Here is a 57,056-nt window from a genome sequence, read left to right as displayed (position 1 = left end):
CGGTGATCGAAGCCTCGGCGCATTTCGACCGCGCCCTGCCCATGATGATGACGGCTGCCGGTACCGTGCGGCCCGCAAAAGTGTTCGTCATGGGCGCCGGAGTTGCCGGCCTTCAGGCGATTGCCACTGCCCGCCGCCTCGGCGCCGTTGTCTCGGCAACCGATGTCCGGGCCGCCGCGGGTGAACAGGTGGAATCGCTGGGCGCAAAATTCATCCTGACAGAGGCGCTCAAGGATGCTTCAGGCGTGGGGGGCTATGCGCGCGAGCTGACGCTGGCCGAAAGCGAGGCGCAAGCTGCCCTTGTTGCCGGGCATATTGCCAAGCAGGACATTGTCATCACGACTGCGCTTATTCCCGGCCGACCTGCCCCCAAGCTGCTCAGCGCTGAGATGATCGAGACCATGACCTCCGGCGCAATAATCGTCGACCTCGCGGCGGAGCGCGGCGGCAATGTGGAGCTGACCCGCCCGGACGAGATTGTCGAGCATAACGGGATCAGGATTCTCGGCTTTACCAATCTGGCAAGCCGCATCCCCGCCACCGCCAGCCAGCTTTATGCCCGCAACCTGCTCGCCTTCACCGAGACGCTGATCGACAAAAGCACGGGTCAGCTCGCCATCGATTGGAACGACGAGCTTGTGCGCGCCACAGTGCTGACGCGCGACGGTGCCGTCGTGCACCCGCATTTTGCCGCGACTGCTGCGCCGCTCGCCCGCCCTCAAGAAGAGGAAATCGAGGCGGTCGACCGGCCATCAGAGCCCAGACAGATGCCTGCAGAAGCCGTCCCGCAGCACGAGCCGGAGGCACAAAGGCCAGCGCCTCCGCACCGCGTGCCAGGCGAACCGAGGACAACGAGCGGCGAGGCGGAGGGGAAAAAGTAAATGGGAACCACGGCAGAGAACCTGGCCGATACGGCAACCGCGCTGGCGCACGGCGCCATAGGCGGAGCCATTGATCCCTTCACCTTTCGCCTTGCGATTTTCGTGTTGGCGATCTTTGTCGGCTATTTCGTGGTCTGGAGCGTGACACCGGCGCTGCACACGCCGCTGATGAGCGTCACCAATGCGATCTCATCGGTTATCGTGGTGGGCGCCCTGCTCGCGGTAGGCGTCGAGCTCGCTCACGACGCCAGCTGGGTGTCCAAGCTTTTCGGGTTCATCGCGCTGGTCTTTGCGAGTGTCAATATCTTCGGCGGCTTCCTTGTTACCCAGCGCATGCTGGCCATGTACAAGAAAAAGGCGCCGACCAAATGATCGACGCCAATTTCGCTGCGCTTCTCTATTTGCTGTCAGGCGTGCTGTTCATTCTGGCGCTTCGCGGACTATCAAGCCCGTCGTCCTCGCGACGGGGCAACCTTCTGGGCATGGTCGGCATGGCTATCGCCATAGTCACGACCCTGCTTGTTGCAGCGCCGGGCGACTGGATCAGCTGGATTCTCATTCTCGGCGGGCTGGGTCTCGGCGGCGGCATCGGCGCCTTCATCGCGCGCCAGGTGAAGATGACCGACATGCCGCAGCTTGTTGCGGCCTTCCACTCACTCGTGGGCCTTGCCGCCGTCTTCGTTGCCGCCGCAGCGCTCTACGCACCCGAGGCCTTCGAGATCGGTGTGCCGGGCGCCATTCATGCCCAGGCGCTGATCGAAATGTCGATCGGGGTCGCCATCGGCGCTTTTACCTTCACAGGCTCGGTCATCGCCTTCGCTAAGCTTAACGGTAATATGAGCGGCAAGCCGATCATCCTGCCGGCGCGTCACCTCATCCACATCGTGCTCGCCATCGTGCTCTTGGCGCTGATCTGGGCGTTTACGGTCAGCGCCGAGCCTGTGCTTTTCTGGCTGATCACCATTGTCGCTCTGGTTCTTGGCGGGCTGATGATCATCCCCATCGGCGGGGCCGACATGCCCGTCGTCGTGTCCATGCTCAACTCCTATTCCGGCTGGGCCGCGGCCGGCATTGGCTTCACACTCGGCAATACCGCGCTGATCATCACCGGGGCCCTTGTCGGCTCATCGGGGGCAATTCTCTCCTACATCATGTGCAAGGCGATGAATCGCAGCTTCATCTCGGTCATCCTTGGCGGCTTCGGGGGCGATGCCTCCGTGTCTTCTGGCGGCGCCGAAGAGGACAGGCCGGTCAAGCAGGGCGCGGCCGAAGATGCGGCTTTCCTGATGAGAAATGCAGGCAAGGTTATCATTGTGCCCGGCTATGGCATGGCCGTGGCCCAGGCCCAGCACGCCTTGCGCGAGATGGCCGACCTCCTGAAGTCGGCAGGCGTCGAGGTGAGATATGCCATCCACCCCGTTGCCGGACGCATGCCCGGACATATGAACGTGCTGCTGGCCGAAGCCAATGTGCCCTATGACGAGGTATTCGAGCTCGAGGACATCAATTCCGAATTTGCACAGGCCGACGTCGCTTTCGTGATCGGCGCGAACGATGTGACCAATCCGGCTGCCAAGACCGACAAGACTTCCCCGATCTACGGCATGCCGGTGCTCAATGTCGAAGATGCCGGCACGGTGCTGTTTATAAAACGGGGCATGGCTGCCGGCTATGCAGGCGTGCAGAACGAGCTGTTTTTCCGCGACAACACCATGATGCTGTTCGGCGACGCAAAAAAAGTGACCGAAGAAATCGTCAAGTCCTTGGGTCACTGAGGCCGCACATCACTGTGCAGCAAGACCCCTCCTCGCAAGAAGCGCGGGAGGGCATCCCGTGTGACGTTGATTCTATTTGAGATCACAAGCCTCGTTCCTCTCCCCCCTTCAGACAGAGAGCGCTTGGGTGAGGGGTTCTTGGAAACGAAAACAAACGTGTCGAGGCCCAGTGGTCAATAGTGCGGCGGCGGCTTTTCTGTAGCGGGATCAGCGATATAGCTTCCGCTACGCACCTGCTCTTCCATGGCATCGAGCTTGCGTCTCAATTGTTCTATGACGGACCATTGCTCGGTGATTACCTGGTTAAGTTCGTCAATCGTGTGGTCCTGAAATGCAACGCGGCTCTCAAGTTTTTCGAGCCGCTCAAGCTGGTCTCGGTCGCTCATTCATGGCTCCTTTCCCTATCCGTCCGTGGCCGTCAGATAGGGCCTGCAGCACACCTTTAGCAACCCGATCAACACGCGAGTGTGTTGACGTATAGGGAACCCCTTCGGCATTCGGGTCATTGATTCCGCAGTTATCAATCACGGGAGCCGCTGAAATGGCGACCATTACTGCGCACCACACAGACTCCACCCTCGCCGCCAAGAAGAAGTGGGACCTTGCGCGAGTTACGCGGCTCGGTCTTCTGAGCGTGGCGCCTCTCGCAGCTTTCGGCGGCGCCAACTTTGTTGGCGAGGCCACAGGCTATCTGCCAGTTTTCTTTTCACCGGCGGGCATGCAGGGCTGGATGGGCGCAGCGGTGCACTTTGCCATTCTCGCGCCGCTCGGGCTTGCCTTTGGGCTCACCGCCGAAGCCCGTGGCCTCGCTAATCATGCCGAGCATTGGCTGGTAGCGTTTATTGCCGGGCTCATTCTATTTCCGTTCATGGCGCCTATGTTCGACGCTTTTGCGCTCGCACTCGTTATGACGACACTCATGCTTCTGGGTCTTGCTGCCGGGATCCGCGTGGCACGCCGGTCCGAGACTGCCGGTTGGCTGATGGCCCCTGCCCTTGTTTGGACCGGCTTCGGTTCGGCTCTGGGCCTTGCGATGACTGCGGCCTTTGCCCCGCCCTTCGCTCTCGTCAATGCGCAGCAACCTGTAATGGGCGTTGCTGCCTGAGGCGGTTACCCCAAAGTGCCCTCTTGTGGGAGAGCATGGTGACCGCCATGTGGGATGCAAACACTCTGGAGCAGTCCCATGGCCCGCACGTTCAAGATTGATGTTTTCACCGATGTGGTATGCCCCTGGTGCCTTGTGGGATCAGCCCGTCTCGACAATGCGCTCCAGAACGTGCCCGACGATGTCGATGTCGTCGTTGAAAACCACCCGTTCTACCTCGACCCCACTGTGCCACCCGAAGGCGTGGATGTGGGTGAGATGCTGCGGGAGAAATATGGTCGCGATCCCAAGGAGATGTGGGAGCGCGTCGAGACCGAGGCGAAAAAAGCCGGCATCGAACTGAACCTCAGTCAACAGCCGCGCATGTTCAACACAGCCAAGGCTCATACGATCACCCGGCTGTCGCGCCCCAATGGCAACCAGCACGAATTGGCTAATGCCATTGCTGAGGCCTATTTTCTCGATCATCGCCAAATCAACGTCGACAATGTGCTGGCTGATATTGCGGCCGAGCATGGCTGGGACCGTGGCGACGCACTTGACGCGATGAACGATGCCAATGAACTTTCCATTACCGAGCAGCTGGCAACCTCTGCGGCCCAGCAAGGCATTCGCGGCGTTCCATTCTTTGTTTTCGGCGAGAAATACGCGCTCTCGGGTGCCCAGCCAGACGAAGTTTTTGTTGAAGCGATTGCCAAGACGATTTCCGAGCTTTGACCGGCCAAGCCTGCTATAGGCTTGGCTCTAACATCAAAGCAGGATTTCCTCGGTGAAATGGGTCAAACTTGCCTTGGCGGGCATACTCGTTCTGTTCGCGGTCGCCTATGTCGGCGCGACGAGCTACATGTATGTCAATCAGCGTAGTTTTCAGTATGACGCCACGGGCGAAGTTACGGCGCTTGCGTCGGCCGCCTTGCCTGGAGCGCGGGAGATTGCAATTCCCGTCGAGGGCGCGGTGATCAATGGCTGGTATCAGCCGCCCGCCCCCGGCATGCCTTTGATCCTTTACTACAAGGGGAACTCGGGCAGCTTTTCGGCCGAGCACGAGCGCTACGCCCAATTCGTCGCCGATGGTTATGGCTTTCTTGCTTTCGACTATCGCGGCTTCCCCGCGTCTGCCGGCACGATCAGCGAGGCAGGCATTCTGGCCGACGCGGTTGCCGCTTATGACTGGGCAGCGGAGCAAGGATCGCCCATCCTGATCTGGGGCCGCTCTCTGGGTAGCGGGCCTGCCACCTATGTGGCAAGTCAGCGCGATGCCGAGGCCCTGTTGCTCGAAACCCCTTTCCTGTCCGCAGTCACAGTTGCGGCAGAGCGGTATCCGATCCTGCCGGTGAACTGGGTGATGCTTGACCAGTTCCGGTCCAACGAATGGATCACGGACGTCCAAGAGCCGGTGTTCGTGGCCCATGGCACGGCGGATACGGTGGTCGGCGTTTCCAATGGCGAGCGTCTTTACGAGCTGGCGCCCAACCCGGACGAGCTTTGGATCGTCCCCGATGCTGACCACTCCGACCTCTGGGCGGCCGGACTTTGGGACCAGGCCAAGGCATTCTTTGAGAGAGCGCGGACAGAGTGACCGAATCGACCACGGTGGGCATGTCCGCTCGCCGCACTGCCGTCATCGGCGGGCTCATGGTGGCCACCGGCCCCCTGAGCCTGACGCTCTACTCCCCTGCCCTTCCCACGATCGTGGGGGATTTCGCGACGAATGATGCAGCCGGAAAGTTGACGCTGACCGTCTATTTCGCCGCTTTCGCCCTCGCGCAACTGATCTGCGGCCCGCTGTCTGATCGCTATGGCCGCCGCAGCATCGGTATTGCCTTTTTCGCCATCTATGTAGTGGGCAGTCTTGTGGGCGCCCTTGCGCCAACGCTCGAAATTCTGTTTCTCGGCCGTTTTATCCAGGGCTTTGGCGTCTCGGCGGGCGTGGCACTCTCGCGTGCCATGGTGCGCGACCAGTTTGTGGGTAGCGAAGCAATCCGCATCCTGACGCTCGTCAACCTCATCCTCACCGTAACACCGGCCGTTGCACCAACCCTTGGCAGCGTCATACTGCTTTGGGGATCATGGCACGTCATGTTTGTGGTCATGGCCGGCTTTGGCCTTGCCATTCTTGCGCTGATGGGGCTCGGCGCGCGGGAAACGCTTCCGATAGAGCGGCGCATGCCGTTTCGCCCCAGAACCGTGCTCGACAACTACCGGACCCTGGTTTCGGCACCCGATTTCGTCTTTCCCGCGCTCCTCCTCGGTTTGACCTTTGCAGGCTTTCACGGCTTTACCGCGCTCTTGCCCTTCATTTTCATCAACGAGATGGGTCTTACTCCATTCCAGTTTGCCATGGCCATGCTGGTGCAGACCGCATCATTTATCACCGGCAATCTGATCGTCGGCGCACTGTCGCGTCGGGTCACCGCCCAATTCCTGGTTTCGATCGCGTTGGCGCTCTTGGCGGTGAGCGGAGCTGGCTTTGCCCTCTTGCCCAACCTCTTCCCGCACTCGGTGATTGCCATCATGGCGCCGGTGGGGCTCTGGATGCTTGGGCTCGCCTTTGTCAGCCCCAGCGCGACAACCGCGGCCATGGCCGGATTTGGTGCGATTGCCGGCGCAGCAGGCGCTCTAACCGGGTTTTTCCAGGTGGGCGGCGGCTTTGTCGGCTCTCTGGTTGCCGGCACGGCTTTCTCCGATGCGCGCACCGCGCTCGTTGTGCAACTGCCTGCAACAGCGGTCATCACCCTCTTCGTTGCGCTCCTGGACCGGCAGCGCAAGCGGGCCTGAGCCGCTAGCTTGTCTCTACCGATACTGGTTTCCGGTGGAGACCGAAATTGGGATCCCCAAATGACACAAGCAAAAACGCCGCCCTTGCGGACGGCGTTCTCGAAATCTCGATATGAGCGTTGACTAGCTGCGAGCGGGCGCCGCAATCAGACCTTCACGCTGAGCGCGCTTGCGAGCCAACTTGCGGGCGCGGCGCACTGCTTCAGCCTTCTGGCGAGCCTTCTTTTCAGATGGCTTCTCGTAGTAGTTGCGCAGCTTCATCTCGCGGAAGACGCCTTCGCGCTGCAGCTTCTTCTTCAGTGCGCGCAGCGCCTGGTCAACATTGTTATCGCGAACGACTACTTGCAAAGGTCAACTGCCCCTTCAAAGCTTGGCAAAATCAGGTTGGATAGAAGCGACGAGGCACAAAACCAACGCCGCCGACCAGCCGAGCCGGTCACCGTGGCGCGCTATATAGCCTGACCCCGACCGCTTGTCCACTCCTAAACCCGTTAAAATCTGCCGATTTGCCATGATCGGTGCCGCCTTGCGCCAAGTCATTGCCGGCATTAACCATCTCATGTGGCTTTCACCTCAAGAGGTCCCATGCTCAAGCCTTTCGTTTTGCTGCCCGGTCTTCTTTGCGACGCACGCTTGTGGCGCGACATTGTCTTGCCGTTGCGCGAAGAGGTCGCCCCGCTGGTGGCAGACCTGACGCTTGATGATACGATCGTTGCCATGGCCAGGAGGACCCTGGCCGCCGCACCACCCAGCTTTGCGCTGGCGGGCCTCTCCATGGGTGGTTATGTTGCGCTCGAAATCATGCGTCAGGCCCCAGACCGCGTAACGCATCTGGCCCTGCTCGACACATCGGCGCGGCCTGACACCGACGAAAGGCGCGAAGCGCGGCGCAAGGGCATCGAAAACGTCCGGATTGGCAAGTTCATCGGCGTGTCACGCAGCCTCCTCCCGAGCCTTTTGGCCAAGCGTAATCTCGACACGCCGCTTGCCGAAGAAGTACAGGCCATGGCCGAGCGCTGCGGGCAGGATGCTTATATCCGGCAACAGCAGGCGATCCTGGGACGGATCGATTCACGCCCTACCCTGCCCGGCATCAAGGTACCGACATTGATCGGGGTTGGCACCGAAGACAGTCTCACCCCGCCCGAGCTCGCCGAAGAAATGGCCTCCGCCGTTCCCCATGCGGATATCACCCGTTTTGCCAGAAGTGGCCACCTGCCCACGATGGAAAATCCCCAGGCTGTGGCAGAGGCGCTGCGAAACTGGTTGGCGCGGTGAAAACGTGTAGTTCCCCTGGAGGAAGACTACTCCGCCCGCACGATCCTGTTGACGTGCCCCATCTTCCGGCCGGGCCGCGCTTCGGCCTTGCCATAGAGGTGCGGCTGGGTATTGCCGTCGATCCCCGAGGGAACGATGTCGATCTCGTCGCCGATCAGATTCTGCATGACCACATCGGCATAGCGCCTGGGATCGCCCAGCGGCCATCCGGCAACGGCGCGCATGTGTTGCTCGAACTGATCCGTGAGGCAAACGGCCTCAGTCCAGTGCCCCGAATTATGGACGCGGGGGGCGATTTCATTGACGAGAAGGCTTGGCTTCTCGCCACCGATCGCAAAGAACTCGACCCCGAGAACCCCCACATAGTCGAGCGCCACGACGATCACCTTGGCGAGCATCGCCGCGTGCTTGTCCACTCCAGGTGGAATGGAAGCCGGAACTGTCGAGGTATGAAGAATATGATGGCGATGGACGTTCTCGGCGGCATCGAAGGCGCGCACCTGACCGTCGGCCCCGCGCGCCACAACTACCGAGATTTCCTTTTCGAAAGGGACGAAAGCTTCGAGAACCAGCGGATGCGGCTGTAATTCGGCAAACGCCGCTTCGGCATCGGCGGGCTCGCGGAGCACCCGCTGCCCCTTGCCGTCATAGCCGAGCCGCGTAGTCTTGAGGACTGCTGGCAGGCCCAACTCGCCAATAGCCCTTTCAAGATCTTCAAGCGAATGAACCGCGCGATAGGGTGCAACCGGGATGTTTTTCGAAGCGAGGAAGCTTTTTTCCGCCAGGCGATCCTGCGAGATGGCCAAGGCGTTCGCGCCTGGCCGAAGGGGTTTCAGGCTAGCCAAGAGTTCAGCTGTGGCGGCAGGAACATTCTCGAACTCATAGGTGATGACGTCGACCTGCGCAGCAAAGGCGCGCAAAGCGTCTTCGTCTTCATAGGCCGCCACGGTCTTGAATGGGGTAACATCAAAAGCCGGGCTATTTTCATCCGGACAGAAGATGTGGCTCTTGAACCCGAGCTTGGCGCCCGCCAGCGCCAGCATGCGGCCAAGCTGCCCACCGCCAAGAATGCCGATGGTGGAACCGGGACGGAGGGCGACAGTGTTTTCGGTCAAGGCACTACTCAAGGTCGGAAGGAAATTGCGGCACGGCCTGCGCCTGCCGTTCACGGTGGGCATCAAGCCTGTCGGCCAATTCCTCGTCATTGAGCGCAAGGACTGACGCAGCGAGCAGCGCGGCATTGATTGCGCCCGGCTCGCCGATCGCCAGCGTCCCAACGGGTACGCCACCAGGCATCTGAACGATGGAATAAAGGCTATCGAGGCCGTTGAGGGCCTTGGACCGCACCGGCACGCCGAAAACCGGCAGCGGCGTCATTGCGGCAATCATGCCCGGCAGGTGAGCAGCGCCGCCGGCCCCCGCAATGATGATCTTGATGCCCTCGGCTCGCGCATTCATGGCAAAATCGACCAGCCGCTCGGGCGTGCGATGCGCGGAAACAATCCGCGCTTCATATTCGATTTCGAGGGCTTCGAGCGTCTCCGCGACCAGCCGCATAGTCGGCCAGTCAGATTGGCTGCCCATGACGATGGCGACCGGTGGCTTGAGCATGGCAGTTCCCCCATCCCGCTCCGCAAAGCGCGCATCTAGCGCAGATCAGACGGCAACTCAAGGCGGCAGGGCCTGGATCGGTCAGGCGATGATGTCGGGCAGGAGAATATTCTCGAGTTCGACGATACGGTCCTTGAGCGCCAGCTTGCGCTTCTTTAGCCGCTGCACCAGCATTCGGTCCGCGAATTGAGATTGCGTTAGGGTATGGATTGCCGCATCGAGATCGGCATGCTCCTGGCGCTTGGTCGCCAGTTCCAGCCCGAATTGGGCTTCCTGTTCCTTGGTAAGCTGCAGCATGCCGAAACCGAGAACTCGTGCACCAACTGATATGTGATTAGCCCAAGCCATCACGATTTGCATCAGGATTCCATCTATGGCGTTGAGAGGTCGACAAAGCGTGAAAGTTTTGTGACTATGCTCAAGTCCACGATGTCGAAGGAGTTGTCTATGACTACTGAAGGCCACATCGCAGCGCTGGAACGGCGCCACCAGGAACTGGACCGGATGATTCAGGCAGAGATGCAGAATCGTCAGATCGACGACCTGGCGGTCTCGGCGCTCAAGCGCAAGAAGCTGGAAGTAAAAGACCAACTGACCCGCATCCACACAGTGGATCAGCACTGATCGGGTTGGACAAAAGCAGCCACTGAATTTGAAGGGTCACGGAGCATTCCGCGGCCCTTTTTGTTTCACAGTCATGCCAGGCCAATCGGTATGATTAACACCCTCTTAAGTCCCCTCGCTCACTCTCTCCCAAAACGGCACAACCGATTCGTGCCTGATGCAACGACATTTCTTTGGGATAGGGATGACGCGCGTTCTAGTGGTCGACGACGATCCGGTGCAACTGCGCCTGACAGCTGAAATAGCCAATCGGGCCGGTTTCAAACCGCTCACCGCCACCGGTGGCGAGCAGGCTCTTGCCATTCTGCGTGACGACCGCAAGATCGGAGTCATGATCCTCGACCTCGTCATGCCCGATCTCGACGGGATGGGCGTGATGTCGGCCATGCGGGCGGAAGGGCTGACGACACCTGTTATCATACAGACCGCCAGTTCCTCGCTCGAAACGGTGATCTCTGCCATGCGGCAGGGGGCAGCCGACTATTTCGTCAAGCCGGTCTCGCCCGAGCGGCTCGTCGTTTCCCTGCGCAATGCGATGAAGCTCGACACGCTCGAGGCCGCCATTCGCTCCGAACATGCCCGGCGTGCAGGCACCTTCGGACCCAGAGACATGATCGCCAGCGCCCCAGCCATGGCGCGCGTGCTCACGCTCTCGGCCAAGGCCGCCAAAAGCCCGATACCCGTTCTGATCGAGGGGGAAACCGGGGTCGGCAAAGAACTTGTGGCCCGGATCATTCAAGGCTCGTCCGACCGCGCAGGCAGGCCCTTCGTCACCGTCAATTGTGGTGCAATCCCGCCGAACCTGGTTGAATCCGTTCTGTTCGGCCACAAGCGCGGCGCCTTTACCGGCGCAGTGTCCGACCAGACCGGCAAATTCAGCGAAGCACATGGCGGAACGCTTTTTCTCGATGAGGTGGGGGAACTGCCGCTCGATACGCAGGTCAAACTCCTGCGCGCCCTGCAGGAGGGCGAAATCGAGCCTGTGGGAGCAACGCGTGCCGAAAAGGTCAATGTCCGGGTCATTTCGGCGACCAACCGGCGGCTCCTTAACCTTGCCAAGTCCGGGGAGTTCCGCGAGGACCTGTTCTACCGCCTCAATGTCTTTCCCATCTATGTGCCGCCGCTCCGCGAGCGCCTTGAAGATCTGCCGGCACTGATCGCCCATTTCATTGCCCGCTTCACGGCCGAGACCGGCAAGCGCGTTCTCGGCATCACGCCCACTGCGCTCGATCTGCTCTCAGCCTATGATTGGCCGGGCAATGTGCGCCAGCTTGAGAATGCCGTCTATCGCGCCGTAGTGTTGAGCGAGGCGGCTTTCCTCGAACCTGAGGATTTCCCCCAACTCGTCGCCCAGGCGGCGGGACGCGAGGAGGCCTTACGCGTTGTTCAGCAAGCGCCTGTGCCGCCCATGCCGATCCATATCGACAGCGCGCCGGCCCGCCTGCGCCCGGAGCCCGCACCGTCGCTCCCCATGCAGGACCGTTTCCTCAGCCCAGCCGGCGCACTGCAGCCGCTCGCCGAAATCGAACGCGAAGCCATCGCCTTTGCCATCGATTTTCACGGCGGCCGCATGTCCCGCGTCGCGCGCGCCCTCGGCATCGGTCGCTCGACGCTTTATCGCAAGCTGCATGAATATGGCATGGCGGAAGGCCTGATCAACGACGCGGCTTGAGGCCGGGTGGATCGTCGTTGCAGTCGTGCTTGCCGGCCCCTCAGCCAAGCCCTCTCCCCGCAGGGGCAAGGGCATGACATCGAGGTTGTGGGCACTGTCTGATCAAGATCAGCGGCGCAATCCCCTCTCCCCTGAGGCGAGAGGGTAAGAGGTTCGGCTTTTCAGCCTGAACCGATGCCTTGAACCCCTCACCGGCCGCTGCGCATCGACCTCTCCCTTAGGGAAGAGGTGGTTGGGGGCTCACGACCTACATCGCTCCAATGCCTGATCGCGACTTGCACTTGCTCAAAGCAGATGGTTTACGGGCCTTTTAGTCTCTCTGAAAGCCAAAATCATGATCCGCCTTGAAAGCATCGGCAAGCAGAACGGCAAGCAGTTGATCTTCATCGAGGCTTCGGCTGCCCTGCAGCGGGGCGAGAAGATCGGCCTCGTCGGACCGAATGGTGCCGGCAAGACAACGCTGTTCCGCATGATTTCCGGCCAGGAGCAACCGGACGAAGGCCAGGTGTCGGTCGATCGCGGGACCACGATCGGCTATTTCAGCCAGGACGTGGGCGAAATGTCGGGCCGATCGGCCGTCGTCGAAGTGATGGAGGGCGCTGGACCAGTTGGCGCCTTGACTGCCGAAATGGCTGAGCTTGAAGCGGCCATGGCCGATCCGGACCGGGCTGACGAGATGGATGCCATCATCGAGCGCTACGGCGATGTGCAGCACCAGTTTCAGGAACTCGACGGCTATTCGCTCGATGCCCGCGCCCGCGAAGTTCTAGATGGCCTGGGCTTCTCCCAGGAAATGATGGACGGCGATGTCGGCGCGCTCTCGGGCGGCTGGAAGATGCGTGTGGCGCTTGCCAAGATCCTCCTCATGCGCCCGGACGCCTTGCTGCTTGACGAACCGAGCAACCACCTCGATCTTGAAAGCCTCATTTGGCTGGAAAACTTCCTCAGGGCCTATGATGGGGCGCTGCTGATGACCTCGCATGACCGCGAGTTCATGAACCGGATCGTCAACAAGATCGTCGAGATCGATGCCGGCTCCCTCACCTCCTATACCGGTGACTATGCCTTCTACGAGCAGCAGCGCGCCATTTCCGACAAGAACCAGCAGGCCCAGTTCGAACGCCAACAGGCCATGCTCGCCAAGGAAATTGCCTTCATCGAGCGCTTCAAGGCGCGTGCCAGTCACGCAGCGCAGGTGCAAAGCCGGGTCAAGAAACTCGACAAGATCGAGAAGGTGGAAATGCCCAAGCGCCGCCAGACGGTGGCCTTCGAATTCCGCCCTGCTCCGCGCTCCGGTGAGGACGTGGCCCTGCTCAAGAGCATCGATAAGGCCTATGGCTCCAAGATCATCTATTCGGGTCTTGATTTCCACGTTCGCCGCCGCGAGCGCTGGTGCATCCTGGGAGTCAATGGCGCCGGTAAATCGACGCTCCTCAAGCTGATTGCAGGCTCGTCGAGCCCGGACACCGGCACAGTGTCGATCGGCCCCAGCGTCAGGATGGGTTACTTCGCCCAGCACGCCATGGACCTGCTCGATGGTGACCGTACGGTCTTGCAGTCGCTCGAGGATTCCTTTCCCCAAGCAGGGCAATCGGCGCTCAGAACTCTCGCGGGCTGTTTCGGTTTCTCCGGTGACGAGATAGAAAAGAAATGCCGTGTGCTGTCGGGCGGCGAGAAAGCCCGGCTGGTCATGGCCAAGCTGTTGTTCGATCCTCCCAATTTCCTGGTTCTGGACGAGCCCACCAACCATCTCGACATCGCAACCAAGGAAATGCTGATTGCAGCGCTGGGCCAATATGAAGGCACGATGCTGTTCGTCAGCCACGACCGGCATTTCCTGGCCGCGCTTTCCAACCGGGTGCTAGAACTGACACCGGACGGTGTTCATGTCTATGGCGGCGGCTATACCGAATACGTGCAATCGACCGGCCGCGAGGCCCCGGGCCTGCATGCCTAACGCTCGGTTAGGAATATGGTGAAAAGCCTCGGCGTTAACCCTGTTCCTTACCGCATCGTTAAGACCTTGAGCCGATTTTGAGCTTCATATTTCAAGGCTCCTATCGTCTGAGGCCATCATGACACGCACCGCTATTGCCCTTTCCGCCCTTCTGGCGCTCACCGCGTCCGCAGCAGCCGCGGACCTTGGCTGGAGTGGAGGTGCCGCCGCCACTTCGCCCATGTTTTCGCCCACTTCGGTAACCGACTGGACCGGCTTTTATGCGGGTGTGAACGGCGGCTATAGCTGGGGCACCACCACCAATACGCCCGCCATCGGTACCGCCGAGAACAATTCGAGCGGCTGGCTCGCCGGCGGCCAGGTCGGCTACAACGTCGACATGGGCGGCCTGGTGATCGGCGCGGAAGCCGATATGCAGTGGACCAACCTTGCCTATAGCGAACCGCTCGGTGCGCTCGGCAGCTTCGAGTCCCGCCTCGACTGGCTGGGAACGGCTCGCGTGCGCGCCGGCGGCACCTTCGGCCAGGTCATGCCCTATGTTACCCTGGGTGCAGCCTTTGCAGGCGGCAAGAGCCAGGTAGAAAACGATGGCGTTTCGACCTTCCGCAGCGCCGGTCACTTCGGCTGGACCGCCGGTGTCGGCATTGAAGCGAAGGCCACCGAAAACATCTCGGTCAAGGCCGAATATCTCTATGTCGATCTTGGCGAGCAGGCCTATGCCGGCCTGCCGGGCGGCGCGCGCACCATCGGCCAGAAGGCCAACATCATCCGCGCTGGCGTGAACTATAAGTTTTAGGTCGCGCTTTTATTTCGAGACTTTTGTAGGTGAGTGCATCCTTTTATCCACTAAGCCTCAAATTTCGGGGCCTGGAGCTCTCAAGATACCCAGAAACACTGGGTTTAGAGAGCGCTCCGGGCCCCTGTTAATTGGACCTATCCATGATCGAGGGTAAGCTATCTTAAACTCTTGCAGTATGTAAAAATCGAAAGATACTTGATGCGTATACCAAGGTTCTTTGCTCAGCCTACCGCGACAACTTTGAATCGAGCGGCACCGACTACTCACGGGGCGACCTGAGGTGTGATGGCCTTCTGCGGCGGGCTCCGAGGCGAATTTTTTCACTCCACCAAATCTTCAGCAGCCGCTGACGATATCATGCCGAGCACATCGAAGGCCGTACAAGGCAGTTAGCTTGTTCTGGCGCAACATTTCCTCATGTTTCAACAGATGACGATGCTGCGATCCAAGTTATGACATGCATGACGAAGTCAACTGGGCAACTGCTCCAGAGATCAGCAATAATCAACCTCGAAGACAGCAGCGAGGTCGACAGAGGACCGTCGCTTCGGGGGTGGCAAACCGACCGGCGGCTTTCGGCCACACTTCGAGCAATCCGGTCTTGATGTGGTTGTCGCACGTGGATCTCGATGGCCCTCTTCCATGACGATATCGGCCGTTCTTGGTGGCACTTAACTGGATGAAAAGCTTCTTCTTCTAGCCTGCGCGCATGTCTCCGCGCGGCATTCGAGCAAGTCTTCTGGCCTTTTTGCTTCTGGTCATGCTGGCGCATGTCGGCACCGGGTCGACCAGTGCTGTCGCCTACGACGACATTTACAGTTCCTGCTGGGCATCGGGCAGCCTGTCGGAAGATGTGGTCGCGATAGCACGCACCGCCGAGCGCTGGTCCTGCGCCGACCCTACCGTCTCTATCGATGCCGAACGGGTTCTGCTTCGCTTTGACATCGACCCCGACGAAACTCTTCCCCAATACTTCCTTTCAAGGCGCAGCGCACTCGAGGCGGTGCATCTGCTTGCAATCGACGGGGATGGTACAGCGCGGCAGGTTTCTGTTCCCGCCGCCGCGCTGCCCAGTTCTATGGTCGGAGGCTACTTGAAGGCCGCCCTGCCGGACGTTACGCTCGACACCCGGCAGGTGGTTGTCGCAATTGACCTGCCGAGCCACCGGATGACGCTGGAACAGGCATATCTTGCACCGATAGACGCGGGCGGCAGCGCCAGCATGCGATCGCTGCTCATTCTGGCGGGGCTAGCGGGCATGCTTGTCATGCCCCTGATCTTCAATGTGGCGTTCTATCGGATCCTGCGTGAACCTTTTGTTCTGTGGCACTCGGCGTTCACACTGTCGCTGCTGGTGACCATCCTGATATCGTCGGGGCTGTCGGTCGCGTTGTTCGACCCGCCCGCGATGACGCTGAACTGGATGACGGCCTTGGTATTCGGGATTACCATTGGGTCTGGCATGATGTTCACCTATACCTTCATCGAGCCGGGCCAGATGCATCCGGTTCTACGGCGACTGCTCCCCTACTGCGCCGCATGGGCACTGTTCCTGGGTGCGTTTCATGGCGCGTTCCCGTTTGTCGCGCGGCCCATACATTCGAGCGCATACGCCGCCGCCTTCACGCCCGTTCTGGCCATTTTCATCATGGCGATCGTCGATGCATTGCGCCGCGGCAGCCGCGCGGCCCGGTTTCAGGCTATTGCATACGCGCCAATGATCATTGTCGGATCGATCCGACTGGTCACAGGGGTGCTTCCATGGCTCGAAAGCACCGACGCCATGCTGATGTTCTATATCGGTTGCGTGTGGGAAGTCCTCCTGACTACACTCGGCGTGGCGGACCGCTTCGTAACGATGAAGCACGAGCGAGACAGGGCACGAACCGAGGCAAGCGTGCTCGAAAGACTGTCTGAAACAGACCCGTTGACTGGATTGCTCAACCGCAGGGCCATCGAAAGGCATTTCAAGCAGCTTCGAGCCGATGGCTTCGCCACGTTGGCCATCATCGATCTCGATCATTTCAAGGCGATCAACGATTCAAAAGGCCACGCGGTTGGCGATGCCGTACTCACTGCCGTGGCCGATGCCCTCCAGGTCAGTTCAAACGTGCGCGCATACCGCCTCGGCGGTGAGGAGTTCATGCTTTTCCTGCGTGGCGACAATGCCGATGGTCAGGCCGAGCGCCGGCGTCAGGCAATCTCTGCCATTGTCGCCAATACTGTCCCAGGTATCGAGCGACCGGTCACAGCCAGCATGGGCCTGACAGGCTGCTATGGCGATGAAAATTTCTCGAACGTCTATAAACGGGCCGACAAGCTGCTCTACGAGGCTAAGAGTGCGGGGCGAAACCAAACCCGAAGCGCTGTGCAACCGCTGGCAGTGCCTGCCGCTGGAGCGGCCTAGCGACAAGCGGGGCTCGATCGACGCTGTGCGCCCGTGAGACGAACACGCCCCTGGCAGGTGACGAATAGCGGCTTTCATGACATTGCGGCAAGTCTCGGAACGTTCAAGTGGGGGGCGACTGGAGACCGACGGCAGCGGGGTAAGAGGGAGACTGGCCGGTTGTGGCAGCAACGTTGAAGCAGCAGACATTGACGGCGGGCGAACCTTCAGTCCAACCTGATTGAATGAAATTTCGGCCATCCGGGTTTGACATAGAGTGGCGTGGGGTGTTCGAGAACTCCGAGGTCAACGCGCTTCATGCGGAGTGCTTCGAGCACGGAATTTCCGCTTCCAATTGGTGGTTGCGAGCCAACCATTTCAGCTTGGGCTGGGTGTGTGTCCGCGAAGCGCGGACATTGGTGGGGTTTGTCAATGTCGCTTGGGATGGTGAGGCCCACGCATTTATCCTCGACACAATGGTGCCCCCCGCTTTTCAACGTCGAGGCATCGCGAGGGCATTGATGGTCGAGGCGGTTGACCGGGCAGAGCGAGCTGGCTGCGAGTGGGTCCACGTCGATTTTGAACCGCACCTCCAGTCGTTCTATTTCGACGCTTGCGGATTCAAACCGACGCACGCCGGACTTATTGCGTTGAGGTAACAACCCTATCCGATAGTCGCGTTCAAGCGCCATGATTGTCAGCGGAATGGCTATATTGGGGTCGACAGAGGACCGTCGCTTCCGGGGTGGAATGCGGACTGGCGGCTTTCGGGTGCGGGGTACACAAGAGCAGACATTGCGGTTACGCAGTGTAGACAATCCCGCGCTCTCGGAAACTCACCACTCCGTTGAATGCCGACTGCCAGGACATGCTGCCGCTGAACGCGAGGATGCTCAATTGAAAGGTTGGGAGGCTGAAGGTTGATCATAGCCGATCCCATCTGCTGCACGTTAAGCCCCTAATATAGCGCTGATGCTCAGCAACGGCTTGACGGCAGTTCCTGCATCGCTGTCGTCGATAGCTTGGTAGACGCCTTCGAATTCATAAACTTCACCAGCTTCTCGATCGCGAGGTGATGGATGTGGAGCTCTATCAGCGACTGGAGGAATTCTGGCGTTTGTCAGTCACCGCCCATGACCTCGATCATGATGAAGCCTTATTTCGCCGCGGCATAAAGCAAATATGGTCAACATGTCACAGGCCGGAACACCAGCCGGAACGATCCGTTGCGCTTGAAGCAAACAGCAGGTGAACGACTTGGCGCGGCCATTCCTTTCCCTTGGAAGCATCAATGCCGACTTCCAGTTCGAAGTCTCCGCCGATCTGTCCAAAGGCGGCACCATCCCGGCCAAGAGCTATACGCAGCGCGCCGGCGGCAAGGGCGCGAACCGGGCGCTGTTCGCGCAACGAGCAGGATGCCCGTCCTCCTTGATCGGCCGTGTTGGACAGGATCACTTCGCCGAACAGGCTCTGCGACCGCTGCGAGACGCCGGCGTCGAACTCTCCAGTGTCTCGACGAGCAATGAAGCGCCCACCGGCGTATCGATGATTGCCGTGCCGGACAATGGCGAGAAAACCATCCTGCTCGCGCCCAATGCCAATCGAGCCTGGGACGCTTCGTCCTTGAACGCCCTCAGAGACCTGCTTTCGTCCGCCGAAGAGCATGCCGTTCTCACCATCGATTTCGAGATCGCTCCGGATGCTGTTGACCTGGCGCTCCAACAAGCCGCGCGACGTCGCCTGCGCGTTGTCGCCGATGGCTCCTTTGGCAAGGACGTGCGGCCAGAGCATCTGCCAAAACTCTTCGCCATCGCACCCAATGTCCAGGAAGCCGAGACCATCACGGCTACCGCGATCACCTCCGAGACCGAGGCGATGGAAGCGGCGCAAAAGCTTGTCGGGGGCGGCGTCACAATGGCCTGCATCAAGCTCTCGGACGGCGGCTGTGTGCTGGCGACAACAGACGTCACCGAGCTAATCAAGGCGCCGCCAGCGGAGGTGGTGGACAAGACCGGCGCCGGCGACGCCTTCACCGCAGCCCTAGCGATCGCCATGCTTGAGGGCAAGCCGCTTTGGGACGCCGCCATCTACGGCATTGCCGCCTCCACCCTCGCCGTCGGCCGCAAAGGCTCTCAGGAGGCCTATCCCACCCGCGCGGAACTCGATGCCATGGCTGAACGGGTCAGGCAGTACGGAGGACCGCACTCATGACCCATGATTCTCCGACAGTCCGGCTGATCGGTTACGATCCGGAGGACGAGCGGCGCCGGGAGTCCCTGTTCTCCCTTGGCAACGGCGTTTTGCTCCTGCGCTCGTCCATGCCCTGGTCCGAAGCTGATGGCACCCACTATCCGGGCCTTTATTTCGCCGGCTGCTACAATCCCTTGCAGAGCACCATCGATGGCGAGATCGAGTGGAACGCCTCGCTCGTCAATCTGCCGAACGGCTTGCGCCTCGAGTTTCGCATCGAGGACGCAGACTGGTTTTCGCTCGATGCCGTCGAACTCCTCCACTACGAACAGCGTCTCGATATTCCCAATGCCATCATGTGCCGCTCGATGCGTTTCCGCGACGGCGCTGGACGCATTGCGACCCTTGAAGAAGAGCGCTTCGTCAGCATGGACGCCCCAAACCTCGTCGGTCAGCGGCTGCGCCTCATCCCGCACAACTGGTCGGGAACTGTTCTGCTCAAGTCCCAGATCGACGGCTCGGTCATCAACGACAATCTCGAAAAGCATGCCGATTACGCCCACAAGCATCTGGACGTGCTGGGCAAGGGTACCGCCGGAAGCGGGCTCTTCCTTGAGGCCAGGACGATCAACTCCAACCTTCACATCGCCGTTCGGACCAGAGATCTCACGTCGACACCCCCCGTCGATGTCCAGACCTCCGAAACAGAAGAGCGTCGCGTGTCGCACTCCTTCGTGCTCAAGGCCGCTCCCAATGAGCCTATCATTCTCGACAGGCTCATGGCCGTCTGTGTTGGCGAGGGTGTCGAAGTTGCGGAAGAGGCCAGCAACGTTCTCACGGCTGCGGATGCCTATGAACCGGCACAGCAGCGCCACCGCCTTGCCTGGCAAAAGCTCTGGGAGAGAATGCCCTTCGCCGCCGCCGACAAGGCCATGGAGCAAGCGCAGCATCTGACCCTCTTCCACCTGCTGCAGAACTACTCGCCGCACAGCATCGGGCGCGATGTTAGCCTGCCCGCACGCGGCTGGCAGGAGGTTTATCGCGGTCAGATCTTTTGGGACGAGATGTTCTCTGTCCCCGTACTCAGCATCCGCTATCCCGAACTGGCCCGCGAACTCCTGCTCTACCGGCATGCGCGCCTCGATGCAGCGAGGGACAATGCGCGCAAATATGGCCTCGACGGCGCACTTTACCCTTGGCGGAGTGCGCGCACCGGAGCCGAGGAGACACCACGCTTCCAGAAAAGCAACATTAACGGCCATTGGCGCAAGGATCACACCGAGCACCAGGCGCATATCAACGCTTCCATCGCCTGGGACATTTTCCACTATGCCTGGGCAAGTGGCGACGAGGCATTCCTCTACGATCAGGGTCTGACCATGCTGATCGAGATTTGCCGGATGTGGGCGAGCCTTGCCGTATCCAGTCCCGAAGACGATCGCTTCGACATCCGCGGCGTTGTCGGACCGGATGAGTTCCACACCGGATACGCCGACCGCTCCGAGCCCGGCATCGACAACAATGCCCATACCAATGTGATGGCCGCCTGGACGCTCGGTGAGGTGCTGCGGCTTTTGGAGAAGGCATCTGAGAAACGCGATGGAACACCGCAAGTGTCCGACGATGAAAAGCGGCACTGGGACCACATCAGCCGCCGCTTGCGACTGTGCTTCACGCCCGACCACCTCCTTGCGCAATTCGAAGGCGTCGAGCGCCTCCTGGAGCTTGATCCCGATAGCCTTGGCAAAGGCAGTGCCGATTGGGAACTCGAAGCGCGCGGCGAGGACATCAACCACTATCAGATCTTCAAGCAGGCCGATTCTGCTATGCTGCTCTATCTCTTACCCATAGAGGATCTGCAGGCGCTGCTCCTGCATCTCGGCTACGAAGTCTCAGCCGAGCAGTTGCATCGCTCGGTGGAATACTATCGTTCCCGCACCAGTCACGGTTCATCCCTCTCCCAGGTGAGCTATGCGGCGGCCCTATCGCATTTCGATCTTGAGACGTCCTACAACCTGTGGCGCAAGGCACTCGCCCCTGATCTCGACCCGAAAAATTCACAGTCGACGGCAGAAGGCCTGCACCTGGGATCCATGGCTGCAGCTCTCGATGTCCTGCAGCGGCACTATCTCGGTCTCACCGTGCGCGCCGACGGGCTGGCCATCGATCCGCATCTGCCGGACGAACTGTCTGCCCTCGAATTCTCCTTCCATTATCAAGGTGGCCGCTACAAGCTGAAGTGGAACGGATCGAAACTTCGCCTCAGCTCAGACGGGACCGACGCTGACAACCTGACGGTTTTTGTGCGTGGCGAGGCTCAGCAACTCCGAGCAGGACAATCACTGATCATCAGCAAGTTGTAAAATAAGTGAAAGCCTGGTTCCGGAACTAACACATTCACGGCCGGTTGATGCTGAGCATTCCCACCGGAACCTTCGACATGATTTCATTAAAGACTGCCTCCGCAGCAATAAGCTGTGCAGTATTGCTAGCGTCCGCGCCTGCTCTCGCCCAGGACACAACCGAACCGGCCGACCAGCCGACCCCGGAAATGCAGGCCGTGCTCGACAAGCTGGCCGATCTCGGCGCCAAGCCGTTTCACGAACTGAGCGTGCCCGAAGCGCGCAGCCAGGCCACACCAGCCGATGCCGCCAAGGCGGTGCAGTGGGAAGAGCGCATTCCCGCCGGCGCCGAAGGCAGGGTGATGACGCAGGACATCGCCATTCCCACCGAAAACGGCAACCTGCCCGCCCGCGTCTACATGCCCGAAGGCGAAGGTCCCTTCCCGGTCATCGTCTACTATCACGGCGGCGGCTGGGTGGTTGCCGACATCAATGTCTATGACGCAACGCCACGCGGGCTCGTGGTCGGCACCAATGCCATTGTGGTTTCGGTCGACTATCGCCATGCCCCGGAGAACAAATTCCCGGCGCAGCACGAGGACGCCTGGGCGGCCTATGCCTGGGTGGTCGAAAACATCCACACCTTGAACGGTGATGCCAGCCGCATTGCGGTAGCCGGTGAAAGCGCCGGCGGCAACCTCGCCGCCAATGTCGCCATCATGGCGCGAGACATGGAAGCCACCGTGCCGGTGCACCAGCTGCTGGTTTATCCGATCGCCGGCGATGACATGAACACACCCTCTTATCGCGAACATGCAGAGGCCAAGCCGCTGGGCAAGGCCGACATGGAATGGTTCGTGGAATATGTGTTTTCGTCCATGGACGAAACGGCTGATCCGCGCGTCGACCTCGTTGATCGCGACGATCTGGAAGACCTGCCGCCCGCCACCATCATCAATGCCGAGATCGACCCGCTGCGCTCCGATGGCGAAATGCTGGCCGAGGCAATGGAGGCCGACGGCGTCGACGTGAATCAGCAGACCTTTGCCGGCGTAACGCACGAATTCTTCGGCATGGCCAAGGTCGTGCCGGAAGCCAAGGAGGCCATGGACTTGGCCATCTCCGATCTCAACGGCGCATTCGCTGCTGCAGGCGAGGAGAACTAAGCCATGAAACATCTTGCAATCGCCGCCACTGCCGGCCTGATGTTGATGTCCACCACCGCCTTTGCGCAGGAAGCGCTGCCGTTCACCGAGGCCGATGCTGTTTTCGCGGTGGACACACCCTCCTTCGTCAAGCTGGCAACGAGCTCCAACGAGTTCGAAATCCAGTCCAGCGAACTGGCCGAAGAGAAGGGTCAATCGGACCATGTGAAAGAGCTGGCGGCCCAAATAATCGCCGACCACACCAAGGCAGCCGAAGACCTGGCCGCCGCACTTGAGGAAGCCGGTGAAGAGCCCCCTCCCGAGCCGCCCGTCCTCTCGCCCAAGCACGAAGCCATGATCGCGCTGCTCGAAGGGGCTGAGGGCGAAGAGTTCGAGATGCTCTATATCGACATGCAGGCCATGGCTCACATGGAGGCGGTCTACCTCTTCCACACCTTTGCCGATGGCGGCGACGACGAAACCGTGCAAGCTTTCGCGGCGGAGACGCTGCCGGTGCTTGTCATGCATCTTGAGCACGTCAAGGAAATCATCGCATCGATGTGATGATGTTTCGGAGAGGGTGTTCGCACCCTCTCCTGCTTTTGTCCAAGCCTCGGGCGCGGCGCGCCCGCCGTGTGATAGCCCATCAGGACCCAGCCATGACGCAGAACCATCTATTGACCTCCGGCCTCTTGTCCCGTCGCCTGTTCCTTGGTGCGGCAGGAGGAACCATCGTCGCCGCCGCCGCAGCCCCCGCCTGGGCACAGGGAACCACCAGTCCCGATGGTACCACGGGCGAACCGCTCCTCGACATTGCCAACGAGGCAGCAGCCCGGCCCATGCCGAAGATGGAGGTCGAGCCACCGATCGAGCCGGAACGCCGTGTCGGATATTGCGTGGTGGGCCTTGGGCAGTTCGCGCTCAACCAGATCATCCCGTCGATTGGCGAAAGCCGCATGAGCAAGCTGGTGGCACTGGTCAGCGGCGATCGGGAAAAGGCCGAAACGGTCGCCGAGCAATATGGCGTCTCAACCGAGGCGATCTACAACTATGACAATTTTGACGAAATCGCCGAGAACGACGAGATCGATATTGTTTACATCATTCTTCCCAATTCGCTGCATGCTGAATTCACCGTCCGTGCTTTCGAGGCCGGCAAGCACGTCATGTGCGAAAAGCCGATGGCGGTCAGCGTCGAGGAATGCGAGCAGATGATCGCTGCGGCCGAGACCGCCAATCGCAAGCTGATGATCGCCTATCGGGCGCAATACGAGCCGTTCAATCTCGAAGCCATCCGCATGATCCGCGATGGCGAACTGGGCACCATCCGCTCGCTGGACAATGTCGCGGCCCGGCCCATCGATCTCGAAAACCCCGCAGACGAGTGGCGGGTCGTCAAGGATCTCGCCGGTGGCGGATCGCTAATGGATATCGGCATCTATGCCCTGAACGGCGCCCGTTACCTGCTCGGGGAAGAGCCTGTCGAGATTTCAGCGACGATCTCCAATCCTGAAGGCGATGAGCGCTTCACCGATGTAGAAGACATCTTGTCATGGCGCATGCGCTTCCCCAGCGGCGTCATAGCCAATTGCCTTACCGGCTATAGCTTTTCGGGCAACCGGTTCTCCGTCTATGGCAGCGACGCATCGCTGACGCTGGAGCCCGCCACCGACTATTATAAGCACGGCCTGCGCGTAATGACCGAGGAAGAGCAGACCGAACCGCAGATTCAGGAAAAGAACCAGTTCGCTCTCGAAATGGATCACCTTGCCGAGGCGGTTCTCAACGACACGCCGGTCAAGACTCCCGGCGAAGAGGGTCTGCAGGACGTGCGCCTGATGCTCAAGATCTATGAAGCCGCCGAGACCGGTGCGCCCGTCACGATCGACTGGTCGTACCAGCGCGCGGTACCTGCGGAACAGGGTGCAGACCAGCAGGCTTAGAACTCAATAGGGGGCGGGTACATCCGCCCCTTCCCTCGTGTGAAATCAAACACAGACCAAATTGGTCAGAGACCTGCGTTGAACCGGCGAAACAGGAGAACGGCCCTGGCATCCCGGGCGCGATCGTTGATAACGCCGGCCAGTTGGTCCTGAGAATTGCCGGTCAGTCCCTTCGCTTGACGCATGTAGTCGCCCATCGCATCGGGATCGAACCCTGGATTGGCAAGCACCTGCCCAAGCGCGGTGAAGAAGGCCTCATCCTCGGCCTCCTCCCTGGCGTGCCAGGTGTCGCGGTTGAGATAGCTGTCGAATACTTCGTACATGATTGCCTCGAAATGGGGCCAAAAGGTATCGTCGATGAGGGCCCCTACTCGGAGCCGCGAAGGGAGGCCTTAATAGCTTCGTCCAGTTCCTGCTCGAGCTGCCGTCTTGGATCGCCGGTTGCGGTTGTTCCAGCGGCTCCTTCGAGAAGTGCCTTGGCGACGGCCTTGATCATCTGATCGGGTCCTGCGGCATAGTTTTGGCTGACCACCACCTCGGCGATCAGTTCGGCTTGCTCTTGTGTCACCTCGAGCGTCTCCAATTGAACCAGCTCCAGTTCAATCCCGGCCCCCGTCAACAGTTCCCGGCGATCGATCACCGCTCGACATGGCATGGAACCTTGAGGTCGAGGACGCTGTTCGGATTGCAAATATGTAGGACGACATGCCAGCCAAATCCAAGTCTCAGCAGAAGGCCGCCGGAGCAGCCTTGTCGGCAAAGCGCGGTGACACCAAGGTCGGCGATCTGCAGGGTGCTTCGAAGTCGATGTACAAGTCGATGAGCGAAAGCGAACTGCACGACATGGCTTCGAGCGAGCGTAAGGTTAAACCTGAACACGCTTCCAAAGTTTGAGGGTACAGACAAAAACGAAGCGCTTTGCTGATCGCCGTTCCGCGGGGCCAGACTGATGGAGGAGGTCATGGAGCTGTTGCATCGCACCAGCGCTCGTGCGGGAGACACAGACGATGCAGCATAAAACTCCAGATCAGTCTGCTGATGCGGATGTCGTCGAGCTTGTGCGGCGTACTGCGCAGCCGTTAGCCCATCCTGCTCAGGAAGACCAGTTCAGCGCTTCTTTCGCCAAGTTCGCCGATGCCCGGATCGTCCTTCTGGGAGAAGCTTCCCATGGAACTTCCGAATTTTATGAAGCCCGTGCAGCAATCACTAAACGGCTGATCGAGGAACACGGCTTCACTATCGTGGCCATCGAGGCGGACTGGCCGGATGCCAGCCGCGTCGATCGCTATGTGCGGCACAAGCCCAAAGGCCGCTACGACGAGCATGTTTTCGCCCGCTTTCCCACCTGGATGTGGCGAAACCAGGAAGTCGCGGACTTCGTAGAATGGCTAAGGGAACACAATCGCGCCGTTCTGGCCGATAGAATGACATCCATCCGAGGACTAGACGTTTATTCGCTAGGCAGCTCCATCACTGAAGTTCTGGACTATCTGGATCGGGAGGACCCGGAGCAGGCCCTGCTGGCCCGACGCCGCTATGGCTGCCTTACGCCCTGGCACGTCGAACCCGCCTCCTATGGACGCGCCGTCCTGACGGGACAAAAGGATGCCTGCGAAGACGCCGTCGTCGCGCAGCTGCAAACCCTGCTGCAACGCCAGCTCGAAGACCGGGATGACGAAGATCTTCTGGATGCTGTGCAGAATGCACGGGTGGTTCGCTCCGCCGAGCAGTATTACCGCATCATGTATCGCGGCTCCAACGACTCTTGGAACCTGCGCGACCGGCACATGTTCGAAACGCTTCAGGCGCTGCTTGATACCGTCGGGCCGCACGCGAAGGCCGTGGTCTGGGCGCACAATTCGCATGTCGGCAATGCCTCGGCCACCGAGATGGGATGGCGCGGTCAGTTCAACATCGGTGAACTCTGCAAAACTGCCTACAGTGAAGATGCCGTGATCATCGGTTTCGGCACCGACAGCGGCACGGTGGCGGCGGCCGACGATTGGGACGAACCCATGGCCATCAAATCGGTGCGGCCAGCGCTCGCTGGATCATACGAACGGCTCTTCCACGACACCGGCCTGTCGCGATTTCTGCTCGATCTGCGCGAAAACGTGCCGCTCCGTGACGCTCTGTCCAAGCCGCGGCTGGAACGGGCAATCGGGGTGATCTACCGCCCCGAAACAGAGCGACAAAGCCATTACTTCGATGCCGTCCTGCCCGATCAATTCGACGCCTATGTCTGGTTTGACCAAACGGAGGCGGTAGCGCCCATCGATGCCGATGATCCTCACGGAACACCAGAGACCTATCCTTTTGGCCTTAGTTAAAGAAGCACCTGCTGTTCGACTAAATTCGCTAGGTCGCATCGACCACTATTGGCAACCGCTGGTCCTCATGAGCGTGTCCTCCCGACACTGGGCCGCCCTGCAGCGCCGACACAAGGGCGGACACGCCCGCTCATCTGACCCCATTAGCAGTCCAATGGTCTTTGCATCACGAAGAGGCAGAACGTTTTGCCTTCGGATGCGTTGGCCAACAATGCCCCAGAGGAGTTCTGCCGTGAGCCAAAATCCGAAACCGCCTTTTCCCGAGCAGTCACAGTCTATCCCGGGCACCAGTGCGCGAATGGATCCGGTGCCTGACCATGGCGAAACTAGCTACAAGGGGAGCGGCAGGCTGGCGGGCAAGAAGGCCCTGATCACCGGCGGCGATTCCGGCATCGGCCGTGCGGTTGCCATTGCCTTTGCCCGCGAGGGCGCCGATGTCGCCATCTCATATCTGAACGAGGATGACGACGCCGTCGACACCAAGCGGCTCGTCGAAGAGGCGGGTCAGCAGTGTCTGCTCCTGCCCGGAGACATTTCCAGATCAGAGCATTGCCGTCAGCTTGTCGGCCAGACAGCAGACGCCTTTGGCAAGATCGACATTCTGGTCAACAACGCGGCGCACCAGAAAACCTTCGAGTCGCTCGAAAGCATCCCGGACGATGAGTGGGAGCTGACCATGGCGACAAATATTTCGGCGATGTTCTACATCACCAAGGCCGCCGTTCCGCACATGCAGGAGGGCAGCGCCATCATCAACACATCCTCCGTCAATGCCGACAATCCCAGCCCCCAACTGCTGGCCTATGCAACCACCAAGGGCGCGATCCAAAACTTCACCGCCGGGCTCGCCCAGTTGCTGGCCGAAAAGGGCATTCGTGCCAATACGGTAGCGCCTGGCCCGGTATGGACCCCACTAATCCCCTCGACCATGCCCGAAGACAAGGTTAAGACCTTCGGCAAGCAGGTGCCGATGGGTCGCCCCGCGCAGCCGCGCGAACTTGCCCCGGTTTACGTGATGCTGGCCAGCGACGAAGCCAGCTACGTTTCGGGCGCCACCATCGCCGTAACCGGCGGCAAGCCAATCATCTGATAGGCACGTTATGACCGAGGTATCCTACCCTCCGCTCGACGCTCCCAAGGCAGTCGCCGAAGGCGTTTGGATCGTTGACAGCGATCACCACATGGCTGGCGCGCACTTGCCCGTTCGGATGACGGTGCTGCGGCTCTCTGACGGGACGTTGCTGCTTCATTCGCCGACCCGCCACACTCCGGCCACGCAGGGCGCGCTGGAGGAACTCGGACCGATCGCTCATGTGGTGGCCCCCAACACGTTGCACTGGTCCTATATGACCGAATGGCAGGAGCACGTGCCCAATGCCACCTATTGGGCGGTGCCGGGCCTGCGCAAGCGTCGTGCCGTGGTGAAGTCAGGGCTGCGCCTCGACCGCGACCTGCCTGATGGCAGTGATCCAAACTGGCGAGGCGCCCTCGACTCCATTCTGGTGCAAGGGTTCGGCATCTCAGAAGCCGGCCTCTTCCATCAGACATCGCGCACCCTGGTGCTCACCGATCAAGTGGTCAATGTGGAACCGGAGACGCTGCCTGCGCCGCTGTCCCTTGGCGCTAAACTTGTCGGCGCCGCCGCACCGCACGGCAAGTCACCCCTCTATGCGCGCATAGCGTTCAAGCTGGGCGGAGCAAAGGCTTCGGCCGCCGCTCGCCGGCTGGTGGATCTGCGGCCGGCATGCGTGATTTTTTCCCATGGGAAGTGGTTTGAGGCCAATGCGGCCGAGCAATTGCGGGAGTCGCTCTCGTGGCTGACCTGACTTCGGCGGCGCCCGGAGCCGAACCCTCCCTTGACTCTCTTGCCACCTCAGGTCGCAAGGTCTCGAAGGCAAGTCTGATCGACACTGCCCTGGCGATGAAGGACGTCATACTCCCAACTCTAGCCAAGGGGCCTCTTATCCGTCGCCGTGGTATGGTGACCATGGCCGAACGCCAGGGAATGGATGATAAGGCGATCCGCCGCATGCAGACGCTGCGCCGTAAATATGGTTCTGGTCCACTGGTTCTTGGCATTCCTTTCCGGCCCCAGGCACTGCTGCTGTCCCGGCACGACGTGCACATGGTGCTTGCCTATTCCCCAGCGCCGTTCACGGCTGCGACCCGTGAGAAACAGGCGGCTCTTGGCCATTTCGAACCCGGAAACGTGCTGGCCAGCCGCGGCATCGACCGGGGGCGCCGCCGCCAACTTAATGAAGAGACCCTCGAGACCGGGTGCCAGCGGCACTCCATGGGTCCGCACTTCGCCACGTCAGTCGCCGAGGAAATGGAGCTTGTCTGCGAGGAAGCCTTGAGTAAAGGCCGCCTCGATTGGGATACGTTCTTTGTCGGTTGGATGCGCATGGTGCGGCGTATCGTGCTCGGCACAGCCGCCCGGGATGATTCCACACTGACCGACTTACTTGAAGGTCTGCGTTACCGTGGGAACCTCGCTTTTCTTCGCCCCAAAGCCCGCCACCGCCGCCGAAAGCTACTGGACCAACTGAAGCGCTATGTGGGCGATGCGGCGCCGGAAAGCCTCGCCGGCAAGATGGCCCAGCATTGCCAGGATCCGAACCAGCTTCCCCATCATCAGCTGCCGCAATACCTCTTCGCCTTCGATCCGGGCGCAATGGCGAGCTTTCGAACCCTGGCGTTGCTTTCGGTTCATCCGGCGGTGCGGCAGCGCGTAGCGGCAGAGCTGGCCCAGACCACCTCGGAAGGGGTGCCGCAACTTCCCCTTCTTCGCGCGGCTTACCTCGAGGCTCTGCGCCTCTGGCCCACCACGCCGGCCATCCTGCGAGAAACCTTGGAGCCGGTGGACTGGTCCGACAGCCGGCTCGACAGAGGCACCCATCTGATCGTCTTCACCCCGTTCTTTCATCGGGATGACGAAACGCTTGCGAACGCCCACACATTCGACCCCGACCGCTGGGTGGACAAGGTTGTGCGCGCCGAGGAAGGTCTGGTGCCGTTTAGCTACGGGCCGGTCCAGTGCCCGGCCGCGCAGTTCGTACCGATGGTTGCCTCTCTGGCCATGCGCCATTTGCTGACCCGGCTCACCCTCGAATTGACCGAGCCGGGGCGGCTCGATCCCACTCGCCTGCCAGCCACTCTCGACAATTTCACGCTGAGCTTTTCGGCTAGGTGACTTACGCTGCGGATGACGGAATTGGAAGAGCATACCGACAATGCGGGCTGGTCAATGCCGGGGGTGACAAGACGACGTTGCCGTCGCTGGCGCATCCTGTTGGTGACATCGGAGAGCGAACGGTAGGCCTATTTATTGCGCGGCTGCACCAACTCACTGCCCGGAATGGCCTGGCGATCATGGTGGGCGAGCAGGGCATCGCGTAGAGTGCGCGCTACATTTTGGACCTCCCTTTGGATCGGCAGGTCTTTATCAAGCGCCTCATGGCTGGTGGCATAGGGCTCCCAGTAGCCGATGTAGCGATCGAGTTCGGCCTTGGGCCCGGCGGGTGCCATTTCCATGAATTTCAGCCAGTCGGATATCGAGCGGCGCACGTCTTTGGCACCCTCAACGTCCCCATGGACGATAACCGCAAACAACCGACCTTTCAGCCGGCGCTGGTAATTCCAGCCATCCAGCTCGACCTGTTTGGCGATGTCGGCATGCTTGCCCTGCGTGAGCGAAGGATCCGGATTGCCGCCGTCAAGGCACACCATGCGGTCCATCATTGCCTTGAGCGGAGAAGAGACCTGATACCAGTTGACCGGACTGACAATCAGCACGGCATCAGCCCGCAGCCACATCGGATAAATCTCATTCATCCAGTCCTGCGACTGGCCTAATGAATAGTTCGGATAGCAGGAGCAAGGGAAATGGCAGAGAGGTGCCGCGGTGGAGAAGCACGCCTTGCAGGGATGGATATTGCGGCCATATTTGGAAATCGTGCGCGACAAATCGAGAACTTCTGTATCAATCCCCGCTGCTTCAAGTTCCGTCTGCGCCAGTTCGACCAAACGGTACGACTTGCTCATTTCGCCCGGACAGGTGTGCTCGCTGCGTGCCGAGCCATTGATCAAAAGCACGCGTTGAGGCCGGTCGCCCAATTCGTAGTCCGCCTGGGCGCGATCGGTGGCGGCTTTGGCCCTTACCCAGTCCTCGGCCAGTTCTTAATCGGGATCGGCATAGCCAAAACCCGCCTTTACCGTGCGCGGTGCCTTGCGCTGGTGTTCATAGGCGTCCCAGGCCGCCTGTGTGATTTCATCGAGCGCATGCTGCAGGGTATCAAAATTGGGATCAATGAATTGCGCTCGAAAGCGAGACTTGAATTCGCTCTCCTCGAGGCGAGGGCTCGGCATGCCCTTGCGTGGCGCAGGAGCGGTGGTCGGGTTAGGAACGTCGTGCTGCATATCGGCCTCCGTCCTTGTGAAATGACCAGCTGAAGAAAGCAGTTCCTCATCTAGTTGTTGCACTTGCAGAAGGTCATTCATCACGGAAAGCGTGACACGGGAATTGCGAGGTTCGGAGTGTGTGCTTCGGATGTCCAATGATACAGACGCCTGCTAATAAGCAGAGACGCCCTGAACGCACTTTGTCAGCTTTCATGCCCAGCAGCTCGTGCGATCAATGTCTGAAAGGGGGCGATGCCGGCACCTCAGAAGTTGCCGCGAAGGTTACCAATCGGATCGACTTAGCGCAAGCGAAGGCGCTGACGGAGAGTAGGCTGATGGTCCACTGCGAACAATTCTTGATCAACGAGCGCGGGGACGACTAGATCGACAAAGCTCTGCAGGTCGTCAGGCATGACCGGGGCCATCACGTTGAAGCCGTCGGCTGCGCCATTGTCGAACCAGAGTTGCATGGTGGCGGCAATATCCGCCCCCGTTCCGACGGCGAGCAGATGACCTCGCCCGCTGGAGAGGCGCATAAGGAGTTGCCGCAGGGTCAAATGGTCACGGCGGGCGATGTTAACCAGAACGGCGACGCGGCTTTGGCTCGACTGGTTCTGTGATGCATCGTCAGCGATAGTATTGGGCAATGGGGCATCAAGATCCGCTTGGGCGAGATCGGTACCGAGAAATTCAGAGAGCTTGGCCAAGACGTGCTCGATGACCATGAAGCTATTCATTTGCCCAAGGCGTTCCTCGGCCTGCTGCTGGGTGGGGGCGGCAATGGGCACGATCCCGGGATAGATCAAGAGACTTTCGGGCGCACGACCATGCTGGAGGGCGCGCGCTTTCATATCTTGGTAGAAGGCTTGGGCATCTACGAGGTCGGACTGAACGGTGAAAACCATGTCGGCATAGCGGGCAGCAAAGTCGCGACCGGCTTCTGAGGCACCGGCTTGTGCAAGGATTGGGCGACCTTGTGGCGAGCGCGGGACGTTGAGCGGACCGCGGCTGCGCACGAAGTGACCGTGGTGGTTGACGGGCTGTACCTTTGCCGGATCGAAATAGCGGCCGGATTGCTTGTCGGCAATGCGGGCGCCTGATTCCCACGAGTTCCAGAGGGCAATTGCGGCCTTGGTGACGTCCGCCGCGCGGGCATAGCGATCGGCGTGATCGGGTATGTCATCCAGCCCGAAATTGTTGGCTTCGAGCGTATTGGAGGAGGTAACGATGTTCCAACCCGCGCGGCCTTTGGTGATGTGATCGAGCGAAGCAAAGCGCCGGGCGAGATGAAAGGGGTGATCAAAGCTCGTCGAGGCCGTACCGATGAGCCCGATGCGGCTGGTGACTGAGGCAAGGGCCGAGAGGATGACCAGCGGGTCCATGGCATCGGAGAGATGCCGATCGGCACTTTGCTGGAGGGCCAGCACGTCGCCCAAGAACAGGGCATCGAAGCCACCCTTCTCGGCGCGACGCGCAATGTCGATCCAGTAGTCGATTGCGGTCGAGGCGAAGGCATCGCTCTCGGGCATGCGCCAGCCAGCCTCATGGCTGCCCAGGCCGAAGATGACGGCATTGAGCCCCATGCGCCGGGTGTTCCTCATGGCGTGGTGCCGAGATAATCGTTGGTATAATAGGCGGTGAAATCAGGCTTGGCGGTTACCGGAGCGCCATTGCCGTCCTTGAGGATGCCGGCATCAAAAAGGAAGGTGCCGACGGCATCCATCTTGGCGGGGTCGATAGTGCCTGCAGTGCCGTTCTCGGCCATGAGATATCGACCGTCGATCAGGGCTTGCAAAGACGCGCGGACGAAGTCGCGGTCGAGCAATACATCGGCGTTGGCGGCGACCAGGATGTCGGTGGCTTCATCGGGATGAGCGACAGCATATTCATAGCCGCGCTGGCTGGCACCGATGAAGGCCTTCGCGGTTTCGGCGTTGTCGGCAAGATAGGCGCTGCTGGTGCCGATGAAATTGGTGTGCTGGTCCGGCACTCCGAAGTCGGCATAGCGGAAGGCGCGCTGCGCCGGTCCGTCGCGCTCGGCTTTGACGCCTTCCCAGGTATAAACTTCGAGGGTGAAATCGACCGCCCCATTGGCGAGGGCTTCATAGGCTGATGTGCCAAGGGTGACCGTTTCGAACTCGCCCGACCCGCCATCGTGGCGAATGATTGTGCCGATAAGCGCGTTTTCCCAGGCGCTGCCAAAGCCACCATAGGTTTTGCCATCGAGATCGCGGGGGGTCTGGATATCCTGCCGGTCGGCACTGAAGACTAGGCGCCCAGTCTCGGTCTGGACCAGAGCATAGGTGGCGACGAGATCGGCGCCAGCCGTGCGCTGGGTAAAAAGGCCGATGGAGCCCAAAATGCCGAAATCGGCGACATGATTGGCAACCAGCGTGCCGGCCGACGTATCGGTATAGGGCAGAATTTCTACAGCGAGTTCGGCCTCGTCGTAGAAGCCCTTCGCCTGAGCGACGTAGAGGCCGATATGGTTGGTGTTGGGCGTCCAGTCGAGGGCTATGGTAACGGGCGTAGATTGGGCGAGGACAGGCGTTATAGCCAGGCTAAGGGCAAGCCCAAGAGCTGGAATCAGGCGGGAAAGGGTCATGGATTAGTCCTCCGGATTGAGCAGGGTCTGCAGGATTTCGGCTTCGATGGCGGCGAGCCCTGGTGAACCGGCGCCCTGGCGCGGGTGATCGATCGGGACTTGGAATTCTTGAGCGACGCGGGCGGGGCGCGCCGAAAGCACATAGATCCGGTCCGACAGGAGCACGGCTTCGCGCACATCATGAGTGATGAGGAGGACCGTCCAGCGGTGGCGGGTCCACATTCCGGCGAGCCAGCGCTGCATCTGGGCGCGGGTGAGTGCATCAAGGGCACCGAAGGGTTCGTCGAGCAGGAGCATGGGGCGCTGCTGGACGACAGTGCGCAGCAAGGCAGCGCGCTGACGCATGCCGCCGGAGAGCTGGGCGGGGTAGTGATCTTCAAAGCCAGCAAGGCCGAACTCGGCGAAGAGCGGGGCGACCCTGGCGCGAGCAGCCTCGCGCCTCAAACCCTGAACTTCGAGGCCAAGCGTTGTGTTGTCGATAATGCGGCGCCAAGGCATGAGCGCATCGCCCTGAGGCATGAAGGCGAAGCGATGCTGGGTGGGCGAAAGGGGCTGGCCATCGTGCAGCATCTGGCCGGCATCGGGTGTGCTGGCGCCGGTAAGCAATTGCAGAATGGTGGATTTGCCGGCGCCGGATGGGCCAAGGATGGAGACAAATTCGCCCGGTTGCACGCTGAGGCTGATATCGGCAAGGACGTCAGTGGGGCCGAAGCTTTTGCTGAGGTGTTGGAGTTCGAGGCGCGCCTGGCTCATGGGCGAATCTCCTTCAGGCGGGCCCAGGGCATGGCGGCGCGCTGCAGGAGCACGGTCGCGCCAAAAAGCAAGAGTGTCAGCGTGGCGCTGACAAAGACTGCCGCGAGTACGAGGTCGGGGCGGAAATTGTTCTTGGCATTGAGGATATAGATCCCAAGTCCTCGGGCCGCGCCGGCATATTCCGCAAAGATCGCCCCTACCACTGCATAGGTTATCGAGATGCGCAGTCCCGCAAAGAAATAGGGCAAGGCCGATGGCAGGCGGGCCATGAGGAAGATCCGCCAGCGCGAGGCGCCCATAGAGGCCAGCAGGGCCGCGATATTGCGATCGGTCGCTTCATAGCCCTGGGCGAGAGCGACCAGCATGGGAAAGAAGGTTACCAGTGCGACCAGGACGATTTTTGGGGTGAGGCCGAAGCCAAACCACAAAACGATCAGCGGCGCGATGGCGACTAGTGGCAGGGTCTGGGTGATGATGAAGACGGGAAACAGGGCCCGTCGCAACGGTCGGCAGAAATCGATGAGGATAGAAAAGAAGAACGCGGCCGCGAGCGATGAAGCGAAGCCGAATGTGGTGGCTTGAAGTGTCGCAAGGCTATGGCGGGCCAGTGCCTCGCGCTGCACGAAACCCTGACCGATGATGCGCGAGGGTGAAGGCAAAGCGGTGGGGGAAATGCCCGACAGCTGCACATAGGCTTCCCAGCCCAGGATCAGTGTAGAAACGGAAGCAGTCGCGGGACCGGCATGACGGAAAAAGCGCGCGAGCAGGCGCGGAAAGGCGGCATTTGACATAGGTCGGCCTTCCGGTTCAGCGGGCGCTGGGGCTGTTGGCCGAAACTGTCAGATCAATGGCGACATGGCCTTGCGGCGAGCCAAAGCGGCAAAATGCCTGCTCGAGCGTGGCGAAGAGGGCGCCGGTATCCCCATTGAGCTTGGTCGCAAAATGCTTGGACTTTTCGAACGTGCCCGACTGCTTGAGGAAGTCGATGCAGCCATAGATCTCGTCCATATGGTTGCCTTGGCCCAGCACATAGAGCGAAAGCTGGGCAACCGAGAATACGCCGATGTCGGGAGCGTCTTGCACGGCGGCTAGCGCTGTGGCCTGCCGTTCGGCTAGGGGCGCTACGGGCCCCTCAAAATGGAAGGAATCGCAAATGGCGTCGTCGGGCTCCCCGGGGCAGCCGCGCGAAATGGTGGCCGAGAGGACACAATGTTTGCCGCTGCGGGCGGCGGCGCTGAAAAGATCGCGCATAGCAGGGAACAGCACTTCGAGAGGGCCGACCAGAAGCGTTGATATGTCATCGGTTTCGATGCGCAACTGATTGCGATAGGGGTCCAACGCGCCCAATGCGCTGGTGATCACGCCGACGAAATCGTCGGTCATGGGATAAAGGGAAATCTGTGCGCCCGAAAACATAGCCCGCCTCGCTCCGCTGGTATTACCCAGATCAGCTAAAGGGTCCGAAGGCTTTTCGCCCTCATCTCAGCCCCGACCTACGGAGCACCCCTGTGGATGAGCGCATCATAGGTGGTGACAGTCGGAGATTGCAAGCCTGCTCAGCGGAGGTCTGTGGACTTATCAAACGTGGGTCGCGTAGTGTCGGCTTTTGGGTGCTGGTTCAGGCTAAGGCAACGACCCGAATGGGGCGCGTCGCGGCCAGACCGCTGTCAAACCCCATTTAGTCGTTCAGTAACCAAGGGCCCCGCTAAAAGGACGACAAAGGGCAGGTCCAGAGCAATCGCCGCGTGAAGTTTAGTTGGCGCTTGGCCCCTACAAGGGCGGCATCCGCTTCCATCCCTCTGTCAATGTCGGAATTATCAAGTCCTCGGCTTCGCATAGACTTTCAAGAACGCGCTCACCGGCATGCCTAATGGTGGAGGCAAGGGTGTGCTTCGCCAGCGCGATACCCTCGTCTAGAACTCGGACCAGTCGCCTTTGATCGCAGTGTTTCCGTGGCTGAGGTAGGATGAGGCTGCAGCTTTAACCTTTTGCTGCAAGCTCCTGTTGCCATCGACTGGCGTTCGTTGCGCCGTCGCGGGCTCCCGGGGCTTAGGCTGGTGAGCCTTGCCAGAATGAAGAGTGAATATGTCTACCACTCGATCGAGCTCGGAGGCCTGCGCTTCGGTCTGCTCGATCGAGGCGTTGATCTCTTCCACGAGGGCCGCGTTGTGCTGTGTCATTTCGTCCATCTGGCGCACCGCCGCGGTGATGCCTTCGATCGAGGAGGCCTGGTCGCGACTGTCCCGAGAAATGCCGTTCATCAGCGCGCTGGTGGTTAAGATCGCATCCAGCATCGAGCCCAGCTTGCCTGAAGCATCTAAGACGAGCTTGGTGCCAGCATTAACCTCTTTGGACGATTGCTCGATCAGTGCCTTGATTTCACTTGACGCCTCGGCCGACGATTGAGCAAGGCGCCGCACTTCCACTGCCACCACTGCAAAGCCCTTGCCTGCTTCGCCAGCACGTGCGGCTTCCACAGACGCGTTCAATGCGAGCAGATTAGTCTGGAAGGCAATGTCATCAATCATGCCGATGATGTTGGAAATTTTCGATGAGGACGAGGTGATCCGCTCCATCGCATTGTTGGCCTGAGCCATGACTTGCCCCCCTTCTTCGGCGGCACGCGAAACTGAATCGGCCTTCTTTGAGGCCTCTTCTGCCTTCCTGGCGTTGTCGACCACCGTGACTGCCATTTGCTCCATAGCTGCCGAGGTTTCCTCGATGGTTGCCGCCTGCTTGCTGGTGCGCTCCGACAGATCGTTAGCACCCGCAAGGATTTCTGCAGTCGCGGCTTTGAGCGAGCCGGATGTGCTGCGCAACTGCCCAACGATCTCCGTAAGTCTGCCGGCTACTGCATTGATGTCAGTCTTCAGCTCGGCGAACGCCCCCTCGTAATGGCCTTCCATGCGTCGGGAGAGATCAGTACTCGCCAATGCACCGAGCACCAGCCGCGTTTCCGCAAGCCCCTTGTCCATAGAGCCCACGAGGTTGTTGACCGAATTGGCCAGACTGTTGAGCTCGCGATCGGGGAATTGCGCAGAAACGCGCCTGGAAAAATCGCCTGCGATCGCCGCATCTACCACCTCGCCGAAGGCCGCTTGCAACTCGACCATCATTTCAGTGCGTTTGCGCTGGTCGCTGATGATCCGGGCAGCCTCGGCCTCGGTCATCCGAGCGACCTCAAGCCCGTTTTCGCGGAACACCTCAACGGCGCGTGCCATGGCGCCGATCTCGTCCTTTCGATGTGCACCTGTTACCTCGACCTCATAGTTCCCACGCGCCAGCAGGTCCATGACCTTGGTGAGGCGCACAATGGGGCGTGCAACCGACGTGCCTACAAATGCAAATGCACCCAGGCCAAGAACAAGTACGATGCCTGCGCCCACCAGCAAGACGTTCCTTTGGTGGATCGAGTTGGCCAGAAGCGTTGCCTCTGGAACGCTAACAAGTACCTTCCAGGCAACGCCATATTGGGCAAGCTCGACGTCAACAGCGACGGCCTGCCAGTTTTCACCATTCTGCTTGATGGTTATTCCACCCGCATCCGCGTTTTGGAGTACGGCCGTTGTCACGCTGTCATCTGCGGATGTTGCCAGAAGGGCGGCGTCCTCGTTGACGACCCAATTGCCGTCTTGGTTGATGACGGAAATTCGGCCAGTTCCCATGGGCTTGATCGAGCCAACAAGGTCAGAGAACAGGCTGCCGTTGAAGTTGACTGCCGCAACTCCGACCGGCCTCCCATCGGCCCGGTGAACGATCGAAATAGTCGTGGTGATCAGACGACCGTCATAAGTGAAAGGCCCCATCAGCTTCGGCTTGTCGGCGGCAACTGGTGCACTAAACCACTCGCCAAACCCCGCCTCTGGCGAATTATCCGGAGTGACGAAGGCGACTTTCCCCGACGCTGGGTCTTTAACGAGATTGATGCCAAAAAACGGGCCTTCGAGGCCGAACTGCGAAGCCATAAGCGTGCCATCGGACAGAGCTGGACTGTCTTGGTTTTGCAGCATCCAGACGCCGACGGCATGCGGCAGCACGGCGAGCTGGTTCTGAAACAGTGTGGCATAGGTTTGTGCCGCCACGCCCGGCTGCTGGGCCAGCGACTGCAACGTCTGCGCCAAGCCATCGGCAGCAGCAGCATGACGCTCGATGATCTGCTCGATCTGCTTGCCCTGCGTTTCAGCCACGCTGTTCAACAGCTGCGTTGCCGATGCCCTATCCGAGATTTCTGTTGAACGCAGCACATAGATAAGGCTCACTGCGAGCACAACGACAAAGACGAACGCAGCTGCACCAACAATCCGGGCGCGCAAATTCAGTTGAGGCATTCAAAACCACTCCGGGGCGTGGCGGCACAGAAGCACTTTGTAGTTAAGATGGCCTAAAGGGTCGGATAAAGTTGGCGGTGGCGGTTCAGATTGGTTCTCGTCTGCTTCTCCCTGGACAGCTCCCACGGCTGGGAACGCACCCATATGGCTTCCTTGGTTGAGCTGGGCCGCCTCATCGCTGGCTATCTCGAGACACCAATCTCAGGCCCATCAATAGATGAAGCTGCGATAGCCCGCTGAGGGACGAAGACAGTGGATACCAAAAGGATGCATGCGAGCCCGCGCGCGAGCGATCCTTCCTAAGCTTGATGACACGCAACACGCCGCCTACGTCGAATTTCGGACTGAGTTGGCACCTGATGGTGCGGCATCGGCGCTCAACAGGCGGACCACGCCGTCCATCAGGGATGGTGTCGAGCTGAGCCTGCACGTACACTTTGCAAAAGGCCGCGGATCCCAGAACTGCGGCCTTTTCCAAGCCTTTGAAAAGGCCGGCGTTGCAGGCTCGCCACACATGAATCTCACAATGATGCGAGCAATTGCTCCCGTTAAACATTCATGCGTAATGATCCCTGCCCGGGTGCAGCCGCGCGCGTCACGCGGATTCTCCCGAGCAAAGGAGCGGAAATGAAGAAGGTTGCGGTTTCTCTGGTCACGCTGATCCTGGCAGCAGGTCTTGCGTCTCCCACCCTGGCGCAGGATGTTGCCAGCATCGAACCCACCGCCATTGTCATCGCTCCGGCACGCACCCCGCTGGCCCGGACCATCAAGGACGGCCTCTCCCAGGCCTATTACAGCGCTGCGCGCGACAGCCAGGCCTATGCCGAGGCGCAAAAGCTCTATTTCCTTTATGGCGAGCGCTATTTCGAACCCATCTGGATCGCATCAGGCGCGAACGGCTCCATCGCCTTTTCTCCTGCGGCTCAAAAGATCGTGGATCTGTTTGAACGCGCGGGCGAAGAAGGTTTGCGTCCCTCGGACTATCTGACGCCGGCTATCGATCTGAGCCGCGCCGGAACCGGCGCACCGGCAGATCTTGCCGCGCTGGAGACTGCTTTTTCCGGCGCTGTTATGCGTTATGCCAATCATCTGCATAATGGCCGCATCAAGCCGCAATCGGTCAGCGACATGCTCGACATCAAGGCCAAGCCGATTGATGAGGCCGCCCTGCTCGAGCGGCTCGCCAACAGCGATGACCCAGCGCCCATCCTAGCCGAGCTTGAGCCAAGACATCCTGAATTTCTCGCACTCAAGGCCGCGCTTGCCAATTTTGATGCGAGCGCCAGCCAGCGGCCTACCCCGATCCAGGCTGGGCCTGTTTTGAGGCCGGGCGGCGACGACCCGCGCGTTCCCGCCATCCGGGCGCGCCTCGAACTGCCCGCCACCGCTTCCAACTTCTATGACGACACGCTCGTAACCGCCGTGGAAGGGTTCCAGGCCAATCTTGGACTTGAAGTCGATGGCATCATCGGACCCGCAACCATTGCGGCTTTCAATGGCGGCCACGCCACCCGGCGCGAGGACATCCTCGCCAATATGGAGCGCTGGCGCTGGATGCCGAGCGATCTCGGCGCCTTCAACGTCTTCGTCAATATCCCCGAGTTCAGCCTCTCGATCCTGCGCAATGGCGCAGAGGAATATTCAACACGCGTGGTCGTCGGCACGACAAAGAACCAGACGCCGGTTTTCTCGGACATGATCCGCCACCTGGTGGTGAACCCCTATTGGAACGTGCCTACCTCCATCGTGCGCGGGGAAATTGCGCCCGCGGTGTTGCGCAATCCGGGCTACACGGACAGCCACAATATGGATCTGCTTTACAACGGCTCGCCGGTCAGCCCCTGGCAGGTTAACTGGTCCCAGGTGAGCACATCCAATTTCCCGTTCCGGGTCCGCCAGCGTCCAGGGGCCGGCAATGCCTTGGGTCAGATCAAGTTCCTCTTCCCCAACAAGCATGACGTTTACCTGCACGACACCCCATCCAAGTCGCTGTTCTCCCGCTCGCTCCGCGCCTTCAGCCATGGCTGCGTCCGCGTCGAGAACCCGATGGAGTTTGCCGGTGCGCTGATGGCCAACGAGCCCAATATCAGCCGCGCCTCGCTCGAATCCATGTTCGGTCCATCCGAGCGCTGGATCAATCCCCAGACCCAGATCCCGGTGCATTTGGCCTATTTCACGCTGCGCGTTGATGATGCGGGCAATATCCGGTCCTTCGGCGATGTCTATGGACACAATGAAAAGCTGATCGCCGCCATGGGGCTGAGCTCCAGCCTGCCGCCCGCTATCGTGGCCGAAGCTGGCCCTGCCGTGGACGAGCTCTCGCCCTGAGGCTTAAGACACCGTTTACATTTTCGCCTTTGTTGCGCCTGTTTTTGCCCTTAATAACGAGGTCGTGAGGGGGCTGACACAGTCGGTTCACACCTGGTTAGCGTTAATCAATTCGATTGTTTTTAGCGCTAACGTCCAACGATACTGGCATTAAACCGGGCAGAGTTTGGCGTGACGGTGACTTCCATTTTCCAGCGTGGGTTTTTTCTGCGGCTTCTGGCAGCCGCATTCATCAGCGTGAGCCTGGGCGCCGCCCCAGCTATGGCCGCGACGGAGCGCGCGCTTTATCTCTACTATACCCACACCAAGGAAACGGCGCGCATCGTCTTCAAGCGCAACGGCCAGTATGTTCAGTCCGGCCTCAACGAACTCAACTACTTTCTGCGCGACTGGCGGCGGAATGAGCCGACCAAGATGGATCCACGCCTCTTCGACCTGATCTGGGAAGTGTATCAGGAAGTGGGCGGCAGTCAGCCGATCAACGTCGTTTCCGCCTACCGCTCGCCAGCGACAAACAAGATGCTGTCCAATAATTCGTCTGGTGTTGCCGACAATTCCCAGCACATGCGCGGCACCGCAATGGACTTCTTCATACCCGGCGTACCGCTGACCAAGCTGCGTGCTGTTGCCATGCGCAAGCAGGTGGGTGGCGTGGGCTACTATCCAAATTCTGGCAGTCCGTTCGTTCACCTCGACACTGGCTCCGTGCGTGCCTGGCCACGCATGACTCGCGCGCAGTTGCAGGAGATCTTTCCCGACGGCCGGACCATGCATTTGCCATCGGACGGCAAGCCGCTATCGCAGGAGGGCTATCAGGTGGCTCTGGCCGAGTGGAAGCGCTGCCACGCCTATCCCTGCAACGGCAATTCCAGCTCCGGCACCCGCGTTGCCGACAATTCTAGCGGCGGCGGCGGCAAGACCCTGATGGACGTGCTGTTTGGCGGTGGCCAGCAGCAACAGCAGCAGGCGGCGCAACAAGCCCCTGCTCCCGTCGCCACCCCTGCTCAAGTTGCCGTTGCAGCTACAGCCCCAGAGCCTACCGCGCCTGCTGTTGCGCCCGTTCCCGCACCGCGGCCCGACAGCATGATGGTTGCAGCCATCGCGCCCGAGGCTCCCATTGCCGCGGCCAAACCCGCCAGCGCACCAATACCGGCCGAACCGGCCTTCGTACCCTTTTCTGCCGTCGGCAGCGCCCCGCTCGATGCGGCGGAACTGACGAGCCCAGTGCCCGCACCGATGCCGCTCGTGAAATCGGAAGCGCTGCGGGTCGCAACAGCTGCCGCCCTGCCCTCGGGTGACGCTGTTACCGCGCTTGCCGCTCTCACCGATATTCCGGTGCCCCGCCCTCCGCTCGAAACGGCAGGCAACGATCAGGTAGCCCTAAGCGCCTATGTCCCCCGCGGTGAAGCGAGCCGCCCCCAAGAAGCTCTCGGCGCGCCGGTATCCGCATCGCTCGCGCCGGCCAATGCCCTGCCTCCGACACCTGCCAGCCGCCTTCCGGTTCTGGCTTCCGTCGGCACATCCTTGCCGACAGAACTAAGCGCCCTGCCCGCAAGCGAGCAGCAGGTGGCAAGCCTCTTTTCAGGAACCTTCAGTGCCGCGCAAGGTGCGCATGTAGGCGACCTGGCCGCTGCCCTCACCGCCCATGTCGGGCGTCCACTCGAAGGCGGCATGCGGGCACCGGATCTCGTGCCGCCCGATTTCGCGCATGTGGTCGACGTCTTTGCTGCGCCCGATACCCTGAGCTCGAGCCATTTCGCCCGGATCGGCGTACGCAACGAAGCCGATTTCGACCCTACTCCGGAAATGGGCGACTATGTGATCGTGATGGGCGCCGGCGATGATACAACAATGGGCAGCGCCGGCCGCTTCGCGCCTGTTGCTAACTGATCGCAAGAGGGCACAAGAGCGCTCCATGAGGTGATCTTGTCCGCATCAAACCTGGTAACGGAAAGAGGCGCCCTAGGCGCCTCTTCTTGCATTGGCACGACCACGCGCCTAAGACAGTACGGTTGCTGCCCCACCAATGGAGCCCCCGCTTGGCCGAGAAGCCGCACACGCCCCTGCTTGATACTGTTCGCACGCCTGCCGATTTGCGGGCGCTGCCCCGCGAACAGCTGCGCCAACTGGCTGATGAGCTCCGCACCGAAGTAATCGACGCTGTCTCCTGCACGGGAGGGCATCTGGGTGCCGGCCTCGGTGTAGTCGAGCTGACGGTAGCCCTCCATGCGGTTTTCGACACCCCACATGACCGGATCATCTGGGATGTCGGCCATCAGGCCTATCCGCACAAGATCCTGACCGGACGACGCGAGCGCATTCGCACGCTGCGCCAGAAGGACGGCCTCTCCGGCTTCACTCGCCGCGCCGAAAGCGAGTACGACCCGTTCGGCGCCGGCCACTCCTCGACCTCGATTTCAGCCGGGCTAGGCATGGCTGTGGCGAGCGAACATCTGGGCACGCCGCGCAATGTGGTGGCGGTGATTGGCGATGGCGCCATGTCGGCGGGCATGGCCTATGAAGCCATGAACAATGCCGGCGACATGGATGCGCGCCTCGTCGTGATCCTCAACGACAACGATATGTCCATTGCGCCCCCGACCGGCGCGCTACGGGCCTATCTGGCCCAGCTCGTATCGAGCCCAGCATATCGCGGCACGCGCGATGCGGCCAAATCCATCGTCAGCAAGCTTCCAAAACCCCTCCACGAACCCGCCCGCAAGACCGAGGAATTCGCCCGTTCCTTCTTTACCGGCGGCACACTGTTCGAGGAGCTTGGCTTTTATTACGTGGGCCCGATCGACGGTCACAATCTCGACCATCTGCTTCCGGTGCTCGACAATGTGCTGGAAATGGAAAAGGGCCCGATCCTGATCCATGTCGTGACCAAGAAGGGCAAGGGCTACGCGCCGGCCGAAGATTCGGCCGACAAGTATCACGGCGTTTCCAAGTTCAACGTCATCACCGGCGCCCAGGCTAAGACGCCTTCCAACGCGCCTTCCTATACCTCGGTCTTTGCCGAGACGCTGATCCAGGAAGCCAAGGCCGATCCGCGCGTCGTCGCGGTCACCGCCGCCATGCCTTCGGGCACCGGGCTTGACAAGTTCGCCGAGCTCTTCCCCGACAGGATCTACGATGTCGGCATTGCCGAGCAGCATGCCGTCACCTTTGCGGCGGGTCTGGCAAGCGAGGGCATGCGTCCCTTCTGCGCTATCTACTCGACCTTTTTGCAGCGCGCCTATGACCAGGTGATTCACGACGTCGCCATCCAGGGCCTGCCTGTGCGCTTCGCCATCGATCGTGCCGGGTTTGTCGGGGCCGACGGCCCCACCCATGCCGGCAATTACGACAGCGCCTATCTCGGCGCTGTACCGGGTATCGTGCAGATGGCTGCGGCTGACGAAGCCGAACTGCGCCACATGGTAGCCACCGCCACTGCCTACGATGCGGGCCCCATCAGCTTCCGCTATCCACGCGGGGACGGCATGGGCGTCGACATGCCCGCGCGTGGTGAAATCCTGCCGATCGGCAAGGGTCGCATTCTGCGCCAGGGCTCGACGGTCGCACTTCTTTCCTATGGCACGCGCCTTGGCGAAGTCTTGGCTGCCGCCGACAAGCTCGCAGCCCTGGGCTTCAACCCAACCATCGCCGATGCGCGCTTCATGAAGCCGCTCGACGAGGACCTGATCGCCAGTTTGGCTGGGAACCATGATGTGCTGATCACCACCGAAGAAGGTGGGCTTGGCGGCTACGGCAGCCACGTCGCAACCTTCCTTGCGAGCAACGGTCTGCTCGATGGCAAGGTGCGGTTCCGCCCGCTCATGATTCCGGATCGATTTGACGAGCATTCAAGCCAGGGCGACATGTATGCCGCAGCGGGCCTGGACCGCGCCGGCATTGTCGCCACCGCGCTCAAGACGCTCGGCTACGACGACGCGGCAATGAAGGCAGCTCTGGCCCAGGCCTGATGCTGCCGCCGCGTCTCTCAGGCACTCTTTCCTTCTCCCCTGAGGGGAGAAGGTGACGCGCAGCGTCGGATGAGGGGTTCAGATCAGATCTCTGAGGGGTTTCACCCTCACCCCACTGAACTCGGTGGGTTGAGGGGCGAAACCAAGTGGCAAGAAGGCCACCAGTCCTACTTCCAGGTAAACGCCCGCGTCACGGCGTAGTTGAACACCGAGCTCATGATCGCTCCGGCTAGGCCGGCGACAAAGGTCTGGTGGTCCCACTGATAAATGGCATTGGCAACCGAGATATTGGCGATGCCGCCCAAAGCGCAGATGGCGCAAAAGCTCAGGAAGCCGGTGATGAGCTTGGCCCCTCTCAGCTTGCGATCTGCATAGGTGAGGTTGTTGTTGAGCACGAAATTCCAGGCCATGGCGATCAGTGTCGCCGCGATCTGGGAGACGACGAAGCCTTGGGAGAGAACGGATGTGAAAAAGGCGAGCGCAGCAAGGTGCACGACAACGCCCGTGCCACCGACCAGCCCGAACAGCAAAAAGCTCGGTGGCAAGGCACCACCGGTCATTTTCGATACCCATAGACCCAAATACTGGATCACGATCAGCGGGTTCATCTTGCTTTCACCCGCATGACGCGGGCGGAAAGTATAGGGCACTTCGGCGATACGGAGCGGCCTACCCATGCGTGCCGAGGTCACGATCAGATCAATCAGGATCTTGAACCCGTCGCTGGCCAGCCGCGGCGCTGCCGCAAGCGCGGCCTCGCGCCGGATCAGAAAGAATCCGCTCATTGGATCGCTCACCGCTTGCCCCGCGATCATGCCGGCAAGTCGATTGGCAAGGTTGCTGCCGGAAAGACGCGTTTGACTCAGGCCCGAACCGGCTGATCCACCCTCGGCAAAACGCGACCCCACCACAAGATCGGCGCCCGCAACGGCCGCTTCGAGCATCTGCGGCAGGATCGCCTCGTCATGCTGCAGGTCGGCATCGATAACGGCAACAAAGGGCGCCGACGTCACCGCCATGCCCTCAACACAAGCCGAAGCAAGCCCACGGCGTCCAAAACGGCGCAAACAGCGGATGTTGGCATAAACCCGGCTCAATTCGTTGACGACCTCGGCTGTCCCATCAGGACTGTCGTCGTCAACGACGATCATCTCCCAAGGCGTATCGCCCAGAGCCAGCGCCACCTTCTCGTAAAGCAGCTCAACGTTGTCCCGCTCGTTATAGGAGGGAACGATGACGGCGAGTTGGGGAGGGTGAAACGTCGTCTGCGTGTCGAGAAGGACTTCGCTTACGGAACCGATCGACATTTTCTGGAGCAACTCTGAGTGAGGGCATCGGATTAAAAGCACGCCCGCGGTTTTAAGTTGCAATGAGATTTCACATGACAGGGTTGCACGCCGCGCAGATGTGGCTGGTCAGTCTTTGTGCCAAGTGACACACTCTCCCATGGCAGGAGGGGCCATGTATTCACCCAGCTTAGATCCACGCGAGGACAGACCCAGTGCTCTGATCCTCTTGCTGCCGCTCGCTTTTGTCCTAAGTGGCACGATCATCCGCTTCCTGGCCTTTCGCCATGCCCAGCCGGACGCTGAGTGGACGCAATATTTCGACGCGCTCTGCCGCTGGGACTGCGTTTGGTATGTGCGGATGGCCGAAACGGGCTACGATCCCTTCCCCGTGCCTGCAAGGGTAACGGCCGGCAATTGGGCTTTCTTTCCGTTTTATCCGATGCTGGTGGGGCTGATCGGCAAGCTTATTCCCCTGCCCACGATCGTCCTTGCCAATCTCGTCTCGATCGTGACGGCCTATGCGGCCGTTGTTGCGGCCTGGCCGCTTCTTGGCAAGCACGTGCGGTCCTACACGCTCTATGCCGCCTTCATCCTGTCCGGGCCAGTTTCCTTTTATTTCACGACCTTCTTTACCGAGGTTATGTTCGTGCTGCTCACGACCCTCGTGTTCCGTGCGCTCGGGCGCTCGAACTATCTCGGAGCGGCAGCGGCCGCCGCGCTTCTGTCCGGCACGCGCATCGTCGGCGTCTTCTCCTCGCTTTCCATCGGAGTGAAGGCTCTGATGGATTTTCGCGCCCGCACCGGCGGATGGAAAGGGGTGTTCGGGGGCCTCCTCGGCCAGCCCCGGCTGGTCCTCGCTATCTTCCTCTCTCCGCTAGGGCTCTTCGCCTATATGGCCTTCCTCCACCACTGGATCGGCGATGGCCTCGCCTTCAGCCACACCCAGCGCGCCTGGGGACGGCAGATCGCCAATCCATTCACCTATCTTTGGGAAGGCTTGGTCAATCTGCCGACCAACGGAGCCTGGTTCAGCAATGCACAGATTCTGGCACTCGCCGCCGTCACTGGCTTGCTGGTCACGGGCGTTCTGGCCATGCGTCGGCAATGGCCGGCAGTTATTTTCTGCCTTCTCTGCATCTTCATCCCGCTTGCTGCGGGTCTGGCTTCCATGCTGCGTTTCATGAGCGGCATGGCACCGCTTATCATTACCTTGGCAACGCTTCTTGGGCGCTTTCGTCTGGTCTTTGCCCTAAGCCTTGTGGCCTTGCTTGTGGGGGCCTGGTTTACCACCTTGGCCTGGCTGGGAGGCAATGTTGCGCTTGTCTGATCGCTCCCCACTCACCCTTGCCGCCTATGCCCTTGCTGCGGCCCTAGCGCTCTTGGAGCTGGCAGTTCTCTGGCAGGCCCTCCACCCGCATGTGCCCGCGCACTATCGCGCCTATTATATCGACAGGACCACGACCTGCCTGCCCCAGCCGGTCAGCGGCGACTATGTGCTGGGCGCCGAACTGAACTTCCGCTCGGGCGGCGACAATACGCGCGAGAACCGCCCCTGCGGCTGGGATGGCCCGGCAGGCGATGGCATGCACTCGATTGGAGAAACCTCCCGCCTGCGGCTTGCTGCAGGAGGAGGGCAGAACCTGACGCTGATGCTGGAACTGACCGGCGTCACCCTACCCGGCCCAGAAAGGCAGCGGGTGATCGTCTCGGCCAACGACACACATTTAGATGAAATTTCGGTGATCCCCGGAGAAACCGATCGGTTCTCCTTCGACATCCCGGCAGCTTTGGTGGGCGAGACCGGGTTTGTCGATATCGCGCTCGATTATCCTGATGCGATCAGCCCAGGCAAGCGCGTCGCCAATACCTACTGGCGTTCGGTCAAACTGACCGCAGCATCCCTCAGCCCGGCCGCACCGGGCTGAGAGGCGCAGATTCAACGCTCGGGCGGCGCTTCGACCATGCCCAAGGCAGACATATAGAGCTCAAGCAAGGCTTCCTGTTCCATGCGCTCATTGGCATCCTGCTTGCGGATCGTCACGATCTTGCGCAGGATTTTCGTGTCAAAGCCATTGCCCTTGGCCTCGGCGTAGATTTCCTTGATATCGGCGGCGATGGCCGCTTTTTCTTCTTCCATACGCTCGATGCGCTCAATGAAGGCGCGGAGCTGATCCTGGGCGACGCTGTCTTCGACGGCCATCGTAAACCTCTTTTTGTGCTGGCCACCTTGAACCGCATGCGCAAGCCCCGTTCAAGCCCTTGACGGACAATTCCTCACAGCCGCGCTCCGGCGCGCCCGCAATTCCGCCAAATGCCGGCTTTAGCCATTGACCTTGCCTTCACCATCGGTTCAAACAATGCGGTCTTTTCCCCAATCGCGTGGCCTGCCCGTGCATCGTCTCTGCCTCGGCTCGACCATTCTGCCCCTCCTTGCCGGCGGTTTTTTCCTTGCCGCCCCTGCTCCTGCCCATGCCGACCTGCGCATCTGCAATCAATCAGCCAATGTCGTGTCAGTTGCGCTCGGCTATCGCGCCGAGCGGGGCTGGATGAGCGAAGGCTGGTGGCAGACGTCGCCCGGCGATTGCCGCGTGCTCTATCAGGGGGACCTGGCACGCCGTTTCTATTACATCTACGCCGTCGACGATATTGCGGGCGGTGCCTGGGACGGCCAGGTCTTCATGTGCACCCGCGACGAAACCTTCACAATATTCGGGGTTGAGGATTGTCTCGCGCGGGGCTATGAGCGCACCGGGTTCTTTGAAATCGATACCCAAAACCGGACAGACTGGACGCTGCAGCTCACCGAGAGCGCTGGCGCCCCCAATATTGTCGGCCCGGGCGAGGGAGAAGATCTCGAGGAACCGGCCTTCCTGGTCGATACCGAAGATGCCGATCAGGTGGTTCCCATGCCGCCGCCACCGCCAGACAGATAATGGATACGCCATGAGACGGATCAGACGCGCGAAGATCCTCGCCACCCTCGGGCCTGCAAGCAACGAGGAAAAGATGATCGAGGAGCTGGCCAAGGCCGGTGCGGACGTTTTCCGCATCAACATGAGCCATGCCAGCCACGAACTGATGCACCAGACCGTGCAGCGCATCCGCAGCGTGGAAGCCCGTCTCAAGCATCCCCTTGGCGTGCTTGTCGACCTTCAGGGCCCCAAACTGCGTGTCTGGAAGTTCGCCGAAGGCGCGGTAACCCTGGTGGCCGGCCAGAAGTTCACGCTCGACAGCGAGAAGAACGACAACGGCAATTCAGAGCGCGTCTATCTCCCTCACCCCGAGATCATCGAGAGCGTCTCCGTTGGCGACCGTCTTCTTCTGGACGATGGCAAGCTGCAACTCAAGGCGACTAAAGTCGGAGGCGGCGTTATTGAGACCGAAGTGGTCTATGGCGGCAAGCTTTCCGACAAGAAGGGCGTATCCCTGCCCGATACGCTCTTGCCGACCGGTGCGCTGACCGAAAAGGACCACGCGGACCTTCTCGAAGGCCTCAAGGCCGAAGCCGACTGGATCGCCCTTTCCTTCGTGCAGCGGCCCGAAGATATCATCGACGTGCGCAAGATCGTACAGGGTCGCGCTGGCGTCATGGCCAAGATCGAGAAGCCGCAGGCCATTGATCGGCTGGAAGAAATCGTCAAGCTCTCGGACGCGATCATGGTCGCGCGTGGCGATCTCGGCGTTGAACTGCCGCTCGAGACCGTGCCGGGCCTGCAAAAGCGCATGATCCGCATGTGCCGCCGCTATGGCAAGCCGGTGGTCGTTGCCACACAGATGCTGGAATCAATGATCACCGCGCCGGTGCCGACCCGTGCGGAAGTTTCGGACGTTTCGATTGCCGTTTTCGAAGGCGCCGATGCGGTTATGCTTTCGGCCGAGAGCGCTTCGGGCCAGTACCCGATTGAAGCGGTGGCGACGATGAACAAGGTGGCTGTCGCGGTCGAGAGCGATGCCAATTATCGCAACATCATCCGCGCGGCCCAGACCGAGCCGGAAGCCACCGCCGCCGACGCCATTTCGGCGGCCACCCGCCAAGTGGCGGAAACGCTGGATCTGGCAGCTATTGTCACCTACACGGCCTCGGGCTCAACCGGCATTCGTGCGGCGCGTGAGCGGCCTTCCAAGCCGATTATTGCGCTGTCTCCGAATCTGAGGACCATTCGCCGCCTGTCGGTCGTCTGGGGCATTCACTGCGTCCAGACCGAAGATGCTGTGAGCCTTGAAGATATGGTCGATCGGGCTTGTGTTATTGCTTATCAGGAGGGGTTTGCGCGGCCGGGGGATCGGATTGCGATCACGGCGGGCGTGCCGCTTGGGACGCCTGGGGCAACGAATATGCTGCGGATTGCCTTTGTGCGGCAGGACGGGGCCGGGTCGAGCTGAGGGCTCGCGGATGGTTTGGAGGGCCCGCTTCGGCGGGCCTTTTTTATGGCTGGAATAAAGAAAAGGCCCGCCGAAGCGGGCCTTTTAATCTAACCAAAGCAGAGGCTTAGCCCTGGCGGGCCTTGAAGCGCTTGTCCACCTTGTTGATGATGTAAACGCGCCCGCGGCGGCGGACGAGCTTGTTCGCGCGGTGGCGCGTCATCAACGCCTTCAGCGAGTTTGTTACCTTCATCGTCGTATTCCCTGGTCAAACAAAAGGGGCGCCAAGGCGCCCGGAAACTGGGCTCTTCATAGGCAAGTCTGGGGGCCGTGTCAACGCGCTTTCGCTAGCATCTGGGTAACACGAAAGGGGGTAAAAGCCGCTATTGGTGGCGAATCGGTAGCTAGTTGACGACAAGCGCGCCGTGCGTGTCGTTCAGCCATGGGGCAGTGACCGGCAGCGCCCATTGAGCGAGCTCGGACTGGCGGCGGAGAAGATCGACCACCTGATGCATTTCGGCGCGCGAGAGCACCAGCACGCCGACTGTGAGCGCGGCGGGGGTGCGGAAGGCGAGACGGAACGTGGTGGGGAGGGTCGCGATATCGACCGCCTCGATCAGGTGCGCGGGCCCTGGCGGCGGGAGGGCGGTGGGCGCGGCCGGGGAAACGGCAGCGGCGGCGATGGCGCCCTGCCGCTCCATGCCGACGACATCGTTTCGCAGATCGGCCGGGGCCTGGGCAGCGGTGGCGCTCGAGCGGGCGAGAACACCCGCAAGGCCATTGATCAGGAGACCGGTGAGCCGCCGCGTGAGATGGAGCGCCTCTGTCCCCTCCCCCAACCAGAGCACGAGACGATCCTCGGCCTGGCTATAGCCCAGAGTGAGTTGTGTGGTGGATGGCGCTCCGGCGTCTGGCAGCACGGCGCGAGGCCTAGTCGTCCTTGAGCATGGCATCCCAGTCGATTTCGTCTTCGTGCTTGTCGGCCGAGAACATGGATTTGACCTGATCGGCCTGGAGGGCGTGCTGGGCGGCGTGGTGCGCCTGGAGGCGGGCGAGTTTGCCGAGCTTGTCGATATTGGCCATGGAGAGCAATTGCGCATAAGCCAGCGCCAGAACGCCGTCGGAGCGGAGGGAGGCGAAGGTTTCGGCGTCGAGCGCAGCGAGCTTAGTTTCGCTGACGCGCAGGAGGCCAGCGACGGGAATTTCAATATCGCCGTCCTTCAATTTGAGCGGCCAAGGCTCCAGAAGCTCATGCTGGCTGAGCATAGCGACGGCTTTGGTGGCTTGCTCAAGGCCGCTGTTAATTCGGATGAGGAAGTTGAAGGTTTTCTGCACTGCGTCAGTTGGTTTGCCTTCTGAAGTAAAGAAAGCTTCGCCTTCGACGCCGGAGGCTATCAGACCGCTGGCATGGTCAAAGCCCAAAGCCCACTTGCCTTCAGTGGCCGGCAGGAGCTTGAAGGGAAAACCGCGAAGCACAGCGGGCATGTAGTCGCCGAGCCAACGTCCATCTGGGCCAACAAATACATTCTTACCCTGCTGAAGGCCTGTGAGCGCTATTAGCGAGGTTGTGGGCCCCTTTGCAAAAGCCAGCGGCAGACTGACCGAGGCGGCAGCAAGTTCCTCTAGAGCCACTGGCACCATAAGCACGTCTGCAGCGAAGCGGTAATCCGCGTTGGCGAGCCAACGCTTGCTCCCGTGGACCGAATGTCGGAGTGGCTGAATATCTGACAACTTAAGCTTCTCCTTCGAACTTTATCGATCGGTAGGTACGTCTCTATCAGTCCAGCCATAAAGCGAATAGCCCCGCAGTCCAAGACTGCGGGGCCAACTTCATGCCGATTTCTAATCAGCGAAGCGTTTATGCGATGCTGAAGTAGCCGTTTGCAAACGACACGTCGTCTGCATTCACACCGGTCAGCGTGATAACGGTGCCGTTAAAGGAACCGTCGGTATCGCTACCGTCAAACGCAGCAGTTTCGAACGACAGAACGGTGTTGGCGCCAACCTGCTGAATGAACACTTCAAGCACAGTTGCAGAACCATAAGCCTTGGTCGACAGGGTGTCAGTCGCAGCCAGCTCAACCAGAGTGTATGCCGAACCAACGTAGATCACGTCGTCGCCAATCTGGCCGAAGTTGGCAACAGTAAATGTTGTGCCCGAATCCTGCGTGAACAGATAGACGTCATCTGCAGAGGTGAACGCATCATTTTCGGAGATCAGGTTCAAGCCCAGACCACCATTAGCAGGAGAGTTGGTGATGGCTTCTTCGGCAGCAGTAACCGCTTCCACCAGATCCGAGATCTGGTCATTCAGGTCGCCAGCCGCTTCCCAAACCTCGATCGCATCTTGAAGATCAGCCAGGGCTTCCTGAGCGTCGACAAGATCCTGGCGAGCGTCAAGGACACCCTGAGCGTTAGGCGCAGCTACAGTGCCGCCAGTAGCAGCAAGGTCGATCGTAACAACAGTGCGACCGTCTACCTGAGCGTCAGTGATCGCATCAGGAGCAATGTCTGTAGTGGTAAGGTTGGCGTTGCCGCTCTCGAGCTGCAGAACGCGAAGAACAGCGTTATCCAGAGCAGTTTCGGCCTGCGTAGCAGCCGTGGCCGTTGTGGTTTCAGCCTGAAGGGCTGCCAAGTAGGCGTCGAAGCCGACCAGACCAGTGGGAAGTGTAGTGTTCGCAACCCAGACGCCATTGGTCAGAGTGGCCAAGGTAACTGCAGAGCCACCAGCCGGTGTGAATTCGAGAGTGTTGCCGCCAGTTACAGCAAGAGCACCGTCGTTTACAGCTTCGAAGCGCGCAGCTTCGCCGTCTTCAGTCACGTCGGCGGCGATCGCAGCGTCGTTTGCCACTTCAAATGCAGCAGCGCGGGACTCAACGGCATTGATAGCAGTCAAAAGCGCCGAGCTTACGCCAGCTTCTGCGGTCCGAAGTTCAGCGGTTTCCTTGGTGATCACATCCTGAGCAGCCTTGAGGCCGTCGTTGATGAGACCCTGCTGCGTAGCCGCACCTGCACTTGCGAAGCCAGGATTGTTAAGTTCAGCACCAACTGCAGCCGTAGCAGCATTAAAATACGACGTAACGTCGCCCACTTCAGCATCGCCGGCTTCGACGTCAATGGTACCATCGAGATTGGTGTCGAGTTCCAGGTCTGCCAGCGCATCGGACAGAGCTTCACGAGCATCGAAAAGGTCTGCAAGTGCAGCATCCAGCGAGGCTGGAGCACCGAAAAGATCTTCGATGGTTGCGAGAGCAGCATCAACCGAAGCCTGGGTAGCACCAACGCCATCGAGGATCGTGTTGGCCGAGGCCTTAGCAGCGTCGTTAAATTCAAAGCCCGACTGAGCCTTGGCACCTTCGTACCAAGCCAGACCAACGGTCACCTTGTTTGCCAGGATCTGGCCATCGGTGTTGTTGGTGTTGGTGTTGGCGTTTGCCTGGATCGAGGCAATGATTTCGCCCGGCGAACGGAGGCCGGTCAGGAGCTCATTGGAGTAGAAAGCCAGACCATCGGCATCGATCGAACGATTGAAGAGGTTCTGGTAAACAGCTTCAAGGAAAGCACCGACAGAACCAGCCGACGGGTTGCTCATGGCCAGCCAGGGATAGGCGGCAATGGCTTCCGGCGAAGCGGCAAACGAGTCAGCAATGTCCGACAGGGACACGCCAGCTTCGACGCGGCCGACCCAGTAGTCCAGACCTTCCGGCTCGGGAGCACGGTTGTAGTAGCCGATGTAGAGCTGAGCGATCAGCTGAGCGGTAGTGAGTGCCATTGGAAATGTTCCTTTAACAATGACGTTTGCTTTCGTGCAGCAGAGTGACCTGCCGCACGGGCTTTCCTCCAGCCGCCGAGGGACACCGCCGAAACGATAGCCCGCCGCAAGCGACTGCGAAGTTTAGACAGAAGGACTGAAGATCTCCCCCACTCCCTCCAAGATACGGCGCCGGGATATTGCGATTCTCGCAGTTGAGCCCCGTATGCCCGGCAATGTGTGTACTCAAAGCCGATGCGCCGCACAAGAGGGGTGTATAGTATTTTTCATACCAAGGGGAATTGACCGGAAACCGGGGCTTTGCCATAGAATCGGAAACAAGAATAAGTGCGTTTCGTCCGCAACTCCCTAAAGAGGTGGTTAAGACCCTCTATATTGAGCATGACGAAGCGAATGCGGGGTAAGCGTCATGTTATCGAAAATGGGCAATGCCCAGACCAGCGAAACCACGGAGCTCCGGCAGGCCGCAGGCGCCTGGCTTCGGCAAGTGCGCGAGGCGGCGGGGATTTCCCAGCGCGAACTCGCCAAAATTCTCCATCTCGACTATTATACATTTATCAGCCAGCTCGAAAACGGGCGCGGCCGCATTCCCCCCAATCGCTATCGCGACTGGGCCAAGGCGCTGGGGCTCGACGAAAAGGTGTTCGCCAAGCAACTCCTTATGTATTATGAGCCGGTGACCTACGAGATTCTTTTTGCCGAAGCAGACAAAGCTGCGGCGCAATAAAGGGTTTTCCCTCCGGTGCTGCTCCAATTCCCCTCGCCGACCGCAAAGCCGGACCAGCGCACTGCGCCCCTTGGCGGCTGGAGCCAGCAGGAGCTGGCCGACCTTTATCGGGTCGAGGCGCTGCTGATCCAGGCGGGTATGCGGATCGAAACCGAGCGGGGGCTGACCGACGAGGGCGACCCGTGGTTCGTCTTCTGCCAGCCCGACGGGGACGTGTTCGTGCACCTGTGCCGGATCGACGGGGACTATCTGCTCGATAGCCCCGGGCTCGACCGGCCGCTGACCGGAGCCGATTTTCAGGGCCTGATCGACCAGTTCGTGCGCTCGGTGGCGGCGCGGGCAGCCAGCTCCAATGTGGTGCAGTTCCGCCGCGCCAACGCTGATTCCACCGTGCGGCTGCATCCGGCGCTGATGCTGACGGCACTGATCTGGTCGCTTTACCTGGCCAGCGACATGCTGGCGGAAACCGCGCATGCCGCCGAATTCAGCCTCGATGGCGAGGATGCGAGCCCGCTGTTCGACCTGTCGCAGGCGCAAGCGGCAGCCGGGGAAATCGACGCGCTGCTCGGCCAACTCGACAAGGGCGCCGCTGCGCCCCTGCCCGCCGACAGCCTGGGGCTAAGCGAGCGCATGGCGATCCAGCCCAATCGCGAACAGAGTGGGCTTGATCTGCGGGGGCTCTGGAGCGGACAGGCCGCGTCCGTGGGGCTTGCCGCGACGCTGACGGCAATCGCGGTGACCTTCGGGCTTTACGAATATGGAACCGGCGGGGTTTTCGCCACCGCCTTCTCGCCGGAAACGGGGACGGACCACAGCGCAGACAGCGCCGCGCTCGAGCTGGTCGTGGCGAGCGCGACGCGTTTCGACGGAAGGACGTTTTCCCATGACGCCGCAATCGAAACCGCTGCTGTTGCGCCGGAAGCGGCCAAGGTGGTGTTTGCCAGTGCGGTCAGCGAACTCGACCATGCCGGGCCGATCATCCTGACGCCACAGGCTACGGTGGATCTGTCGATCGAGGACGTGCAGCCGCGCCTCTCCATGGTGCAGGATCATTCCGATGTCTTGCTGCTGCCGCGCCCGAACGACACGGTCGTGCTGTCAGGACCGGTGGTGGCCGCCGGGAGCGTGCAGACAGCGGAGAGCGATATCGGCGCATTGCTCGAGCTGGCGGAAAAGCATCTGGGGGGGCTATCGAGCTTCACCATCGATGGTGTCTCGTTTCTGGCGACTATTGACCCCAGCAAGACCAAGCCTGCCGGTGGCGAACTGACCGAGACGGACGAAGGCGATCTGATCACCATCGACCCCGCCGATCTGGCGGATCTGCTCGACCCGGGCAATCTGCATCCGGGCCTTGTCGCCGTTCCTCCAACGGGAACGCCGGCCAATCCGGCCGGTCTTTCGGCCTATAACGAGGCCGCCAAGGCGTTCATCCACAAGTTCCTGTCCCAATCGAACTCAGTGGAAATGGTGATGCGGAACAACACCCTGTTCTTCCTCGATCTGACAGCGCTCGATGAAGTCACCGACCGGCCAGTGACCTGGAGCTGGATTCTCGATGACCAAACCATGGTGACGGCGATCGGGCACTCGGACTATTTCACCACGAGCGGCCTGCTGCTGGTCTAGCAGGTTCACGGCCGGCGCCGACCCGGCCGATCTCTTTTTCGGCGGACTTGATGCATAGACGCGCCCTTGCCCTGATCC

At 60.5% G+C, this 57,056-nt stretch carries 53 protein-coding genes, 2 pseudogenes and 1 riboswitch (2 of these 56 cut by a window edge); of the genes and pseudogenes, 35 read left to right on the top strand and 20 right to left on the bottom strand.

What is annotated here, in order from left to right; translation table 11 throughout:
* The 3 genes in view from BM364_RS00755 to BM364_RS00745 are tightly spaced (each overlapping or abutting the next) and all read left to right on the top strand, a layout consistent with a single transcriptional unit that may run on beyond the window.
* A protein-coding gene (locus BM364_RS00755) for a Re/Si-specific NAD(P)(+) transhydrogenase subunit alpha (protein WP_092419573.1) crosses the window boundary here: on the top strand, positions 1 to 881 show its 3' portion. The gene continues 427 nt to the left of window position 1, outside the view; 881 of the gene's 1,308 nt are visible here — the last part of the coding sequence; its start codon lies beyond the left edge, outside the window; it ends in the stop codon at positions 879 to 881.
* Positions 882 to 1,253, top strand: coding sequence for a proton-translocating transhydrogenase family protein (locus BM364_RS00750; RefSeq protein ID WP_092419570.1), 372 nt, complete (start codon positions 882 to 884; stop codon positions 1,251 to 1,253).
* Entirely contained in the window at positions 1,253 to 2,656 is a 1,404-nt protein-coding gene (locus tag BM364_RS00745; protein ID WP_092423707.1) for an NAD(P)(+) transhydrogenase (Re/Si-specific) subunit beta, read from the top strand. Before BM364_RS00750 ends, BM364_RS00745 begins: the two co-directional genes overlap by 1 nt.
* A gap of 173 nt (positions 2,657 to 2,829) precedes the next feature.
* Here BM364_RS00745 and BM364_RS00740 read toward each other — a convergent pair whose 3' ends face one another.
* On the bottom strand, positions 2,830 to 3,042 hold the full coding sequence (locus BM364_RS00740; RefSeq protein ID WP_092419567.1) for a SlyX family protein: 213 nt from the start codon (positions 3,040 to 3,042) through the stop codon (positions 2,830 to 2,832).
* Positions 3,043 to 3,197: 155 nt separating this feature from the next.
* Between BM364_RS00740 and BM364_RS00735 the strand changes: the two genes are divergently transcribed.
* From BM364_RS00735 to BM364_RS00720, 4 genes are all read left to right on the top strand, one after another.
* Complete coding sequence (locus BM364_RS00735; protein WP_092419564.1) at positions 3,198 to 3,761, top strand: tryptophan-rich sensory protein; 564 nt, start codon at positions 3,198 to 3,200, stop codon at positions 3,759 to 3,761.
* A gap of 78 nt (positions 3,762 to 3,839) precedes the next feature.
* Positions 3,840 to 4,478: a DsbA family oxidoreductase gene (locus BM364_RS00730; protein WP_175528408.1), complete on the top strand. Its 639-nt coding sequence runs from the start codon at positions 3,840 to 3,842 to the stop codon at positions 4,476 to 4,478.
* A 52-nt stretch (positions 4,479 to 4,530) separates the two neighbouring features.
* A complete protein-coding gene (locus tag BM364_RS00725) occupies positions 4,531 to 5,340 on the top strand; it encodes an alpha/beta hydrolase (protein ID WP_092419558.1) in 810 nt (269 codons plus the stop codon).
* The gene (locus BM364_RS00720) at positions 5,337 to 6,539 is read left to right on the top strand and encodes a multidrug effflux MFS transporter (RefSeq protein WP_092419555.1); all 1,203 of its coding nucleotides are present in this window, start codon (positions 5,337 to 5,339) and stop codon (positions 6,537 to 6,539) included. The genes BM364_RS00725 and BM364_RS00720 overlap by 4 nt, the downstream gene beginning before the upstream one ends.
* 123 nt (positions 6,540 to 6,662) lie before the next feature.
* Here BM364_RS00720 and rpsU read toward each other — a convergent pair whose 3' ends face one another.
* Positions 6,663 to 6,887 carry a 30S ribosomal protein S21 gene (gene rpsU / locus BM364_RS00715; RefSeq protein ID WP_092419552.1) on the bottom strand — a complete coding sequence of 75 codons (225 nt, stop codon included), beginning with the start codon at positions 6,885 to 6,887 and terminating at the stop codon, positions 6,663 to 6,665.
* Positions 6,888 to 7,124: 237 nt separating this feature from the next.
* Between rpsU and BM364_RS00710 the strand changes: the two genes are divergently transcribed.
* Positions 7,125 to 7,817: an alpha/beta fold hydrolase gene (locus tag BM364_RS00710; protein ID WP_092419549.1), complete on the top strand. Its 693-nt coding sequence runs from the start codon at positions 7,125 to 7,127 to the stop codon at positions 7,815 to 7,817.
* Positions 7,818 to 7,843: 26 nt separating this feature from the next.
* Here BM364_RS00710 and BM364_RS00705 read toward each other — a convergent pair whose 3' ends face one another.
* From BM364_RS00705 to BM364_RS00695, 3 genes are all read right to left on the bottom strand, one after another.
* Positions 7,844 to 8,932: a 5-(carboxyamino)imidazole ribonucleotide synthase gene (locus BM364_RS00705; protein ID WP_244542727.1), complete on the bottom strand. Its 1,089-nt coding sequence runs from the start codon at positions 8,930 to 8,932 to the stop codon at positions 7,844 to 7,846.
* Between the two features lie 4 nt (positions 8,933 to 8,936).
* On the bottom strand, positions 8,937 to 9,428 hold the full coding sequence (purE, locus tag BM364_RS00700) for a 5-(carboxyamino)imidazole ribonucleotide mutase (protein ID WP_092419544.1): 492 nt from the start codon (positions 9,426 to 9,428) through the stop codon (positions 8,937 to 8,939).
* An 81-nt stretch (positions 9,429 to 9,509) separates the two neighbouring features.
* A complete protein-coding gene (locus BM364_RS00695) occupies positions 9,510 to 9,725 on the bottom strand; it encodes a YdcH family protein (RefSeq protein WP_092419541.1) in 216 nt (71 codons plus the stop codon).
* 150 nt (positions 9,726 to 9,875) lie between these two features.
* Here BM364_RS00695 and BM364_RS00690 point away from each other — a divergent pair, with 150 nt between their 5' ends.
* The 11 genes from BM364_RS00690 to BM364_RS00640 all read left to right on the top strand — a co-directional run bounded on the left by BM364_RS00690 (position 9,876) and on the right by BM364_RS00640 (position 24,486).
* A complete protein-coding gene (locus BM364_RS00690; protein WP_092423705.1) occupies positions 9,876 to 10,052 on the top strand; it encodes a YdcH family protein in 177 nt (58 codons plus the stop codon).
* A 184-nt stretch (positions 10,053 to 10,236) separates the two neighbouring features.
* Positions 10,237 to 11,724 (top strand): sigma-54-dependent transcriptional regulator, encoded by a 1,488-nt coding sequence (locus tag BM364_RS00685; RefSeq protein ID WP_092419538.1) that lies wholly within the window; start codon positions 10,237 to 10,239, stop codon positions 11,722 to 11,724.
* A gap of 334 nt (positions 11,725 to 12,058) precedes the next feature.
* Positions 12,059 to 13,681: an ABC-F family ATP-binding cassette domain-containing protein gene (locus BM364_RS00680; RefSeq protein ID WP_092419535.1), complete on the top strand. Its 1,623-nt coding sequence runs from the start codon at positions 12,059 to 12,061 to the stop codon at positions 13,679 to 13,681.
* Between the two features lie 118 nt (positions 13,682 to 13,799).
* Positions 13,800 to 14,477 (top strand): outer membrane protein, encoded by a 678-nt coding sequence (locus BM364_RS00675; RefSeq protein WP_092419532.1) that lies wholly within the window; start codon positions 13,800 to 13,802, stop codon positions 14,475 to 14,477.
* Positions 14,478 to 15,189: 712 nt separating this feature from the next.
* A complete protein-coding gene (locus BM364_RS00670) occupies positions 15,190 to 16,887 on the top strand; it encodes a sensor domain-containing diguanylate cyclase (protein ID WP_092419529.1) in 1,698 nt (565 codons plus the stop codon).
* Positions 16,888 to 17,111: 224 nt separating this feature from the next.
* Complete coding sequence (locus BM364_RS00665; RefSeq protein ID WP_092419526.1) at positions 17,112 to 17,525, top strand: GNAT family N-acetyltransferase; 414 nt, start codon at positions 17,112 to 17,114, stop codon at positions 17,523 to 17,525.
* Positions 17,526 to 18,123: 598 nt separating this feature from the next.
* A complete protein-coding gene (locus BM364_RS00660; RefSeq protein ID WP_175528407.1) occupies positions 18,124 to 19,077 on the top strand; it encodes a PfkB family carbohydrate kinase in 954 nt (317 codons plus the stop codon).
* A complete protein-coding gene (locus BM364_RS00655) occupies positions 19,074 to 21,419 on the top strand; it encodes a glycoside hydrolase family 65 protein (RefSeq protein WP_092419520.1) in 2,346 nt (781 codons plus the stop codon). Before BM364_RS00660 ends, BM364_RS00655 begins: the two co-directional genes overlap by 4 nt.
* Positions 21,420 to 21,496: 77 nt before the next feature.
* Positions 21,497 to 22,564: an alpha/beta hydrolase gene (locus BM364_RS00650; protein WP_092423703.1), complete on the top strand. Its 1,068-nt coding sequence runs from the start codon at positions 21,497 to 21,499 to the stop codon at positions 22,562 to 22,564.
* Between the two features lie 3 nt (positions 22,565 to 22,567).
* A complete protein-coding gene (locus BM364_RS00645) occupies positions 22,568 to 23,107 on the top strand; it encodes a DUF4142 domain-containing protein (protein WP_092419517.1) in 540 nt (179 codons plus the stop codon).
* A gap of 95 nt (positions 23,108 to 23,202) precedes the next feature.
* Positions 23,203 to 24,486, top strand: coding sequence for a Gfo/Idh/MocA family protein (locus BM364_RS00640; RefSeq protein WP_092423701.1), 1,284 nt, complete (start codon positions 23,203 to 23,205; stop codon positions 24,484 to 24,486).
* Between the two features lie 65 nt (positions 24,487 to 24,551).
* Here BM364_RS00640 and BM364_RS00635 read toward each other — a convergent pair whose 3' ends face one another.
* Together BM364_RS00635 and BM364_RS00630 are read right to left on the bottom strand one after the other, a co-directional pair.
* Positions 24,552 to 24,809, bottom strand: coding sequence for a hypothetical protein (locus tag BM364_RS00635; protein ID WP_092419514.1), 258 nt, complete (start codon positions 24,807 to 24,809; stop codon positions 24,552 to 24,554).
* A gap of 44 nt (positions 24,810 to 24,853) precedes the next feature.
* On the bottom strand, positions 24,854 to 25,054 hold the full coding sequence (locus BM364_RS00630) for a hypothetical protein (protein ID WP_139232442.1): 201 nt from the start codon (positions 25,052 to 25,054) through the stop codon (positions 24,854 to 24,856).
* A gap of 137 nt (positions 25,055 to 25,191) precedes the next feature.
* On the opposite strand from BM364_RS00630, the gene BM364_RS00625 reads away from it, so the two are divergent.
* From BM364_RS00625 to BM364_RS00605, 5 genes are all read left to right on the top strand, one after another.
* Positions 25,192 to 25,380 (top strand): DUF3008 family protein, encoded by a 189-nt coding sequence (locus BM364_RS00625; protein WP_092419508.1) that lies wholly within the window; start codon positions 25,192 to 25,194, stop codon positions 25,378 to 25,380.
* 113 nt (positions 25,381 to 25,493) lie between these two features.
* Positions 25,494 to 26,816 carry an erythromycin esterase family protein gene (locus BM364_RS00620; protein WP_092419505.1) on the top strand — a complete coding sequence of 441 codons (1,323 nt, stop codon included), beginning with the start codon at positions 25,494 to 25,496 and terminating at the stop codon, positions 26,814 to 26,816.
* A 232-nt stretch (positions 26,817 to 27,048) separates the two neighbouring features.
* Positions 27,049 to 27,906 carry an SDR family oxidoreductase gene (locus BM364_RS00615; RefSeq protein WP_092423699.1) on the top strand — a complete coding sequence of 286 codons (858 nt, stop codon included), beginning with the start codon at positions 27,049 to 27,051 and terminating at the stop codon, positions 27,904 to 27,906.
* A gap of 10 nt (positions 27,907 to 27,916) precedes the next feature.
* Positions 27,917 to 28,642 (top strand): DUF4336 domain-containing protein, encoded by a 726-nt coding sequence (locus tag BM364_RS00610; RefSeq protein WP_092419502.1) that lies wholly within the window; start codon positions 27,917 to 27,919, stop codon positions 28,640 to 28,642.
* On the top strand, positions 28,630 to 30,009 hold the full coding sequence (locus tag BM364_RS00605) for a cytochrome P450 (RefSeq protein ID WP_092419499.1): 1,380 nt from the start codon (positions 28,630 to 28,632) through the stop codon (positions 30,007 to 30,009). The genes BM364_RS00610 and BM364_RS00605 overlap by 13 nt, the downstream gene beginning before the upstream one ends.
* A gap of 128 nt (positions 30,010 to 30,137) precedes the next feature.
* Here BM364_RS00605 and BM364_RS00600 read toward each other — a convergent pair.
* The 6 genes and pseudogenes from BM364_RS00600 to BM364_RS00575 form a co-directional block, all read right to left on the bottom strand.
* Positions 30,138 to 31,184 (bottom strand): annotated as a pseudogene (locus tag BM364_RS00600) (flavodoxin family protein).
* Between the two features lie 332 nt (positions 31,185 to 31,516).
* Positions 31,517 to 32,818, bottom strand: coding sequence for an LLM class flavin-dependent oxidoreductase (locus tag BM364_RS00595; protein ID WP_092419496.1), 1,302 nt, complete (start codon positions 32,816 to 32,818; stop codon positions 31,517 to 31,519).
* A complete protein-coding gene (locus tag BM364_RS00590; protein ID WP_092419493.1) occupies positions 32,815 to 33,822 on the bottom strand; it encodes an ABC transporter substrate-binding protein in 1,008 nt (335 codons plus the stop codon). Before BM364_RS00590 ends, BM364_RS00595 begins: the two co-directional genes overlap by 4 nt.
* A gap of 3 nt (positions 33,823 to 33,825) precedes the next feature.
* Positions 33,826 to 34,575: an ABC transporter ATP-binding protein gene (locus tag BM364_RS00585; RefSeq protein WP_092419490.1), complete on the bottom strand. Its 750-nt coding sequence runs from the start codon at positions 34,573 to 34,575 to the stop codon at positions 33,826 to 33,828.
* Positions 34,572 to 35,366 carry an ABC transporter permease gene (locus BM364_RS00580; RefSeq protein ID WP_092419487.1) on the bottom strand — a complete coding sequence of 265 codons (795 nt, stop codon included), beginning with the start codon at positions 35,364 to 35,366 and terminating at the stop codon, positions 34,572 to 34,574. Before BM364_RS00580 ends, BM364_RS00585 begins: the two co-directional genes overlap by 4 nt.
* A 16-nt stretch (positions 35,367 to 35,382) precedes the next feature.
* A complete protein-coding gene (locus BM364_RS00575) occupies positions 35,383 to 35,991 on the bottom strand; it encodes a YkoF family thiamine/hydroxymethylpyrimidine-binding protein (RefSeq protein ID WP_092419484.1) in 609 nt (202 codons plus the stop codon).
* Positions 35,982 to 36,093, bottom strand: a riboswitch (TPP riboswitch). Its footprint overlaps the gene before it by 10 nt.
* 194 nt (positions 36,094 to 36,287) lie before the next feature.
* Here BM364_RS00575 and BM364_RS18715 point away from each other — a divergent pair.
* Positions 36,288 to 36,462, top strand: a pseudogene (locus tag BM364_RS18715) (Glu/Leu/Phe/Val dehydrogenase dimerization domain-containing protein); the annotation flags it as partial.
* A 26-nt stretch (positions 36,463 to 36,488) separates the two neighbouring features.
* Here the strand turns inward: BM364_RS18715 and BM364_RS00570 are convergent.
* Positions 36,489 to 38,903 (bottom strand): methyl-accepting chemotaxis protein, encoded by a 2,415-nt coding sequence (locus BM364_RS00570; protein WP_092419481.1) that lies wholly within the window; start codon positions 38,901 to 38,903, stop codon positions 36,489 to 36,491.
* A gap of 627 nt (positions 38,904 to 39,530) precedes the next feature.
* Between BM364_RS00570 and BM364_RS00565 the strand changes: the two genes are divergently transcribed.
* The 3 genes from BM364_RS00565 to dxs all read left to right on the top strand — a co-directional run bounded on the left by BM364_RS00565 (position 39,531) and on the right by dxs (position 45,199).
* Positions 39,531 to 41,231, top strand: a complete 1,701-nt coding sequence (locus tag BM364_RS00565; protein ID WP_175528405.1) for a L,D-transpeptidase family protein — start codon at positions 39,531 to 39,533, stop codon at positions 41,229 to 41,231.
* 171 nt (positions 41,232 to 41,402) lie between these two features.
* Entirely contained in the window at positions 41,403 to 43,121 is a 1,719-nt protein-coding gene (gene mepK / locus BM364_RS00560; protein ID WP_244542726.1) for a peptidoglycan L,D-endopeptidase MepK, read from the top strand.
* A gap of 149 nt (positions 43,122 to 43,270) precedes the next feature.
* Complete coding sequence (gene dxs, locus BM364_RS00555; protein WP_092419475.1) at positions 43,271 to 45,199, top strand: 1-deoxy-D-xylulose-5-phosphate synthase; 1,929 nt, start codon at positions 43,271 to 43,273, stop codon at positions 45,197 to 45,199.
* 167 nt (positions 45,200 to 45,366) lie between these two features.
* On the opposite strand, the gene BM364_RS00550 is transcribed toward dxs, so the two are convergent.
* A complete protein-coding gene (locus BM364_RS00550) occupies positions 45,367 to 46,506 on the bottom strand; it encodes a glycosyltransferase family 2 protein (RefSeq protein WP_092419472.1) in 1,140 nt (379 codons plus the stop codon).
* A 154-nt stretch (positions 46,507 to 46,660) separates the two neighbouring features.
* Between BM364_RS00550 and BM364_RS00545 the strand changes: the two genes are divergently transcribed.
* Positions 46,661 to 47,815, top strand: coding sequence for a hypothetical protein (locus tag BM364_RS00545; RefSeq protein ID WP_139232441.1), 1,155 nt, complete (start codon positions 46,661 to 46,663; stop codon positions 47,813 to 47,815).
* A complete protein-coding gene (locus BM364_RS00540; protein WP_139232440.1) occupies positions 47,808 to 48,413 on the top strand; it encodes a hypothetical protein in 606 nt (201 codons plus the stop codon). The genes BM364_RS00545 and BM364_RS00540 overlap by 8 nt, the downstream gene beginning before the upstream one ends.
* 11 nt (positions 48,414 to 48,424) lie before the next feature.
* On the opposite strand, the gene BM364_RS00535 is transcribed toward BM364_RS00540, so the two are convergent.
* A complete protein-coding gene (locus BM364_RS00535; RefSeq protein ID WP_061907597.1) occupies positions 48,425 to 48,688 on the bottom strand; it encodes a DUF2312 domain-containing protein in 264 nt (87 codons plus the stop codon).
* Positions 48,689 to 48,845: 157 nt separating this feature from the next.
* Here BM364_RS00535 and BM364_RS00530 point away from each other — a divergent pair, with 157 nt between their 5' ends.
* Positions 48,846 to 49,421 (top strand): DUF1036 domain-containing protein, encoded by a 576-nt coding sequence (locus tag BM364_RS00530; protein WP_092419464.1) that lies wholly within the window; start codon positions 48,846 to 48,848, stop codon positions 49,419 to 49,421.
* A 10-nt stretch (positions 49,422 to 49,431) separates the two neighbouring features.
* Complete coding sequence (gene pyk, locus BM364_RS00525) at positions 49,432 to 50,871, top strand: pyruvate kinase (protein ID WP_092419461.1); 1,440 nt, start codon at positions 49,432 to 49,434, stop codon at positions 50,869 to 50,871.
* A gap of 106 nt (positions 50,872 to 50,977) precedes the next feature.
* Here pyk and ykgO read toward each other — a convergent pair whose 3' ends face one another.
* The 4 genes from ykgO to BM364_RS00505 all read right to left on the bottom strand — a co-directional run bounded on the left by ykgO (position 50,978) and on the right by BM364_RS00505 (position 54,622).
* Positions 50,978 to 51,103 (bottom strand): type B 50S ribosomal protein L36, encoded by a 126-nt coding sequence (gene ykgO, locus BM364_RS00520; protein WP_046144158.1) that lies wholly within the window; start codon positions 51,101 to 51,103, stop codon positions 50,978 to 50,980.
* Positions 51,104 to 51,254: 151 nt separating this feature from the next.
* On the bottom strand, positions 51,255 to 51,770 hold the full coding sequence (locus BM364_RS00515) for a hypothetical protein (RefSeq protein ID WP_092419458.1): 516 nt from the start codon (positions 51,768 to 51,770) through the stop codon (positions 51,255 to 51,257).
* A gap of 10 nt (positions 51,771 to 51,780) precedes the next feature.
* A complete protein-coding gene (locus BM364_RS00510; protein ID WP_092419455.1) occupies positions 51,781 to 52,581 on the bottom strand; it encodes a SapC family protein in 801 nt (266 codons plus the stop codon).
* 127 nt (positions 52,582 to 52,708) lie between these two features.
* A complete protein-coding gene (locus BM364_RS00505) occupies positions 52,709 to 54,622 on the bottom strand; it encodes a DUF4214 domain-containing protein (protein ID WP_092419452.1) in 1,914 nt (637 codons plus the stop codon).
* A gap of 409 nt (positions 54,623 to 55,031) precedes the next feature.
* On the opposite strand from BM364_RS00505, the gene BM364_RS00500 reads away from it, so the two are divergent.
* The 3 genes in view from BM364_RS00500 to BM364_RS00490 are tightly spaced (at most 50 nt apart) and all read left to right on the top strand, a layout consistent with a single transcriptional unit that may run on beyond the window.
* Positions 55,032 to 55,349, top strand: coding sequence for a helix-turn-helix domain-containing protein (locus BM364_RS00500; RefSeq protein ID WP_092419449.1), 318 nt, complete (start codon positions 55,032 to 55,034; stop codon positions 55,347 to 55,349).
* 15 nt (positions 55,350 to 55,364) lie between these two features.
* On the top strand, positions 55,365 to 56,978 hold the full coding sequence (locus BM364_RS00495) for a hypothetical protein (RefSeq protein WP_092419446.1): 1,614 nt from the start codon (positions 55,365 to 55,367) through the stop codon (positions 56,976 to 56,978).
* Positions 56,979 to 57,028: 50 nt separating this feature from the next.
* Positions 57,029 to 57,056 carry the start of a DUF6311 domain-containing protein gene (locus BM364_RS00490; RefSeq protein ID WP_092419443.1) on the top strand. 1,595 nt of this gene lie beyond the right edge of the window, so only the first 28 of its 1,623 coding nucleotides appear in the window; it begins with the start codon at positions 57,029 to 57,031; its stop codon lies off the right edge, out of view.

It is taken from the genome of Devosia crocina, from assembly GCF_900116545.1.
GTDB lineage: Bacteria > Pseudomonadota > Alphaproteobacteria > Rhizobiales > Devosiaceae > Devosia > Devosia crocina.
The sequence above is the reverse complement of the archived record's forward strand: the minus strand, read 5'-3'. Positions and strand labels throughout refer to the sequence as shown.

What these genes read in the sequence shown, in the direction of transcription:
- BM364_RS00655 (WP_092419520.1), top strand. Translation starts at nt 19,074, where the DNA reads ATGACCCATGATTCTCCGACAGTCCGGCTGATCGGTTACGATCCGGAG.
- BM364_RS00545 (WP_139232441.1), top strand. Translation starts at nt 46,661, where the DNA reads ATGTATTCACCCAGCTTAGATCCACGCGAGGACAGACCCAGTGCTCTG.
- BM364_RS00625 (WP_092419508.1), top strand. Translation starts at nt 25,192, where the DNA reads ATGCCAGCCAAATCCAAGTCTCAGCAGAAGGCCGCCGGAGCAGCCTTG.
- BM364_RS00685 (WP_092419538.1), top strand. Translation starts at nt 10,237, where the DNA reads ATGACGCGCGTTCTAGTGGTCGACGACGATCCGGTGCAACTGCGCCTG.
- ykgO (WP_046144158.1), bottom strand. Translation starts at nt 51,103, where the DNA reads ATGAAGGTAACAAACTCGCTGAAGGCGTTGATGACGCGCCACCGCGCG.
- BM364_RS00505 (WP_092419452.1), bottom strand. Translation starts at nt 54,622, where the DNA reads ATGGCACTCACTACCGCTCAGCTGATCGCTCAGCTCTACATCGGCTAC.
- BM364_RS00680 (WP_092419535.1), top strand. Translation starts at nt 12,059, where the DNA reads ATGATCCGCCTTGAAAGCATCGGCAAGCAGAACGGCAAGCAGTTGATC.
- BM364_RS00645 (WP_092419517.1), top strand. Translation starts at nt 22,568, where the DNA reads ATGAAACATCTTGCAATCGCCGCCACTGCCGGCCTGATGTTGATGTCC.
- BM364_RS00710 (WP_092419549.1), top strand. Translation starts at nt 7,125, where the DNA reads ATGCTCAAGCCTTTCGTTTTGCTGCCCGGTCTTCTTTGCGACGCACGC.
- BM364_RS00675 (WP_092419532.1), top strand. Translation starts at nt 13,800, where the DNA reads ATGACACGCACCGCTATTGCCCTTTCCGCCCTTCTGGCGCTCACCGCG.
- BM364_RS00535 (WP_061907597.1), bottom strand. Translation starts at nt 48,688, where the DNA reads ATGGCCGTCGAAGACAGCGTCGCCCAGGATCAGCTCCGCGCCTTCATT.
- BM364_RS00550 (WP_092419472.1), bottom strand. Translation starts at nt 46,506, where the DNA reads ATGTCGATCGGTTCCGTAAGCGAAGTCCTTCTCGACACGCAGACGACG.
- BM364_RS00650 (WP_092423703.1), top strand. Translation starts at nt 21,497, where the DNA reads ATGATTTCATTAAAGACTGCCTCCGCAGCAATAAGCTGTGCAGTATTG.
- BM364_RS00590 (WP_092419493.1), bottom strand. Translation starts at nt 33,822, where the DNA reads ATGACCCTTTCCCGCCTGATTCCAGCTCTTGGGCTTGCCCTTAGCCTG.
- BM364_RS00500 (WP_092419449.1), top strand. Translation starts at nt 55,032, where the DNA reads ATGTTATCGAAAATGGGCAATGCCCAGACCAGCGAAACCACGGAGCTC.
- pyk (WP_092419461.1), top strand. Translation starts at nt 49,432, where the DNA reads ATGAGACGGATCAGACGCGCGAAGATCCTCGCCACCCTCGGGCCTGCA.
- BM364_RS00665 (WP_092419526.1), top strand. Translation starts at nt 17,112, where the DNA reads ATGAAATTTCGGCCATCCGGGTTTGACATAGAGTGGCGTGGGGTGTTC.
- BM364_RS00695 (WP_092419541.1), bottom strand. Translation starts at nt 9,725, where the DNA reads ATGCTGCAGCTTACCAAGGAACAGGAAGCCCAATTCGGGCTGGAACTG.
- BM364_RS00565 (WP_175528405.1), top strand. Translation starts at nt 39,531, where the DNA reads ATGAAGAAGGTTGCGGTTTCTCTGGTCACGCTGATCCTGGCAGCAGGT.
- BM364_RS00595 (WP_092419496.1), bottom strand. Translation starts at nt 32,818, where the DNA reads ATGAGGAACACCCGGCGCATGGGGCTCAATGCCGTCATCTTCGGCCTG.
- BM364_RS00730 (WP_175528408.1), top strand. Translation starts at nt 3,840, where the DNA reads ATGGCCCGCACGTTCAAGATTGATGTTTTCACCGATGTGGTATGCCCC.
- BM364_RS00530 (WP_092419464.1), top strand. Translation starts at nt 48,846, where the DNA reads ATGCGGTCTTTTCCCCAATCGCGTGGCCTGCCCGTGCATCGTCTCTGC.
- BM364_RS00620 (WP_092419505.1), top strand. Translation starts at nt 25,494, where the DNA reads ATGCAGCATAAAACTCCAGATCAGTCTGCTGATGCGGATGTCGTCGAG.
- BM364_RS00750 (WP_092419570.1), top strand. Translation starts at nt 882, where the DNA reads ATGGGAACCACGGCAGAGAACCTGGCCGATACGGCAACCGCGCTGGCG.
- BM364_RS00640 (WP_092423701.1), top strand. Translation starts at nt 23,203, where the DNA reads ATGACGCAGAACCATCTATTGACCTCCGGCCTCTTGTCCCGTCGCCTG.
- BM364_RS00610 (WP_092419502.1), top strand. Translation starts at nt 27,917, where the DNA reads ATGACCGAGGTATCCTACCCTCCGCTCGACGCTCCCAAGGCAGTCGCC.
- purE (WP_092419544.1), bottom strand. Translation starts at nt 9,428, where the DNA reads ATGCTCAAGCCACCGGTCGCCATCGTCATGGGCAGCCAATCTGACTGG.
- BM364_RS00735 (WP_092419564.1), top strand. Translation starts at nt 3,198, where the DNA reads ATGGCGACCATTACTGCGCACCACACAGACTCCACCCTCGCCGCCAAG.
- BM364_RS00585 (WP_092419490.1), bottom strand. Translation starts at nt 34,575, where the DNA reads ATGAGCCAGGCGCGCCTCGAACTCCAACACCTCAGCAAAAGCTTCGGC.
- BM364_RS00740 (WP_092419567.1), bottom strand. Translation starts at nt 3,042, where the DNA reads ATGAGCGACCGAGACCAGCTTGAGCGGCTCGAAAAACTTGAGAGCCGC.
- BM364_RS00690 (WP_092423705.1), top strand. Translation starts at nt 9,876, where the DNA reads ATGACTACTGAAGGCCACATCGCAGCGCTGGAACGGCGCCACCAGGAA.
- BM364_RS00635 (WP_092419514.1), bottom strand. Translation starts at nt 24,809, where the DNA reads ATGTACGAAGTATTCGACAGCTATCTCAACCGCGACACCTGGCACGCC.
- BM364_RS00570 (WP_092419481.1), bottom strand. Translation starts at nt 38,903, where the DNA reads ATGCCTCAACTGAATTTGCGCGCCCGGATTGTTGGTGCAGCTGCGTTC.
- BM364_RS00580 (WP_092419487.1), bottom strand. Translation starts at nt 35,366, where the DNA reads ATGTCAAATGCCGCCTTTCCGCGCCTGCTCGCGCGCTTTTTCCGTCAT.
- BM364_RS00670 (WP_092419529.1), top strand. Translation starts at nt 15,190, where the DNA reads ATGTCTCCGCGCGGCATTCGAGCAAGTCTTCTGGCCTTTTTGCTTCTG.
- BM364_RS00575 (WP_092419484.1), bottom strand. Translation starts at nt 35,991, where the DNA reads ATGTTTTCGGGCGCACAGATTTCCCTTTATCCCATGACCGACGATTTC.